The 57,671-nt window shown below is 31.1% G+C and carries 53 protein-coding genes (2 of these 53 cut by a window edge); 19 read left to right on the forward strand and 34 right to left on the reverse strand.

All coding sequences use genetic code 11. From position 1 onward, the window contains the following. The 4 genes in view from J2Z39_RS06465 to J2Z39_RS06480 are tightly spaced (at most 10 nt apart) and all read right to left on the reverse strand, a layout consistent with a single transcriptional unit that may run on beyond the window. Window positions 1-130, reverse strand: partial view of a nucleoside hydrolase gene (locus tag J2Z39_RS06465; RefSeq protein WP_209814374.1) — the 5' end (the start) only. It extends 791 nt beyond the left edge of the window; the window shows 130 of its 921 coding nt (coding positions 1-130); it begins with the start codon at window positions 128-130; its stop codon lies off the left edge, out of view. Further along, window positions 130-1,044 carry a ribokinase gene (locus J2Z39_RS06470; RefSeq protein ID WP_209814376.1) on the reverse strand — a complete coding sequence of 305 codons (915 nt, stop codon included), beginning with the start codon at window positions 1,042-1,044 and terminating at the stop codon, window positions 130-132. The genes J2Z39_RS06465 and J2Z39_RS06470 overlap by 1 nt, the downstream gene beginning before the upstream one ends. Window positions 1,045-1,054: 10 nt before the next feature. After that, entirely contained in the window at window positions 1,055-1,615 is a 561-nt protein-coding gene (locus J2Z39_RS06475; RefSeq protein ID WP_209814378.1) for a chromate transporter, read from the reverse strand. Then, window positions 1,608-2,153 (reverse strand): chromate transporter, encoded by a 546-nt coding sequence (locus J2Z39_RS06480; RefSeq protein ID WP_117522184.1) that lies wholly within the window; start codon window positions 2,151-2,153, stop codon window positions 1,608-1,610. Before J2Z39_RS06480 ends, J2Z39_RS06475 begins: the two co-directional genes overlap by 8 nt. Window positions 2,154-2,279: 126 nt before the next feature. Between J2Z39_RS06480 and J2Z39_RS06485 the strand changes: the two genes are divergently transcribed. From J2Z39_RS06485 to J2Z39_RS06495, 3 genes are read left to right on the forward strand one after another with little or no spacing between them, the layout of a single operon-like run. Then, window positions 2,280-2,732: a hypothetical protein gene (locus J2Z39_RS06485; RefSeq protein ID WP_209814380.1), complete on the forward strand. Its 453-nt coding sequence runs from the start codon at window positions 2,280-2,282 to the stop codon at window positions 2,730-2,732. Beyond that, on the forward strand, window positions 2,725-3,708 hold the full coding sequence (locus tag J2Z39_RS06490; RefSeq protein ID WP_209814382.1) for a CehA/McbA family metallohydrolase: 984 nt from the start codon (window positions 2,725-2,727) through the stop codon (window positions 3,706-3,708). The genes J2Z39_RS06485 and J2Z39_RS06490 overlap by 8 nt, the downstream gene beginning before the upstream one ends. Next, window positions 3,708-4,370, forward strand: a complete 663-nt coding sequence (locus J2Z39_RS06495; RefSeq protein ID WP_117522187.1) for an HAD family hydrolase — start codon at window positions 3,708-3,710, stop codon at window positions 4,368-4,370. The genes J2Z39_RS06490 and J2Z39_RS06495 overlap by 1 nt, the downstream gene beginning before the upstream one ends. A 913-nt stretch (window positions 4,371-5,283) precedes the next feature. Here J2Z39_RS06495 and J2Z39_RS06500 read toward each other — a convergent pair. Both J2Z39_RS06500 and J2Z39_RS06505 read right to left on the reverse strand, forming a co-directional pair. After that, window positions 5,284-6,645: a class II fumarate hydratase gene (locus tag J2Z39_RS06500; RefSeq protein WP_117522188.1), complete on the reverse strand. Its 1,362-nt coding sequence runs from the start codon at window positions 6,643-6,645 to the stop codon at window positions 5,284-5,286. Between the two features lie 9 nt (window positions 6,646-6,654). After that, entirely contained in the window at window positions 6,655-8,067 is a 1,413-nt protein-coding gene (locus tag J2Z39_RS06505; RefSeq protein WP_209814384.1) for an aspartate ammonia-lyase, read from the reverse strand. Window positions 8,068-8,353: 286 nt separating this feature from the next. On the opposite strand from J2Z39_RS06505, the gene amaP reads away from it, so the two are divergent. The 3 genes from amaP to J2Z39_RS06520 are packed head-to-tail and all read left to right on the forward strand — an operon-like array spanning window position 8,354 to window position 9,823. Then, window positions 8,354-8,899 (forward strand): alkaline shock response membrane anchor protein AmaP, encoded by a 546-nt coding sequence (gene amaP, locus J2Z39_RS06510; protein WP_181965156.1) that lies wholly within the window; start codon window positions 8,354-8,356, stop codon window positions 8,897-8,899. A gap of 10 nt (window positions 8,900-8,909) precedes the next feature. Then, window positions 8,910-9,245, forward strand: coding sequence for a DUF2273 domain-containing protein (locus tag J2Z39_RS06515; protein ID WP_117522250.1), 336 nt, complete (start codon window positions 8,910-8,912; stop codon window positions 9,243-9,245). Window positions 9,246-9,265: 20 nt separating this feature from the next. After that, window positions 9,266-9,823 (forward strand): Asp23/Gls24 family envelope stress response protein, encoded by a 558-nt coding sequence (locus J2Z39_RS06520; RefSeq protein WP_209814386.1) that lies wholly within the window; start codon window positions 9,266-9,268, stop codon window positions 9,821-9,823. Window positions 9,824-10,318: 495 nt separating this feature from the next. Here the strand turns inward: J2Z39_RS06520 and J2Z39_RS06525 are convergent, their stop codons facing one another. The 8 genes from J2Z39_RS06525 to J2Z39_RS06560 form a co-directional block, all read right to left on the reverse strand. After that, complete coding sequence (locus J2Z39_RS06525) at window positions 10,319-10,963, reverse strand: YesL family protein (protein ID WP_209814388.1); 645 nt, start codon at window positions 10,961-10,963, stop codon at window positions 10,319-10,321. Further along, entirely contained in the window at window positions 10,947-12,287 is a 1,341-nt protein-coding gene (locus J2Z39_RS06530) for an MATE family efflux transporter (protein WP_117522253.1), read from the reverse strand. The genes J2Z39_RS06525 and J2Z39_RS06530 overlap by 17 nt, the downstream gene beginning before the upstream one ends. Further along, window positions 12,274-13,152 carry a metallophosphoesterase family protein gene (locus J2Z39_RS06535; RefSeq protein ID WP_209814390.1) on the reverse strand — a complete coding sequence of 293 codons (879 nt, stop codon included), beginning with the start codon at window positions 13,150-13,152 and terminating at the stop codon, window positions 12,274-12,276. Before J2Z39_RS06535 ends, J2Z39_RS06530 begins: the two co-directional genes overlap by 14 nt. 3 nt (window positions 13,153-13,155) lie before the next feature. Then, the gene (locus J2Z39_RS06540) at window positions 13,156-14,061 is read right to left on the reverse strand and encodes a carbohydrate ABC transporter permease (RefSeq protein ID WP_117522255.1); all 906 of its coding nucleotides are present in this window, start codon (window positions 14,059-14,061) and stop codon (window positions 13,156-13,158) included. Window positions 14,062-14,362: 301 nt separating this feature from the next. Continuing rightward, the gene (locus J2Z39_RS06545) at window positions 14,363-16,141 is read right to left on the reverse strand and encodes an extracellular solute-binding protein (RefSeq protein ID WP_209814392.1); all 1,779 of its coding nucleotides are present in this window, start codon (window positions 16,139-16,141) and stop codon (window positions 14,363-14,365) included. An 11-nt stretch (window positions 16,142-16,152) separates the two neighbouring features. Further along, window positions 16,153-17,196, reverse strand: a complete 1,044-nt coding sequence (locus J2Z39_RS06550) for an ABC transporter permease (RefSeq protein ID WP_209814394.1) — start codon at window positions 17,194-17,196, stop codon at window positions 16,153-16,155. Next, the gene (locus J2Z39_RS06555; protein WP_209814396.1) at window positions 17,105-18,343 is read right to left on the reverse strand and encodes an ABC transporter ATP-binding protein; all 1,239 of its coding nucleotides are present in this window, start codon (window positions 18,341-18,343) and stop codon (window positions 17,105-17,107) included. Before J2Z39_RS06555 ends, J2Z39_RS06550 begins: the two co-directional genes overlap by 92 nt. A 338-nt stretch (window positions 18,344-18,681) precedes the next feature. After that, window positions 18,682-20,022: an MATE family efflux transporter gene (locus J2Z39_RS06560; RefSeq protein WP_209814398.1), complete on the reverse strand. Its 1,341-nt coding sequence runs from the start codon at window positions 20,020-20,022 to the stop codon at window positions 18,682-18,684. Window positions 20,023-20,405: 383 nt separating this feature from the next. Between J2Z39_RS06560 and J2Z39_RS06565 the strand changes: the two genes are divergently transcribed. The 10 genes from J2Z39_RS06565 to J2Z39_RS06610 all read left to right on the forward strand — a co-directional run bounded on the left by J2Z39_RS06565 (window position 20,406) and on the right by J2Z39_RS06610 (window position 31,165). Then, window positions 20,406-21,407: a LacI family DNA-binding transcriptional regulator gene (locus tag J2Z39_RS06565; protein ID WP_209814400.1), complete on the forward strand. Its 1,002-nt coding sequence runs from the start codon at window positions 20,406-20,408 to the stop codon at window positions 21,405-21,407. 251 nt (window positions 21,408-21,658) lie between these two features. Then, on the forward strand, window positions 21,659-23,239 hold the full coding sequence (locus tag J2Z39_RS06570; protein ID WP_209814402.1) for a mannitol dehydrogenase family protein: 1,581 nt from the start codon (window positions 21,659-21,661) through the stop codon (window positions 23,237-23,239). Window positions 23,240-23,266: 27 nt separating this feature from the next. After that, the gene (gene uxuA, locus J2Z39_RS06575) at window positions 23,267-24,361 is read left to right on the forward strand and encodes a mannonate dehydratase (protein WP_117522262.1); all 1,095 of its coding nucleotides are present in this window, start codon (window positions 23,267-23,269) and stop codon (window positions 24,359-24,361) included. Between the two features lie 60 nt (window positions 24,362-24,421). Continuing rightward, window positions 24,422-25,465: a TRAP transporter substrate-binding protein gene (locus J2Z39_RS06580; RefSeq protein ID WP_209814404.1), complete on the forward strand. Its 1,044-nt coding sequence runs from the start codon at window positions 24,422-24,424 to the stop codon at window positions 25,463-25,465. Between the two features lies 1 nt (window position 25,466). After that, on the forward strand, window positions 25,467-26,120 hold the full coding sequence (locus tag J2Z39_RS06585; RefSeq protein WP_209814406.1) for a TRAP transporter small permease: 654 nt from the start codon (window positions 25,467-25,469) through the stop codon (window positions 26,118-26,120). A 1-nt stretch (window position 26,121) separates the two neighbouring features. After that, window positions 26,122-27,423: a TRAP transporter large permease gene (locus J2Z39_RS06590; protein WP_209814408.1), complete on the forward strand. Its 1,302-nt coding sequence runs from the start codon at window positions 26,122-26,124 to the stop codon at window positions 27,421-27,423. Window positions 27,424-27,434: 11 nt separating this feature from the next. Further along, window positions 27,435-28,847, forward strand: a complete 1,413-nt coding sequence (gene uxaC / locus J2Z39_RS06595) for a glucuronate isomerase (RefSeq protein WP_209814410.1) — start codon at window positions 27,435-27,437, stop codon at window positions 28,845-28,847. Between the two features lie 9 nt (window positions 28,848-28,856). Then, entirely contained in the window at window positions 28,857-29,483 is a 627-nt protein-coding gene (locus J2Z39_RS06600; protein ID WP_117522267.1) for a bifunctional 2-keto-4-hydroxyglutarate aldolase/2-keto-3-deoxy-6-phosphogluconate aldolase, read from the forward strand. Next, the gene (locus J2Z39_RS06605; RefSeq protein WP_209814412.1) at window positions 29,484-30,473 is read left to right on the forward strand and encodes a sugar kinase; all 990 of its coding nucleotides are present in this window, start codon (window positions 29,484-29,486) and stop codon (window positions 30,471-30,473) included. 104 nt (window positions 30,474-30,577) lie between these two features. After that, a complete protein-coding gene (locus J2Z39_RS06610) occupies window positions 30,578-31,165 on the forward strand; it encodes a GNAT family N-acetyltransferase (RefSeq protein ID WP_209814414.1) in 588 nt (195 codons plus the stop codon). A 101-nt stretch (window positions 31,166-31,266) separates the two neighbouring features. Here the strand turns inward: J2Z39_RS06610 and J2Z39_RS06615 are convergent, their stop codons facing one another. The 13 genes from J2Z39_RS06615 to J2Z39_RS06675 form a co-directional block, all read right to left on the reverse strand. Next, window positions 31,267-32,421, reverse strand: coding sequence for an iron-containing alcohol dehydrogenase (locus tag J2Z39_RS06615; RefSeq protein WP_209814416.1), 1,155 nt, complete (start codon window positions 32,419-32,421; stop codon window positions 31,267-31,269). Between the two features lie 186 nt (window positions 32,422-32,607). After that, window positions 32,608-33,486 (reverse strand): L-serine ammonia-lyase, iron-sulfur-dependent, subunit alpha, encoded by an 879-nt coding sequence (sdaAA, locus tag J2Z39_RS06620; protein WP_117522271.1) that lies wholly within the window; start codon window positions 33,484-33,486, stop codon window positions 32,608-32,610. Window positions 33,487-33,495: 9 nt separating this feature from the next. Further along, the gene (gene sdaAB / locus J2Z39_RS06625) at window positions 33,496-34,158 is read right to left on the reverse strand and encodes an L-serine ammonia-lyase, iron-sulfur-dependent subunit beta (RefSeq protein ID WP_117522272.1); all 663 of its coding nucleotides are present in this window, start codon (window positions 34,156-34,158) and stop codon (window positions 33,496-33,498) included. An 84-nt stretch (window positions 34,159-34,242) separates the two neighbouring features. Continuing rightward, window positions 34,243-35,478 (reverse strand): dicarboxylate/amino acid:cation symporter, encoded by a 1,236-nt coding sequence (locus J2Z39_RS06630; RefSeq protein WP_117522273.1) that lies wholly within the window; start codon window positions 35,476-35,478, stop codon window positions 34,243-34,245. A 419-nt stretch (window positions 35,479-35,897) separates the two neighbouring features. After that, window positions 35,898-36,344 carry a MaoC/PaaZ C-terminal domain-containing protein gene (locus J2Z39_RS06635; RefSeq protein ID WP_209814418.1) on the reverse strand — a complete coding sequence of 149 codons (447 nt, stop codon included), beginning with the start codon at window positions 36,342-36,344 and terminating at the stop codon, window positions 35,898-35,900. A 225-nt stretch (window positions 36,345-36,569) separates the two neighbouring features. Next, entirely contained in the window at window positions 36,570-37,307 is a 738-nt protein-coding gene (locus J2Z39_RS06640) for a hypothetical protein (RefSeq protein WP_209814420.1), read from the reverse strand. 94 nt (window positions 37,308-37,401) lie between these two features. Then, entirely contained in the window at window positions 37,402-38,082 is a 681-nt protein-coding gene (locus tag J2Z39_RS06645) for a TlpA family protein disulfide reductase (RefSeq protein WP_209814422.1), read from the reverse strand. Continuing rightward, the gene (locus tag J2Z39_RS06650) at window positions 38,036-38,929 is read right to left on the reverse strand and encodes a 4Fe-4S binding protein (protein WP_209814424.1); all 894 of its coding nucleotides are present in this window, start codon (window positions 38,927-38,929) and stop codon (window positions 38,036-38,038) included. Before J2Z39_RS06650 ends, J2Z39_RS06645 begins: the two co-directional genes overlap by 47 nt. Further along, window positions 38,922-39,068, reverse strand: a complete 147-nt coding sequence (locus J2Z39_RS06655) for a CD1871A family CXXC motif-containing protein (protein ID WP_181965157.1) — start codon at window positions 39,066-39,068, stop codon at window positions 38,922-38,924. The genes J2Z39_RS06650 and J2Z39_RS06655 overlap by 8 nt, the downstream gene beginning before the upstream one ends. A gap of 47 nt (window positions 39,069-39,115) precedes the next feature. After that, on the reverse strand, window positions 39,116-40,228 hold the full coding sequence (locus J2Z39_RS06660) for a sensor histidine kinase (protein ID WP_117522294.1): 1,113 nt from the start codon (window positions 40,226-40,228) through the stop codon (window positions 39,116-39,118). Continuing rightward, window positions 40,218-40,889, reverse strand: coding sequence for a response regulator transcription factor (locus J2Z39_RS06665; protein ID WP_117522278.1), 672 nt, complete (start codon window positions 40,887-40,889; stop codon window positions 40,218-40,220). The genes J2Z39_RS06660 and J2Z39_RS06665 overlap by 11 nt, the downstream gene beginning before the upstream one ends. 214 nt (window positions 40,890-41,103) lie before the next feature. Continuing rightward, entirely contained in the window at window positions 41,104-41,829 is a 726-nt protein-coding gene (locus J2Z39_RS06670; protein ID WP_245325726.1) for a TIGR03915 family putative DNA repair protein, read from the reverse strand. A gap of 2 nt (window positions 41,830-41,831) precedes the next feature. Next, the gene (locus J2Z39_RS06675) at window positions 41,832-43,073 is read right to left on the reverse strand and encodes a putative DNA modification/repair radical SAM protein (protein WP_209814426.1); all 1,242 of its coding nucleotides are present in this window, start codon (window positions 43,071-43,073) and stop codon (window positions 41,832-41,834) included. A 208-nt stretch (window positions 43,074-43,281) separates the two neighbouring features. Here J2Z39_RS06675 and J2Z39_RS06680 point away from each other — a divergent pair, with 208 nt between their 5' ends. After that, window positions 43,282-44,052, forward strand: a complete 771-nt coding sequence (locus J2Z39_RS06680) for a hypothetical protein (RefSeq protein ID WP_209814428.1) — start codon at window positions 43,282-43,284, stop codon at window positions 44,050-44,052. Between the two features lie 285 nt (window positions 44,053-44,337). Here the strand turns inward: J2Z39_RS06680 and J2Z39_RS08500 are convergent, their stop codons facing one another. From J2Z39_RS08500 to J2Z39_RS06695, 4 genes are all read right to left on the reverse strand, one after another. Then, window positions 44,338-44,508: a hypothetical protein gene (locus tag J2Z39_RS08500; RefSeq protein ID WP_245325728.1), complete on the reverse strand. Its 171-nt coding sequence runs from the start codon at window positions 44,506-44,508 to the stop codon at window positions 44,338-44,340. 29 nt (window positions 44,509-44,537) lie between these two features. After that, window positions 44,538-44,873: a transposase gene (locus J2Z39_RS08505; RefSeq protein ID WP_245325730.1), complete on the reverse strand. Its 336-nt coding sequence runs from the start codon at window positions 44,871-44,873 to the stop codon at window positions 44,538-44,540. Between the two features lie 93 nt (window positions 44,874-44,966). Continuing rightward, a complete protein-coding gene (locus J2Z39_RS06690) occupies window positions 44,967-45,344 on the reverse strand; it encodes a hypothetical protein (protein ID WP_117522283.1) in 378 nt (125 codons plus the stop codon). Continuing rightward, a complete protein-coding gene (locus J2Z39_RS06695) occupies window positions 45,341-46,099 on the reverse strand; it encodes a polymorphic toxin type 35 domain-containing protein (protein WP_209814430.1) in 759 nt (252 codons plus the stop codon). Before J2Z39_RS06695 ends, J2Z39_RS06690 begins: the two co-directional genes overlap by 4 nt. 937 nt (window positions 46,100-47,036) lie before the next feature. Between J2Z39_RS06695 and J2Z39_RS08620 the strand changes: the two genes are divergently transcribed. Next, the gene (locus J2Z39_RS08620) at window positions 47,037-47,171 is read left to right on the forward strand and encodes a hypothetical protein (protein WP_281063106.1); all 135 of its coding nucleotides are present in this window, start codon (window positions 47,037-47,039) and stop codon (window positions 47,169-47,171) included. A 126-nt stretch (window positions 47,172-47,297) separates the two neighbouring features. Beyond that, a complete protein-coding gene (locus tag J2Z39_RS06705) occupies window positions 47,298-47,597 on the forward strand; it encodes a hypothetical protein (RefSeq protein WP_117522285.1) in 300 nt (99 codons plus the stop codon). A 37-nt stretch (window positions 47,598-47,634) separates the two neighbouring features. Here J2Z39_RS06705 and J2Z39_RS06710 read toward each other — a convergent pair whose 3' ends face one another. The 3 genes from J2Z39_RS06710 to J2Z39_RS06720 all read right to left on the reverse strand — a co-directional run. Next, the gene (locus tag J2Z39_RS06710; protein WP_209814432.1) at window positions 47,635-48,351 is read right to left on the reverse strand and encodes a hypothetical protein; all 717 of its coding nucleotides are present in this window, start codon (window positions 48,349-48,351) and stop codon (window positions 47,635-47,637) included. Between the two features lie 63 nt (window positions 48,352-48,414). Then, entirely contained in the window at window positions 48,415-56,331 is a 7,917-nt protein-coding gene (locus J2Z39_RS06715; RefSeq protein WP_209814435.1) for an MG2 domain-containing protein, read from the reverse strand. Between the two features lie 65 nt (window positions 56,332-56,396). Next, on the reverse strand, window positions 56,397-57,671 hold the 3' portion of the coding sequence (locus J2Z39_RS06720) for a CAMP factor family pore-forming toxin (protein WP_209814437.1). The gene runs 117 nt beyond the window's last position; only the last 1,275 of its 1,392 coding nucleotides appear in the window; the start codon falls outside the window, past its right edge; its stop codon occupies window positions 56,397-56,399.

Here is a 57,671-nt window from a genome sequence, read left to right on the forward strand (position 1 = left end):
CTAATCCAACATTTCCCGCTACAGATGATACCATCTTTACATCAAAAACTTTACTATTATGTAAAAAACTTATAGCAAAGGCATCATCTATACCTGGATCTGTATCAAAAATCGTATTTACTTTTTTCATTATATCTCCACTTTATTTTCTTTCATATATACTTCTAGTTCTCTATAAGAGGGTATAGAAGGGGCTGCGCCTTCTATAGTACAAGCTAGGCCTGCTGCTAGACTTGCTAGATTAAGACTTTCTTCTATATCTAATCCACTAGCAACACTAGCTAAGTAATATCCTAAAAAAGTATCACCTGCTGCTGTTGTATCTAAAACCTTGACCTTATGGCTTTTAAATCTGATTTCCTCATTTTTATAAGAATATATACCTCCTAATCTCCCTAAAGTTAATACTACTTTAAGTTCTGGAAAATTTTCTTTAAAATAATTTAATATTTCAAAAGTTTCTACAAAACCACTCAAACTACGACCTTCACTTTGATTTATTATGATAGTATCTATCTTATTTAGGTCTATAAATTTTATATTATCATCAATTGGTGATGGATTAAAAAATACCCTCATTTCTTTTTTACATGCTTGATCTACTATGTATTGCAAGCTACTGATTTCATTTTGCAAAAGAAGGAAATCTCCTTGAGAAAATTTTTCTAAAACTTCATCTACATATGCTTTTCCAATCTTTTTATTAGCTCCTGCTTCTACAATTATAGAATTGTTAGCATTTTTATCAACTTGTATAATAGCATGACCAGAATTTCCAGAAGTCTTTTTTACCAAGGACCTGATTTTATTATCTCTTAGGTAGTCCAAGAGAATTTCTCCATCTACTTCTCCTACAAAACCAGCGTGATATACATCTACTCCTGCTCTTTTTAAAGCAATTGTTTGATTAAGACCCTTGCCACCCAGACTTTCTTTATAAGAAATTGTAGCAACCGTTTCTCCCTCATTTACTATATGATCTAAATTATAAATTTTATCAATATTTAGAGATCCAAAATTTAAAATTTTTACTGGTTCTTTCATAACTAATCTCCTATAAGGCAAAAATTACACCCAAAACTGCACTTACACCTATAATTATAAGCGGGTGTACTTTTTTAAATTTTATCAATATAAATAAAAATATAGCAAATAAAGCTACTGGTATTATTCTAAAAAAGTCTAATATATTTCCAGTACTTTTAAATAAATCTACATTAAATAGTGTATATACCATGACAGAACTCATGGCCCCGAGTATCAAGCCTGCAGTCGATGGTCTTATGGTATAAAACATGTCAGCAACTATCTTTGAATTTTTAAACTTTGCCATCATTCTAGATATTATAAGTACAATTATAATTGGCGCAGTAATAAGTGATATAGTTGCAAGTATTGCTCCAGCTATACCAAAAGACTTAAATCCAGCGAAGGTTGCAATATTTATTCCAATTGCTCCAGGCGTTGACTCTGAAACTGCTATCATGTCCAATAGATCGGATTCAGTAAACCAACCATAATTTCTAGACATGTCTTGCAAAAAGGGAATAGTAGCCATACCTCCACCTAATGCAAAAAGTCCAGTTTTGAAAAATTCCCAAATCAAGCTAAGCATCTTTATTATGACCTCCCTTTCCCAATAAAATTCCAAAAATTCCAACACTTATAACGACAATTACTGGTGATATGGATAAAAATGCAATCGCTATAAAGGTTAATAAAAATATAGCAAATTTAAGTCCTGTATTGGCGTTAGACTTTACCATCTTTAATACAGAATAAAAAACAAGAGCACTTACACCAACCCTAATACCAGCAAAAGCATGTTGAATCCAAACTATATCTGCAAACTTCTCCAAAAAGTTTGCAATTATTAAAATAATTATTATAGAAGGAGTTATAAACCCCAGAGAAGCAACAATCCCACCTAAGTCATCAGCTTGAGAATATCCACAAAATGTAGCTGTATTTACAGCAATAATACCCGGAGTAGATTGGCCAATAGCATAGTAATCTAAGATATCATCACGAGATACCCATTTTTTGTTATCTACAACCTCTCTTTCCAATAATGGAAGCATAGCATAGCCCCCACCAAAAGTAAACAAACCGATCTTAGCAAATGTTAAATATAAATCAAGTAAAATATTCAAAACAAACTCCTTTTCTACCTCTAGTATAGCATAAGCTTTATACTTTAATAATATTTTACATAAAAATAATATAGCTTTAATATTTGATTTTTATAATTATTCATAAACAAATATAAAGGATAGCAAATGATAATAATAAATGAAGATTTAAAGCTTGATAGAAAGGATACTCTCACCCATAAAAGATATCCTTTTACTCTGGATAAAAACTATCAAAAAATAAGAATTAATATGACCTATAGTCCAACCCGTGTCCCTGAAAATGAACGTATAGAAATACTAAAAGAATGCATAGATAAATACATGCCGAAAGGTGAGTTTAGTAAAAAAGAAAGAGAAGATACTTTAAAAAGTCAAATAGAAAATTTTATTACCACTTCTTTATTCTATGAAGGAAACTTTATAGGGGCTTACCACAATAAAAATAACGAACAAGAAATAATCATCAGTCCTAAAAAATCCAGCCTAGGTTATAAAAAAACTGATATTAAAGCAGGAGCTTATGAATTTGTATTAAGCATGCACTCTTGCAATAGTAAGGTAAACTGTAAATTTTCACTGGAGGCCCTAGATGAGTAAACTAACATACTACCCTATAGAACTTCACTCCCACACCTACCACTCTGATGGCGGATTTTCACCAAAAGAGCTTTTACAAAACGCTCGTGATTTTGGTTATAAGGGGATATTTCTAACAGATCATAATACAAATTCTGGCCTTGATGAAATTTATGAAAATAATCTTGATAAGGAAATCCTTCCAGCATTTCATGGTATAGAATGGACTACATTCTATGGACATATGCTTATCTTAGGGAGTAAAGATGCTGGAAACTATACTAAAGCAAAACTAGATAATATAGAAGAATGTATTGATAATATTAAAAGTAATGATTCAAATATCGTTATTGGTATGGCTCATCCTTTTGATATAGGAAATCCTCTATGCACCGGCTGTCACTTTGAATATCTAGTAGATAATTATTCTAAATTTAATTATATAGAGCTCGTAAATAGCGAAGATGCTCATGCTAACAAGTCCACTTTAAAGGCTTATGATAGTTGGACTAAACTTTTAAAGGATGGTTATAAGTTAGCAGCACTAGCAGGACGCGATTGGCACAATCCATCCAATCCAAAAGAAAGCGTAGCTATTAGCATGATTGGTATAGATGGTAATATTAGCGAAGAAAATACTTTAAAGGCTATTAAAAGACTCCATACTTATATAAGCTATGGACCAATTCTTCATTTGAATTTAGATAATATTGAACTTGGAGATAAAGTATATTCTAAGGAAATCAAAGCTTCTGTTAGAATCACTGATTCAACCTTTAAAAATAAAGATGAGCTTAAAATAGTTCCTCATAAATTTGTAGTTTATAATAACGAAAAATTAATCTTAGAAAAAGACATAAACTATGATAGCAATATAGACTTTGAAATAAATAATTTTGATTTAGGGTATATAAGATTTGAAGTCTTGGGGGATATGAAAGATATGGATAATCAAAGACTAATCATAACTTCCCCTATATTTATAAAGGAGAAATAATGAAATTACTTTTTGATTGTGACGGAACTATACTTGATTCTATGCATATTTGGATAGATCCAATCAATAAAATTTTTGAGAAATATGACTTTAGTTTAAGTAGTCTTCCTGCTGAAGAAAAAGGTAAGATTGAGGCTCTTCCACTAGATGGAATGTGCGCTTTTATAGCTGAAAATCTTGCCAAAGATATGACTAAAGATGAAGTTAGAGACTATTTTAATGAAATTATAGAAGATGGTTATAGGAACTCTCTAATGCCAAAAGATGGAGCTATTAAATCCTTAGAAGAATTACATAAGGCAGGTTATCAGATGGCTATAGCTTCTTCAACTGACTCTATATATTTAAAACTTGCTTTTGAAAGGCTAGGCATAGCTGATTACTTTAGTTTTTATACTACACCTGATTTGACAAATTATAAAAAGTCAGATCCAAAATATTGGCAATATGCTATAGACAAATTTGGGGTAGATGCATCTGATATCATCCTATATGATGATGCTTTATATGCTATAAAAGTAGCTAAGAATATGGGAATACATAGCTGCGGGGTGAAGGATTTTCCTTATAATGAGAATGAATGGGATGATATAAAAAATATAGCTGATCTTACTATGGATACTATAGCTCTTATTGATAAAGATAATTTGTTAAACGAATAAAAAAATTACTATAAATATAAAAGTTCAGTAGCTGTTACAGAATGAATAAAGCGTCCCAAAATCATTAGAAGAACCTCTATGAAAATTTTGTTTTCATGAGTCTGCAAGCATGTAAAAAATTTCTTAAGATAACCTTCTAATGATGTGATGATAATTATTCATAGTTTTGCAACAGCTCCTTTATTTTTCACTATTCTTATATGAAATATAGCTAGCTATTCCAACAAGGAACAATATTATATAATATTGTTCCTTGTATCTTTATTTATTTCAGTTTTTATATTGACTTTCTAGTACTTTCCTTAAATTTTAATTAACGATATTGTTATAGGATGAATTACTTGCTATGATATTGATTTTCTCTTCACTTACCATAAACTTACTATAAAAATAATATAATCTAAATATTTTAGATTTTGTATAGATTAGCATATAGTGATTATTCTTACCTACATTATATATGTATATTCTATTGTAATTTGCATCTTTTTGTGTACTTAGCTTGTTATCTCTTATATTTTCTTATCTCAATACTTTTTCATTTTTATTTATTAAATCACTCTCTATTATAGTGAAAAATTTGTTATCGTTATAAAAATTGATAAATAATAAAAGATAGTTATCTTGCAGACTTTTGACAAAATATAAATTTACCTATTTCAATCGAACGTAGTGAGCGGAGAAATCTCATAAGATCTCTCCATGCACTCGTTTTTTCACTCACACTAAAACTCGTTTGCTAGGCAAACTTTTCTATGCTTTCGCACTAGTTTTAGAGATGAATGTAACAAATCAAGGTATATTCATCTAATCAAGATGGGTTGTAGCTTAATTTAAATTATTAATAAATTATAAAATCGACTTTGTATACTTTCTGAAAAACAGTTATCTTATTTTTTTATCCATAAAACTCCTATACCATGTCTTCTGCTCTTACATATTTGTCAAAATCTTCATCAGATAGATATCCCAAATCTTTATTAGCTTCTCTTAAAGTTAAGTTATTATCATAAGCATATTTTGCAATCTTACTTGCCTTATCATAACCTATATACGGAGATAAACTTGTCACAAGCATTAAAGAGTTATCTAAATTCTCTTTTATCTTTAATTTATTAGCTTTAAGTCCTACTAGTAGATTTTCTCTAAAACATTTTAAGGACTTAGCAAGTAAGTTTATAGATTGATCCATATTATAAATTATTAATGGCATGTAGGCATTTAATTGAAGTTGCCCTTGACTATTAGCCATAGTTATAGCAAAATCATTTGCCATAACTTGGATTGTTACCATTGTCATTGACTCAACTTGAGTAGGATTTACCTTACCTGGCATTATGGATGATCCTGGTTCATTGGCAGGTATTATAAGTTCACCTATACCACATCTAGGACCAGAGGATAAAAATCTTATGTCATTAGCAATCTTATATAGATCGCTTGCTAAGGCCTTTAGGCTACCATGACTATTTACTAAAGCTGATTTACTTGCTAACTCATAGAACTTATTATTATCACTTTCAAATTCACAATCTAATTGTTTTGAAAGCTCTTTTGCTACCTTTTTACCAAAATCACTACTTGCATTTATTCCTGTTCCTACCGCAGTCCCGCCTATAGCCAGCCTTTTTAGATTCTCACTTACTACTTTTATTGTTTCGTAATCTCTTTTAACCATTACTTTCCATCCTGAAATTTCCTGGGAAAGTTTTAGAGGCGTTGCATCTTGTAAGTGAGTTCTTCCTGTTTTTATAGTCTCGTTTTCTTTTTCTAATTTTTCTAATATTTCGATAGTCGCTTCTATTTCTTTGTATAGATTTTCTTTTAGATTTAAGAAGCTTGATATATGCATAGCTGTTGGAAAAACATCATTTGATGATTGACTCATATTTACATCATCATTTGGATGTATGATACTTTTTCCATTCTTTTTATTTGCAATATGAGCTATTACTTCATTCACATTCATGTTAGTCTGAGTCCCAGAACCAGTTTGCCAGATAGTAAGCGGAAATTGGTCATCATAATGGCCAAAAATAATTTGATTAGCTGCATAAACTATCAAGTCACGCTTTTCTTCACTAAGTCTGTCCTCAGAGAAATTTATTTCAGCACAAGCTTTTTTTATATATACTATTGCTTTTAATAGAGAAAGGGGCATTGTTTCTACCCCTTGTGGGAAGTTTTCAAAAGATCTTTGGGTTTGTGCTCCCCAAAGGGCATCTTCAGCAACTTCAATTTTACCTATAGTGTCTTCTTCGATTCTTTTTTTCATATTTTCCTCTTATAATAACTTATCTTCATCAAGAATTCCAGGTTGAATCATCTTTTTGAAATCTAAGATTTCATCTAATTCATTGGCATCTATCAAGCCTTCAAATAATACCAAATCTCTAACGCTTTCACCTGTTTCTAGAGCTTTATGAGCAATTACAGATGCTTTTTCATAACCTATATGAGGAGCTAATGCTGTTACTAAGCCTACGCTTTTTTCCACTTGATCGCTTAAATACTTCTCATTTGCTGTAATATTTTCTATACAATTTACCCTTAATGTATAAATAGCTCCTTTTAAAGTCTTTAAAGATTCAAAAAGCTTATAAAATATAATTGGCTCAAAAGCATTTAATTCTAATTGTCCTGCTTCAACAGCCATGGTTACTGTTAAGTCATTACCTATTACGCCAAAAGCAACTTGATTTACAACTTCTGGTATAACAGGATTTACCTTACCTGGCATTATAGATGATCCTGCTTGGCGAGCTGGCAACTTTATATCTGCTATACCAACTTGGGGACCAGAACTCATAAGTCTTAAATCATTTGCAATCTTTGATAGATTTGATGCATAAGTTTTTAATATGCTAGATGAGTAAGTAAATCCATCTAAATTTTGAGTACCGTCTATTAAGTCTTCATTTTGTTTAAGATTAAGGCCTGTTACTTCAGCTAGGACCGGTACGATCTCTTCTACGTAAGTTTTATCAGCATTTAGTCCTGTACCTATAGCAGTTCCACCTAAGTTTACAAATGATAGACTATGTATAGCTTTTTTAAATCTTTCATTATCTCTTTTAAGTACTCTTGCATAAGCTGCAAATTCTTGACCTAGACTTATAGGAATAGCATCTTGTAGCTGAGTTCTTCCCATTTTATAAACTTCCTTAAACTCATCTGCCTTATCTTCTATGGCATTTATAAGTTTAATGTTTTCATCATATAGTTCTTTAAAATATCTAATAAGAGCAATCTTACCACTAGTTGGTATGACATCATTAGTAGATTGTCCTTTGTTCACATGATCATTTGGATGAACTTTATCATAAACTCCTAAATTCCCACCTAAGGACTGATTAGCCATATTGGCAATAACTTCATTGGCATTCATATTAAAACTAGTTCCAGCTCCTCCTTGGATAGGATCAACTATAAAGTTTTCTCTATAAGAACCTCCTAAAAGTAAATTACAAGCAGAAATAATTGCTTCTTTTTGAGCATTGGTCAAAAGACCTATCTTTTCATTTTCAATTGCACAGGCTTTTTTCACTTCAAGGATAGCATCAATTAACTTATCATCACAAGTTCTCCCTGTAATATTAAAATTCTCACGAGCTCTTAGAGCGTTAGCTCCATAAAAAGCATTGCGATCTACTTCTACTTCTCCTAAAGAATCATGTTCTCTTCTATAATCTTGCATGAGCTTACCTCCTAATTCCATTATAGTTATATAAGAATTAATTACAATAGCCCAGGAAAAGGTTTCTTGTTTTTTATACTCTAAACTTAGAAGTAAGCTTTAAAATAAGGAGCTTTTAGAGAATAAACAAATCAAGTAATATTTTTTTAGTTTACTTAAGAACGATTAATTTTTGTATCCATATAAATTTTAAAAATTTTCTTTTTTATGATTAAATTATGATTTTGTGGATATATTTTATATAGAGATAAGTCTAATATTAACATTCTTGAAAGGAGGGGTTAAGTTGAAAAGATGGCGAAAATGGATTAATGTTATTTTTGCTATCGCCACATTACTTGCTATATTTTGTTCATATTTCTTGATATTTGATTATGGCAAAGTCAGTGCAACACTAGATAACTACAATAAGCAAAGATGGTTTTTCTATTTCTTAACTGTAGTTGCAATTTTGGGAGCATTATTAGCTTTATATGTTTTTATTAGAGCTCTTGCTCTTCCTACAATTAATAATTATATAATTGATAAAAATAATTCTGGTGAAATGCTTATTACTTCAAAAGCAATTCTAGATAATGTACTCACTACTGTAAGAAAATATCCAGAGATTAGAAGCTCAGATGCTATTGTCAAGGTCAAAAATGGAAAGTCTAACGAAATAAATACTAAGGTTAAATGTGGTGTTTATGAAGGTGAAAACTTAAATTCATTAGGACAAATAATTAAAGAAGATATTGCACAAAGTTTAGAAACTTTCACTGGTTATCCTGTGAATAAGGTAGATATCGAATTCTACGATATTAAAAAAGATTCTAATAAGAGAGTAGTCTAAGAGGGTTCATATGAATAATAATTATGAAAAATTTTCGGATTATCAAAATAATTATGAGAACTCTAAAGAAAAAAATGATAATGAAAAAATAGTTGTAGTTGAAAAAAAGAAAGATAAAGAAGATTCACTTTTTAAAAGTAAATTTAGAAATTTTGAAAGCTCTCATTGGAATGAGTTCAAATATGCATTACTTGGACTTATAGTTTCAATACTATTTTTAACAATAGGTTTTTTTAGAACTCTCTTAATTATAATCTTATACAATATTGGCAAAATTTATGGTAAGTATAAAGATGGCGATCCGGAAACTATATTTAAACTAGAAAAATTTTTTGATAAATATTAAGTAAAAAAGGAGATATTATTATGGCAAATCAAGAAAAATACAATGAAATTGCAGGCGTAAACAAAAAAGAGCAAGAAAAAAAGGAAAAACAAGAAGAAAGAATTGAAAGAGAGCAACGTAGGGAAGATGCTATAAATAACTTCCAAGATAATTTCAGAGATGATAGAGAACAAGCTCATGAATCAAAACTTACTTTCGAAGATTCTGTTATTGAAAAAATAGCTTCAATAGCTTGTCAAGAAGTTCCTGGAGTGCTAGATATGAAAGGTGGATTCTTCTCTGGAATTTCTGAACAATTTGGTGGACGTTCTCTAACAAAAGGAATTTCTGCTGATGTTGGAGAAAAAGAAGCTGCTATAGACGCTTCAATTATTCTTGAATATGGTTATTCAGCTCCAAAAGTATTTGAAGAATTAAAAAGAAATATAGCTCAATCTGTTGGACAAATGACTGGATTAAAAGTTGTTGAAGTTAATGTTCGTGTTGATGATGTAATGACTAAAAAAGAATATGAAATCAAAAGAAGAAATACAAGAAATGAAGACTCTAATTACGAACAAGAAAGTTCATTAAGATAGGATATTAGTAAGTCTTTTACGATCTATAATAACTATTAGACATAAGAATATGTTTGGTAAATAGAGTTCTATAATAAACTAAATTATCCCCAGTGGTATAAAATTCTACCACTGGGGGTTTTATTATTAAAATATTAAGATTAGTAGAATCAAGTCATATCTATAGCTTCTTTTAAAAATAAATTCATAAGATTTATATTACAGCATTATAAAAATAGAAATCACTCCTATTTTTGTTTATACTAATTAATAGAACATCTATATTAACTTTTTATTACATCCACAATATTTATACTCATATATTTCTCAAAAATCTGATAAGATAATCTTAAAATTAGGCTATAAAGAAATAAATCCTTCAAAAATCATTTAAACTTCATTCCAAAAATCGTATCTATTAGACGATGGACTACATATAAAACTTTCTACTAAAGAAAGGATAGATTTTTATTAATTTGTAACTGTCCATTTCCTAAAACTATATGAAACTTTAGTTTACTTTATATTAAACAATAAATAGCTTATAGATTTTTTATCTAGCATCTTATTAAATACATAATAGCTTAACTCTATAAAAATTCCTGGAAATAGTATAATAAGCAAAATGTCAGATATTTTATAAATAACAATTGCTACTAATGCAACTATTGCGTCTAAAAATAAGACATCTACTATGTTTACTATAATTAAAGATATAGAATTTTGAGCAACATCCCTAAATGTCATTTCTGAATATTTTGCCATTAGTAAAAAGCTTAGTTCTATAGCATTTATAATTATAAAACTTAGAATTAGTATAAGATAAAATAAAGCTGTAAATATAGGTCTTATACTTGTTGAAAAATAAAATATATCAACAGCTAAGATTAAAATTAAGCTTACATATAATATACTAACTTTTATATATTTCTTTGTAAAAGAAATAAAATTTTCTTTGAAAAATTTAAAAACTTTTATCTTTTCCTTATATCTTTCATGACTTAGCTTATCATTTAGCTTATATAAAAGTACGTGAGACCCTCCAAAAGTTAAAAAAACTAAGCCTGCTATTATTGATACTACATACATCAAAGACATTATCAGATAATAATATATTTTTTCAAATACTATATGTGCTAAATTTTTAAATTTTCTGTCCATCTTCCACCTCATTCAATTTTATCCACTTTCCAGACTTAAACCTTTTTGTAAATAGTAATCTTCTAAGGCTTTCATCAATTATAAAAACTATCCATACTGATTGAAGACCCATACCAAGCTTATTTACCGCAAGATACGACAAAGGAATTACTAAAGCGTAAGTTGTAATAATTCCTACCATAACAGGATATTTTACATCTTTTAATACATTTAAACTATTAACCAGTATTTCATTGGAAACTCTCATCGGGTCTAATAATATTTGAAAAAACAGCAAGTTTCTAACTATTTCCATAATATCTGGATTAGTTGTAAAAATCTTTACTATATAATTCCCAAACAAAGCTAATATCAAGTTAATTCCCGCTGCTATTAAACTAATCTTATTTGTATTCATAATCCCAAAATCTTCGATCTTTTCAAAGTTTTTTTCTCTATAAAGATTTCCAATAATAAGGTTACCAGAAACTCCTGCAGCAACTCCTATTGAAAATATAAAAGAAGTTATAGTTTGAGTATAGATTTTTGAGCTTACCGCTATTGTTCCCAAGGATGCTATAATTGCTGTTATAATGGTCTGACTAAAGTTATAAGAGATTTGTTCCATAGCAGAAGGTATTCCTAGTGATAATATTTCCTTTTTTAAAGGAAGCTTCTTAAAGGGTTTATCTATTATAAATAATTCTGGAATATTCTTTTTTAATGTAAGAAAAGTTATTATCATTCCCAAAAGTCTTGCCAAAAGCGTTGCAACTGCTATATAAGATATACCTCCCAGATTTAGAATAACTATTAGACTATTTCCTATTATTACAAGTACGGTATTTAAGACAGAAACACTCACCGCATTTTTTACATAGCCAAAAGCACGTAAACTCGCAAGCATCAACGAAGTCATTGCTAAGAAGACTATGCTTAACGAGACTACTCTAATGTATATAGAAGTTTCATCCAATAGTTCTTTAGGTGTTTGCATTAATTGCAGTAAATTTTTGTTAAATAAAAATACACTTAATACTATTAATAATGCTATGATAAGATTTAATATTACAGATTCCTTTAGGATTGATTTCACATACTCTATTCGTGACTTGTCGGCATTTTGAATAATTAATATGCTTGCTCCAAGTACAACTATGTTTGTAATCATAGCAAATATATTCAAAAGTTGATCGGATATACCAATTGCTGCTACCATTTGATCGTTAAAGAGTGAGAATAGAAAAACATTGAAATTTCCTATAAGCGTTAAAAATAATTGCTCTACAATAAGAGGTAAAAACAATTCTTTATATTGGCTCGTAAATAATTTATTTGTTCTCATCAATCTGAATATTTCTAGTTTTTATTTCAAATGGATCTTTGCTTATTTCAATAACAGTAGCACCTTTAGTGACGTCTCCATAAGCTTGATAGCCTGATGAATTAGCATAGGCTAAGTGGATACCAAATAGTGTACTATCAAAATTATTTTCATGATCATGGCCCACTATCATTCCCCAAGTCTCCCCATTAAGCAACATATTAGCAAATAATCCAGTATTAATTTTAGGAGCTGATATTGCTTCATTTGTTTCTTCTTGGACTCCAGAAATGATATTTCCCATACTTTGCCAATATTCTGGGACTGGTATGTGTTGGAAAACTATGCCTCTTTTTATCCCATCACCTTTTTTATATCTAGCAGAAGTCTTTCTAAACCATTCCACCTGCTCTGGACTATCCCACTCATATGTTCCATAGCCAAATTTATCATCAGCACCAGAATCTATAAAGTAGAGAATTGCAATATCCTCTCCCTTATCTTTTAGGCAAATTACATAGGACTCTTTATCATCTATTATAAAGGAGTCTTCCTTAACTGGTTTATTAGTAATGGTATTTTCATAAATTTCACGAAGTTCAGAGCGGCTTATGCCTTCTTCTGAGTCGTGATTGCCAAAGGTTATGGCTAGTGGAATATTATGTTTATCAAAATGCTCCATAGCAATGGTAAATACCTTATCAGAATCTTTAACTCCATCAGACCACATAATATCACCTGTATGCACTATTAAATCAGGCTTCTCTAATTCTAGAATTTCATCAATGAGATCAAAAGTTCTTAAATCGTCCTCATGATGAGGTAAATTTCCAAAGTGAGTGTCGGTAAATTGCACTATTTTAAATGTATTATTTTTAAATTCCATTGCCTACTCCTTAACAGATCCTATAGTTATACCTTGAACAAAATATTTTTGTATAAATGGATACATAATTACTATAGGTAATATTACAACTATAATAGTAGCCATTTGAAGCGAATCCCCTGTTATTTGTACCTTATCAAGTTGTTGATAGGCTGCCCCCGAGTTTTTAGCAAGCACATCTGCTAAACCTTGTTGACGGGTAAGCATATCTTGAAGTAATGTTGCCAGTGGTTTTAGCTTTTGATTTCTAACATAAAAGCTTCCAGCAAACCAGTCATTCCAATGTCCTACAGCTGTAAAAAGTGTAACAGTTGCAAGGGTTGGCTTACTCATTGGCAAAACCATATCAGTAAATATCCTAAATTCTTTCATACCATCGATTCTTGCCGCCTCTACCAAACTCATAGGTACTTGCTGAAAAGCAGACCTTAAAAGTAAAATATTAGTCACGCTATATAAAGATGGAATAACATAAACCCATATAGTATTGGTTAGATTAAGCTGGCTAAGCACCAAATAATAAGGAATGGTTCCCCCACTAAATAACATAGTAAAAAATATAAAAAATGTAATTTTACTTCTGCCTGGTAAATCAGGAATTGTAAGAGCCCAAGCTGCCATACTCATCAAAAATACTCCTGCAACAGTACCAATAACTGTCCTAAATACTGATATAAAAAAACCATTTACTAGATTTTTTTGTTTGAATACTTCATGAAAATTTTCAGTTGTAGGCTTTCTTGGGAAAAATGTAATCCCACCTGTAGCAGCATCCTTACCAGAGTTAAAAGCTAAGGCTAATATGTGTAAAAATGGCAAAATAATTGCAAGGGACATAAGTATCAATACGATATAAAATATGATTTGTGACCATTTGCTAGATTGCATTGGTTTTGTTGTACTTTTCATAATCCTCCCTTATAAAAACAATTCTCCGGAAATCTCCGGAGAATACTATATAAATTTTATTGATTATCTAGCAATATTAAATTTTAAAAAAATTCAAAATTTAATATCACTTATTTAATAAAATAGAATTCGTGAATTGAAATTCTACTACTCATTGGCCCTACCGAGGCGGAGGGGGTGAAATGGGTATATGGGTGTTCATGGAAAGGGAAATAGGGGTCTCCGCTACACCTACGCCCTATCCACTGGTCTAGTATACCTATATTTTTATATTCTAATTAATCTAAATACAAATTTATAATTAATAGAATATTGTATCTCCGTCTTTTTCTTTATCTTCTAGGAATTTACAGAAATCATCTATTCCTGCTTCTTCTAGGCCAGTACGAGCTTGGTCTAGTAGTGCTTTTGCTTCTTCATCACTTTTTGCATAATAAGCTTTTAATAACGCATCATTCCAATCATCAAGAGCTTGAGATAAATTGCCATCTTCTCCCTCAAATTCAAATAAATAAGCTCTTGGATAAAGACCATCTATAACTTCTTTGTTTTTATATTTTTCATCATAATTGTATTCTTCAATGATTTTTTGAGCTTCATTGCCGCCTTCATCTCTTACGCTATCTCCCCAGGATTCTTCACCAAAGTCTTCATAGTTATCCATATCTGTATAAGCAAAGTGCTCACCCCAGAATGCTCTTACTCCTCTAAAGCCTTCTTTGATAGCCTCATCTGGGTTCTCTTCTGCTTCTTTAACTAATTCTTTTTTAGGAACTGGTTTGCCATCTACCATATCGTAGTGTTTACCTTCTAGTCCATAGAAATATAGTAATTTACCTTCTTTAGAAGCCATCCAATCAGCAAATTTTACAACTTCTTCTGGATTTTTTGTAGTTGATGGAATTGCCCAACCTGTATAACCTGACTTATATGCCATTACCATATTATCTGAACCATCTGCTCTTTTAAGATCTCCTAGTGGAATCCATTCACCATTTGCAATCTCTGGTCTATAATTATGAGAGTCAGCTACTATAGCAAATGATCCATTTTGGATCCCCTCTTGGGCACGTGTTTCTTCCATGGTATAGTACTCTGGATCCATAAGACCTTCATCAATCCACTTACGAACTTTAGCTACTCTTTTTTCTGCATAATCTGTCATGCATTCGTGTTTTACTTTATCCCCATCTTTTAAGAATTTTTGGGCACCTTCACCTTCCCAAACCATGTCTCTATATGGCCAAGGTCTATCAGATCCACCCCAAGATGTTGGTCCAAGTGGCACTACAGGGTTACCATTTTTATCCTTGTAATCTCCCTTTTTAATTTTTTCAAGAAGCTTTTGCATATCTTCTGTAGTTTTTATATCATCTGTCTTTACACCAAGATCTTCTGCTATATCTTTTCTCATATACATACCACCGATTGTCTTACGACCTGGATCAGCTTCTTTTCTATTAATGGACATATGAACTAGATATGTTGCTCCATCTTGATCATCTCTCATCATGATATTATCTTTCGTATCTTTTGGTAAATATCCATCTTCAAAATATTTTCCATAGACTTTAGAATTTTTAAGTTCTTCAGATATATCAGCAAACATTCCTTCATTACTTGCTTTTAGAAGTAGAGGAAACTCTGGTCTGCCTGAATTATCTAAATAAAATGCTACTGCATCTGGTAAATCTCCTGAAGAAAGCCCAGCTGCAAGAGCCTCATAAGAGTCTTCATTTGATACAGATTCTATAGTTAAAGTAATGCCAGTTCTATCTTTGATATATTGAGCTATTTCTGGGCTGATAGTATCCTCTCCAGCATCTCCTGCTGATTCAAATACTAGAAGTTTTATTTCTCTATCTGCTATCCAAGTATCTGGCTTATCAGTATTATCATCTGTACTTTCTTTGCTTTTACCAGCTTCTTTGTCATTTTTATCTTCATTTGTAGTTTCTGTTTGTGTAGTCTGATTTTTATCAGTAGCTGTATTTGAATCTTTGGAATTTCCACAAGCTGTCAACGCTACAAGACTCATTGCCATAATGATAGCCTTGCTAAAAGTTTTTTTAATATTCATTATGTCTCCTTTTACCATAAAGAATTTTCGCCAAATTTATCTGCGATTTTGTTTACAATCACTGTCAGTAACAATCCTACAAGTCCTTGGATAAGACCAACTGCTGTTGCTGGGCCATATCTTGCTTTTTCTAGTCCTGTCTTTACTATATATGTATCAATTATCTCTGATACCTTATAGTTTCCTGGATTTTGCATTAAATATACTTGGTCAAAACCTGCTGAAAGTATGCCCCCAAGAGAAATTATAAATAGTATCATAATTGTTCTTGATATACCAGGAAGAGTTACATGCCTTGTTTGCTTTAATCTATTTGCTCCATCAATAGCTGCCGCCTCATACAATGAAGGTGATATACCCATTATTGCTGCATAATATATTATCGAATCCCAACCGACATTTTTCCATAGATATGTTCCAAATACTGCAGGATAGAAAAATTTATTATCCATAAGATAGAACTTAGATCCATCACTTACTCCAATACCTTTAAGCATTACATTAATAAGACCAGTATTTGGTGCAAAAAGTTTATTTAACATACCAATTACAACTACCCAGGATATGAAATATGGTAGATAAGTTATTGATTGGAAAGCAGATCTATGCTTAGTATTTGAAATTTCGTTAAAGATTAGAGCAAGTATTATTGGGAAAGGTAAATAAATAAATAGCTTAATTGCTGATATTATAAGAGTATTTTTGATATATGTTGGCGTTTGCCTATCAGCAAAAAACTCTCTAAAATATTGAAGACCTACCCAGCCTTTGCCATACATACCAGAACTAAAACTAAATTTTCTAAAGGCTAAGATATTTCCTGTCATTGGCCAGTAAGAAAATAATATAAAAAACACTAAAGCTGGTAAAAGCATTAAGTAAAAAGTCTTATACTTTGCTATTTTTTGAAAAAACGTCTTTTTTATAGGCTTAAAGTTAGGATCATAAGCTTCTTGACCAAAACTAGCTGAGCTTAGCTGACTTATAATGCTCGACTGAGCTATTATTTGAGTTTGATCTACGTGATTTTTCATAGTCGGATTGGTGTTTTCCACTATCTCTTTCCTCCTTTCCTATAAAATGCTTATAATCTTTTTTGCTATCTAAGGTAATTCTTTCTGTAGTTTGCCTATCGAATAAATTTACAAAATCTAAATCATAAGCAAGGGTAATATCTTGATTTCTATCAAAATCATCAAGAGTATTTACTTTTGCAATGATATTAATATTATCGATTAAGAAATGAATCAATGTTTCTGATCCTAGCATTTCTGCAAGTCTTACTTTGGTATCAAATTTAACATATCTATCATTTTCACCAACATCCTTAGAAAGATACAGATTCTCAGGCCTTATACCAAAAATAATCTCCTTGCCCATATAACCCCTTAAAGCAAGACCATTTAGCATAACATCACTTATCTTTAGTAGGCTTGTCTTAGTCTCTAATCCCTTCTCTGTTACTTTCACAGGAATGAAATTCATAGCAGGTGATCCCATAAAGCCTGCCACAAAAACATTATTAGGATATAAGTATATATCCTTAGGTGTTGAAACTTGTTGTATAATACCATCACGCATCAAAACAATTCTATCAGCCATGGTCATAGCCTCAACCTGATCATGAGTTACATAAATAGTAGTATTACCAAATTCCTTAGAAATATTTGATATTTCAGATCTAGTTTGGACTCTAAGTTTAGCATCTAAATTGCTTAGTGGTTCATCCATTAAAAATACCTTAGGATTTCTTGATATAGCACGACCTAAAGCTACTCTTTGCCTTTGCCCTCCTGATAGTTCTTTTGGAAGTCTATCAAGATATTCGGTAAGCCCAATAATACTAGCAGTTTTATCTACCCTTTGATTAATCTCATCTTGGCTCATATTTTGCATTCTTAAACCAAAACCCATATTTTCTGCCACAGACATATGTGGATATAGAGCGTAGTTTTGAAAAACCATAGCTATATCACGATCCTTAGGATGGACATCATTCATTAGCTTTTCTTCAAAATATAATTTACCAGATGTAATATCTTCCAGGCCAGCAATCATCCTAAGTGTTGTAGATTTTCCACAACCGCTAGGACCAACCAGTACTATAAACTCACCATCCTTTATATCAAGATTAAAATCACGAACTACGTGCTCTCCTTCAATATAATCCTTATAGATGTTCTCGAGTTTAATGTTACTCATCTAGTCTCCTTATAACTAAAAATTTTTGAATGCTTAATTAATTTCAAAATAAATATTAGTTTCTTATTTCCATAATTTAAATAAGCTTGTCAAAAAATCGCATTCATTATTAGATATTAGATGATAATTGTAAACTAGATATTATACAATTGTAAAATATATAAGTCTTTGATTATCAATGTATTTGAAGTTTTTTTATAAATTTTGTAAAAATACTTTGTATATTATTTACAAAATTTATATATATGTAAAGTTTAGATAAAATTTTAGTAAAATCTCCACAAAAAAATAGCTAAGTAACTTAAAGTACTCAGCTATTTTTTAATAATATCAACTTATTATAAAAGTTCTTTTCTCACTCTCTTTTTCATTAATATCATATTAAATATTCCCTTAAACACAGAAGTTAATGTCATAGCAATCCACACTCCTGCCACTCCAAATATCGGCATAAACACTAAAGAGAATGGGATTCTCATAGTATTTAATATTATAGCTATCCTTGCTGGAGTCTTGGTATCTCCCATACCATTAAAAGCTCCTGTAAGTCCAATTTCTACTGCCATAAATATTTGAGAAACAGATAAAATAGCAAGATATAAGGCTCCAAGCTTTATTGTCTCTGGATCGCTTGGGACAAATATTCTTATCAGCTGATATCTAAAGATAAATAAAACTAGCATGGATATAGCACCTATAAAAAATACTATCTTAAAGGACTTTTTGATAACTTCATGTACCCTATCAAGAAATTTGGCACCATAATTCTGCCCAACCATTGCAGCTATACCTATTTGCAGACCTTCTGTAGTATTCCACGTTATAGATTCAAGCTGACTACCTGCAGAGTAGGCAGCCACCGCTGCTTCCCCAAATCCTGCCATAAACTTATTTAGCATCATACTAACAAAAGCCATATAAGCATTCATCAAGGCAGATGGAAGCCCTAGCTTAAATATTTGACTCATCCATTCTACTCTAAGATCCCAAGAACTTATGGAATTCTTTAGAAGTTCATTCTTTCTAATAATTCTGACTACAAATATTACACTAACAATAATTTGAGCCAGTACCGTAGCTATGGCTGCACCTTTAACCTCAAGTCTAGGTATAGGACCCCATCCAAAAATCAAAATTGGATCTAGGATAATATTTGCTATAAGACCAATTGAATTGATCTTAAAAGGTGTTAAAGAGTTTCCTAAAGATTGAAAACTTTGAGAAAGAACTGGATTTATAAAGAAAAATGTTATACCTAAAGCTAATATGAATATATAATCTTTAGCATCTTGGCTAGCAACATCTGATAATTTAAAAAACCCAACATATAAATTTCTAAAAATAAGTAGTATTAAAGTATATATAATGGCTAGTATAATAGTTAAAATATAACCATTGTTTAGAACTCTAACTGTTTCTTTCTTGTTCTCTCTTCCAAAAGCTTGTGAAGCAAAAACCCCCATACCAACTTTGGGTATCATAGTAATAGAATTTGCAATCCATATCAAAAATCCTGCAAGTCCAACACCTGCAAGGGCATTAGAACCTAAGCGTCCTATAAAAAACATATCTACAAAACCGTAGGTAATCTGGATAAAAGCAGTTAAGGCTAGTGGTATTGATAATTTTAAAAGAGAAGAAGTGATATCACCCTTAGTCAAGTTTACATTTCGATCCATAAGCCCTCCTTTTTTAATATTTTACAATCATTTTGTAAAATTTCACAGAATTTATATAAGTTATGATTTAGCTATAAAATACAAAAAAAGAATGATTTATGGAAAACTTTACAAGTTGGGTAGTAACTTAAAAAATGCTTCATTAGAGATTGCCTTAATCTTAGAAAGATTAATGTTTCTATTACAATCGAAGAAATTAAAAATGATCCTAAAATTGGATTAGAGAATATAATAAATATATTACAAAATACACAAAAAACCTAATAGGAATTCTTATTAATTGATCAAGATAACTTTTTAAGAAAAAACTTGACAAATAAATATGGAAGCGTTAGACTATAGATGTAATGTAAGCGCTTACAAATTATTGAATAGGTGATTATATGGATATTTATGATATCGCACAGAAATCTGGATATTCTATCGCTACTGTTTCAAGAGTTCTAAATAATTCTGATAAAGTAAGTGATAAAGCTAAGGCAAAGATTTTAAATATTATTGAAGAAAATGACTATACTCCTAATAGAGTTGCAAGATCTCTTGCAAAAAATAAAACTTCTCTTGTTGGAATTATGGTTCCTGACATTAGAAAGTACTTTGAGTCACAATCCGCTTACGAGCTTGAACAAAGGCTTAATGCAAATGGATACCTCACTCTCCTAGGTGACAGTACTAATGACTTAACTAGAAAAAAAGCTTATCTCAACCTTTTAAGACAAAATAAAGTGGATGCTATAGTATGTGTTGGTTCAACCTACGAGCAGAATGATTTTTATGATGAAATCCTAAAATTATCAGACGAGATTCCTTTTGCTATGGTAAATTCCAATCCAATTAATAAAAGTAAAAATATAAGTTATGTTTATATAGATGAGATTGATGCTATGAAAAAAGCTTTATCTCACCTTTATCAAAAAGGCTATAAGCAACCTATGTTTGTTTCTTATGAAAAAAACTATGCTACGAGGTCTTACATAGCTAAAAAAGCTGGCTTTATAGAAGCACTTGATGAACTTTATAAAAGTTCTGATTATATTGAATTTAAAATAAAGGATTTAGAAAAAGATTTAAAAAAATTAAATGAATTTTTAAAAGTTAACTCGAAAATAGATTCAATTTGCTTTGAACTAGACTTTCTAGCAATTCCAGCCTTTAAGTATTTGATTAATCAAGGAGTAAATATTCCTCATGATATTGGTATTATAGGTTTTGATAATATTGATGCTACCAATTATGCTAGTAAAAAAATTACATCAATAGATCAAAATGTAGCGTTACAGGCAGATATAGCAACCAAAAGTCTTATAGATTTGATTGATAATAAAGAACTTGAAAAAAATAGCAATATGATAGAAGCAAAACTAATTATTAAAGAAACAACTTGATAAATATTAGTTAAATAATTCTATATTACTTATCCCATTATTTTAAAAACTTTATTTTTAAAATATGGGATAAGCAATAAAAAATTCAATCTCTGAAATTAATTTATTTTTTTATTACAATTGTAAGCGGTTACATATAGGGTTAAGAATTTCAGTAGAATATATGTCAGTATTATGTTTCAAAAGTAAATGAATTTAGTATTAAAGCTACTCCCATACTTTGCTTAATAAAATTATAGAAAGGAATAATAATGGAACTTAAACTTACAAATATAGATCAAATAAAAGAAAAAGTTGATCATAAAATTAATTATGATGTTAAAAAACTAAGAAAAGATTCTATAAAAGATCCAAAATGGCTTGCATTTGGATCTGGTAACATATTTCGAGGCTTTATAGCTCGTGTTGGTCAAGATATGATTAACTCAGGCAAATTTGATAGAGGAATCTCTGTTGTAGAAACTTTTGATCCAGAAATCGTAGAAAAAATTTATAAACCTTTTGATAACCTAGCATTATCAGTAACCCTTCATAAAGATGGGGACTTTGATACAAATTTAATATCAAATCTTGCCGAAGCTCTTACTCTTGCTGATAAAGATAGAATAAAAGAGATCGCACTTAACAAAAACTTAGAACTAATGAGCTTTACAATCACAGAAAAAGGCTACAACTTATACACTTCTACTGGAGAACTTATTGATATAGTAAAAAACGATCTAGATTCTAACCCAGAAGATGCTAGACATCTCATGAGTATAGTTACAAACCTTTTATACCAAAGATATAAAGATAGCAAGTCTCCTCTTACCCTATTAAGCTTAGATAATGCTAGCCATAACGGTGATTTAGTTAAAAAGTCTGTCATGATGATTGCTGAAAAGTGGAATGAAAATGGCAAAGTCGAAGATAATTTCCTAGAATATCTTAAAAACGATATATCTTTCCCACTTTCTATGATAGATAAAATCACACCAAGACCTGCTGGCATAGTAGCTAAATACGTAGAAGATCTTGGATTTAGTAATATGGATACAGTTATTACAGAAAAAAATACCTACATTGCGCCATTCGTGAATAGTGAGGAGGCAGAATATCTAGTAATAGAAGATAGTTTCAAAAATGGTCGTCCTCCTTTCGAAGAAGCTAGTGTGTATATGACAGATAGATATACTGTAAATCAAGTTGAAACTATGAAAGTTACAACCTGTCTTAACCCACTTCACACAGCTCTTGCAACTTATGGTTGTATACTTGGATATGAGTCTATTGCAGAAGAAATGAAAGACAAGGAACTCGTAGACTTTATCAAAAAAATCGGCTATGATGAAGGATTGCCAGTGGTTATCGATCCAAAAATTATAAGTCCAAAAGAATTTATAGATGAAGTAATTAATATAAGGTTTCCAAACCCAAACATGCCTGATACTCCTCAAAGAATTGCAACTGATACAAGTCAAAAAATATCAGTAAGATTCGGTGAAACTATAAAAAGATATATGGAAAATGACAAACTAGATTCAGCAACTCTCACATATATTCCTCTTGCAATAGCAGGCTGGCTAAGATATTTACTAGGAGTTGACGATAAGGGAAATGACTTTGAACTTTCTCCTGATCCACTAAGGGATGAATTAAGAGAAATTTTTGCTAATATAAAATTAGGAGAAGAGTTAGAAGATATCAAAGCTATCCAAAGACTATTATCAAACGAAAAAATATTTGGTGTAAACTTAGCAGATGCTGGACTAGATGATAAAGTTATTAAATACTTTAGAGAGCTAATAGCAGGACCTGGAGCTGTTCGTAAAACTTTAGAAAAATATCTGTAAGATTAAAAATGGAAAGGAATAAAACTTATGAAAATGACATTTAGACATTATGGTAATGACGATCCTATAAAGCTTAAATATATCAAACAAATCCCAGGTGTAACTGGAGTTATGTGTATGATGAATGAGTTTGAAGCTGGCGAAATTTGGGATAAGGAAACTTTTCAAAAATATGTTAATGAAGTTCATGCAGCAGGTCTTGAATGCGAAATCATAGAATCAATTAACGTTCATGAAGACATTAAAATGGGTCTTCCAACACGTGATAAATATATAGAAAATTATAAACAATCACTTAGAAATGTTGCAGAATGCGGTGTGAAAACTGTAATCTATAACTTCATGCCAGTATTTGACTGGGTTAAGACAGAGCTTAAACATGGACTTCCTGATGGCTCAAATACTTTAGCCTTTGACCAAAAAATGGTAGAAGGACTTACGCCTCGTGATATGGTAGATGGAATTCTTAAAGGCGCTGGAGACTTTCAATTACCTGGCTGGGAACCAGAAAGGCTTGAGCTTTTAGAAGAAGTTTTAGAAAAGTACAAGGATATCGACGAAAAGAAGCTTCGTGAAAACTATAAATACTTCCTAGAAGCTATTATTCCAATCTGCGAAGATCTAGGAATCAAAATGGCAGTCCATCCAGACGATCCAGCTTGGCCAATATTTGATATACCAAGAATAACCTCTACTGTAGAAGACCTAGAAAAAATTGTAAATTTAGTAGATAGCCCATCCAATACCCTTTGTCTATGCACTGGTTCTCTTGGCTCCCGCAAAGAAAATGATATTCCTGCTATACTATATGACTTTGCTAAAAGAGGAAAAATTGGAGCAGTCCATGCTAGAAACATCAAATTTACAGGAGATAGAAAATTCTATGAAGCAGCTCATAAGAGTGATTATGGTTCTCTAGATATGTATGAAATCATGAAATCCCTCAAAGATGCTGGATTTGATGGATATATTAGACCAGATCACGGACGTATGATTTGGGGAGAAGAAGGACGCGCAGGCTATGGTCTTTATGATAGAGCCTTAGGAGTAACATATCTGAATGGTCTTTTAGAAGCAATCGAAAAAGACGAAGATAGATACGATTCTAAGAAGAAGTATTAGATGATTTAGATGGTCTGACTAATGTTAGATCATCTAAATAATTGAAATTTGAGGATAACAATGAAATTTAATAAGAAATTAATAACTCTAGTTTTATTCTTTGGACTTATTTTGACTTCTTGTGGATCAAATAAAACCAATAGTAAGACTAATACCGATAAAATTATCATAAGAGTAGGTCATAACCAATCGCAAAAACACCCTACTCATCTAGGTCTTATAGCCTTTGAAAAATACATAGAAGATAACTTAGGCGATAAATACGATGTGCAGGTATTCCCATCAGAACTATTGGGATCTCAAACAGATATGGTGCAGCTTACACAAACAGGAGCTATAAATATATGCGTAGCTAGTAATGCAATACTAGAAACATTTGATAATGTATACGAAATATTTAACTTACCCTATCTATTTGTTTCTCCTGAATCCTACCACCATGTTATGGATGATAAATCTATAACAAATCCAATCTTTACATCTACAAAAGATGCTGGATTTGAGGCTGTAACTTGGCTAGATGCTGGTAGCCGTTCCTTTTATACCAAAGATAGGCCTATAGAAAGTGCGAATGACCTTAAAGGACTTAAGATTAGAGTACAGCAATCTCCTACTAATGTAAAGATGATGAGCTTATTAGGCAGTTCTGCATCTCCTATGGGATTTGGCGAAGTTTATACAGCTTTACAGGCAGGAATTATAGATGGTGCTGAGAATAATGAAATGTCCTTAACAGATAATGGGCATGGCGATATTTGTAAATACTATTCATATGATATGCACCAAATGGTTCCAGATATAGTAATTGCAAACTATGACTGGCTTAATAAGCTACCTGAAAAAGATCGTAAAGTGTTTGAAGAAGGGTTCAAGATACTAAATGAGACCCAAAGAAAAGAATGGGTAATAGCCGTTGAAAACGCCAAGAAAAAGGCAGCAAATGAACAAGGAGTAGAATTCATATATCCAGACCAAAATGAATTTGTAAAAAAAGTTGCACCCCTTACAGATGAAGTTCTAAAAAGAAATACCAAACTTCAGCCTTACTATAAGGCAATACAAAAATACAACAAAGAATATCCAGCAAAAAAGGAGATTGAGTAAAATGAGGAAAGTATTAGATAAAATAAATAGATTCTTATCTGCAGCTACTCTTTTTGTAATGCTTATATTTGTAATATGGCAAGTATTTACTAGATATATACTTAAAAGTCCATCAACTTGGTCAGAAGAGCTTGTAAGCTTTCTCTTTGCTTGGACTACCTTATTTGGAGCAAGCCTTATAGTAAGCGAACGCGATCATATGAATATACCTGCCTTTGTAGAAACGAAAAGTCCAGTTTTTCAAAAAAACATGGCTATATTTTCTGAAATAATGATATTTTTATTTTCGCTTTTTGTTCTCACATATGGTGGAATAAGAATTACAAAGCTTGCTTTAAACCAAATGACCTCATCTTTAGGAGTAGCTATAGGAATATTTTATATCCCACTCCCCTTTACCGGAATTATCAACATGATCTATTCTCTAATGAACATAGTTGATATAGCAAAAGGAAGGGTGGTCTTTATCCAAGCCGAATCAGCAGCGGCTAGTTCTGAACGCATAGCAAATCAAGCAAGTGTTGCCAAGTTTAAAAACGAAAATGATATAGATAAGCTAAAAGAAAACAAATCAAAAACTAAAAAATCAGATTATAAGATACCTCAAAATGATGATAAATTAGTATTTGAAAGTAATAGCAACAAAGGAGAGTAAAATGGGTGGACAAGCCTTAGCAGTAATTTTAATATCATTAGCTATACTCTTACTATTAGGTGTACCAATAGCTTTTTCAATAGGTATAGCTTCAATTATAACAATATTATCAACTATAGATTTAAATGTAGCAGTGCTTACTGCGGCCCAACGAACATTTGTAGGAATGAGCTCATTTACCCTTACAGCAATTCCATTTTTTATACTAGCTGGCAACCTCATGAACGAGGGTGGTATAGCAAAAAGACTTGTGAATTTTGTAATGGCAATACTTGGCAAACTTCCTGGTGCACTCCTTGTAACAAATGCGGGAGCTAATGCACTTTTTGGAGCAATCTCAGGATCAGCCTCAGCTGCTGCTGCAGCGGTTGGTTCCATGGTAAAAGAAGGAGAAGAGAAAATGGGATATGACAATGCTCTATCTGCAGCAACAAATGCAGCAAGTGCACCAGCAGGGCTACTTATACCCCCAAGCAATGCCCTTATAACCTATTCCCTAGTTTCAGGTGGTACTTCAATAGCAGCTTTATTCCTTGCAGGATATATACCAGGACTTATATGGACTCTTGCCTGCATAATAGTTGCAGTTCATATCGCAAGAAAAAAAGGATATCAAGGTGATAAAGATAAGTTTTCTTGGGCAAATCTAGGACGTGCAACTCTTGCTGCACTACCTGCTCTTGGACTAATCTTTATAGTAATAGGTGGAATTGTAGCTGGAGTATTTACAGCTACAGAGGGATCAGCTATATCAGTAGTTTATTCACTCATATTAGGGCTTATATATAAGAATCTTAACTTTAATAAAATAATAGACATCATTATAGAATCAGCGAAAATGAGTGCAATTGTAGTATTTTTAATAGGTGTAAGTAATATCTTATCTTGGGTTATGGCTTTTACAGGTATACCACAAATGATAGGAAACGCTCTATTATCAGTAACAGAAAATCCAATCATCCTACTTTTAATAATGAATATTATCCTACTCGTATCAGGTACCTTTATGGATGTAACTCCAGCTATACTTATATTTACACCATTATTTTTACCAATAGTAGAATCCTTTGGAATGAATCCAGTTCAATTTGGGCTTATAATAATTTATAACCTATGTATAGGGAATATTACTCCACCGGTTGGAAACACTTTATTTGTGGCCATCAAAGTAGGAGATACTTCCCTATCCAAAGTCATGCCATATATGATTAGATACTATCTATTCATACTAATAGGACTAGTACTTGTTACCTATATTCCTGCTATAACACTAGCTTGGCCACAAAGTGCAGGATTACTATAAAGGAGCTTTAGATGAAAAAATTTTTAACAAATGACTTTCTATTAAATACAGAATATGCAAAAATACTTTATCATAACTATGCAAAAGATATGCCTATTTTTGATTGGCACTGCCACCTTGAAGCAGAAGAAATATATAAAAACGAAAAAATAAATTCTATAACAAAGGCCTGGCTTGGAGGAGATCACTACAAATGGCGAGTGATGAGAGCAGTTGGTATAGATGAAGATCTTATAACAGGAAATGCATCGGACCTTGATAAATTCAAATCCTATGCTGCTACAATGCCTAACCTAATAGGCAATCCAATCTATCATTGGACACATCTAGAGCTAAAAAAATATTTTGATATAGACTATTGCCTAGAGCCTGATACGGCAGAAGAAATATTTAATATTACAAACGAAAAATTAACTCAAGATGATTTTAGACCACGTGAACTTATCAAAATGAGCAATGTGGCTGCAGTGTGTACTACAAATGATCCTATAGATGATCTTCACTATCACGACTTACTAGCAGAAGATGAAAGTTTTCAAACAAAAGTAAAACCAGCATTTAGACCAGATAAGGCCATATCCATAGAAAAAGATAGCTACACTAGCTATATAAAAGAATTATCAGAAGTAGCAGGAGTAGAGATTAATTCATTTGATACATTAAAAGAAGCTTTAGAAAAAAGAATGAATTTTTTTAAAGAAAAAGGATGTGAAGCAAGCGATCAAGCTTTCAAATACATTCCATTTGAAGAAATAAGTGATAAAGAAGTAAATGAGATTATAAGAAAGAAATTAAATGGAGAAAAACTTGAAATAAGGGAAGAAGATGCTTATAAAACTGCTCTTATGATATGGTTAGGTAGTAAGTATAATGAACTTAATTGGGCTATGGAACTTCATATAGGTGTTATAAGAGATAACTCAACTAAGCTTTACAATAAACTCGGTAATGATGTTGGAGCAGATGCAACAAATGATGAGCCTTGGGCAGAAAATCTTGCTAATCTCTTAAATATAATCGAGCAAAAAGGAGCAATTCCAAGAACTATAATATTCCCACTTAACCCAGCCGAATTCTACCCAGCTTCGACAATTGCAGGTTCATTTAATAGAGGGAATGATGAAAATGTTCTAACAGCACAGATAGGACCGAGCTGGTGGCACATAGACCATAAGGAAGGAATGCTTGATCAGATGAAAATTATGTCTGCAACATCTGCTTTTGCAAAATCTATAGGTATGATAACAGACTCAAGATCCTTCCTATCATATCCAAGACATGAATACTTTAGAAGACTTTTATGTAGATTTATAGGAGAAATTATAGCTGATGGTGAATATCCATGGGATGAAGAATTCTTAGGAAATATGGTAAAAGATATTTGTTTTAATAATGCTAAAAACATTATAAAAATAGACTTGTAGGAGGCAAGAATGTTAAAATATGACGTATTAAATAAAGTTCACGAATTAGGAATTGTTCCAGTTATTAGAGGAAATTCAAGCAAAGAAGCCCTTGATTATTGTAAAGCCTTAATCGATGGCGGAATAGATATACTTGAAGTAACTTTTACTATACCAAATGCCTTAGATGTATTTAAAGAACTCAATGAAGAGCTTCCTGAAACAGTTACTCTTGGAGCAGGTACTGTGATGGATAGCACAACTGCAAGACTTGCAATCTTAAATGGAGCAAAATTTATAGTATCCCCAGGATTTGATAAAGAAGTTGCAAAAATGTGTAATCTATACCAACTACCATATATACCGGGTTGTATGAGTTTTACAGAAATAACAAAAGCATTGGAATATGGAGTAGATTTAATAAAACTATTCCCAGGTTCTCTAGCAGGACCATCCTATGTAAAAGCAATTCACGGTCCACTTCCAACAGCAAATATCATGCCCACAGGCGGAGTTAACTTAGATAATCTTGAAGAATGGTTTAATGCTGGAGTCTTTGCAGTAGGAGCTGGATCAAACCTTGTAAAAGGTAACCATGATGACATAGTCTATCAATCTAAAAAATATCTAGAAACTATAAAAAAGGTACGTAGCTAAATGAAAAAAATAGTAACCTTAGGAGAGATTATGCTAAGACTCTCACCTCCAGGATATGAAAGATTTCTGCAAGCAAACAGCTTTGACATAAACTATGGAGGCGCAGAAGCAAATGTAGCCATAGCCCTTTCTAATCTTGGTTATGAAACTCAATTTGTAACAAAAGTACCAGACAATGCAATAGGCCATGCTGCAATAAATTCTCTAAGAAAATACGGTGTTCACACAGAAAATGTTATTTTTGGTGGAAATAGATTAGGTTTATACTATCTAGAAAAGGGATACTCTGTAAGAGCTAGCAATGTAATTTATGACAGAGCAGATTCAGCTTTTGCTAATGTAAAAATCGATGATTTTAACTTTGATAAAATTTTTGATAAAGCTGACTTATTCTTAGTTACAGGTATAAGTCCAGCAGTAAGTCCTAATGCTTGTAAACTTACAAAAAAGGCTCTAGAATTTGCCAAAGAAAGGGGATTAACTATAGTTATAGACGTAAATTACAGAGCAAAAATGTGGAGTCTAGAAGATGCTAACGAGACTATGAAAGACTTACTCAAATATGCTGATATAATTATAGGTTTTAGTCCAGATATCCTATTAGAAATTAAAGACGACTTAAGTGATGACAAACATGAAAAATTACTAAAGAGAATGGTTGAAACTTATGGAGTTAAAACCGCAGTCTCTACCTTTAGAAAAAGCCATTCGGCAAACCGCAACTCCTTATACGCAAGACTCTACGATGGCAAAAAACTATACACTAGTAAAGAATATAGCTTTGATATAGTCGATAGAGTTGGTGGAGGAGATTCATTTACAAGCGGTCTCATATCAGGATTATTAGATGGTAAAGATACTCAAGAAACTCTAGAATTTGCCACAGCTACAAGCGTATGGAAACATACTATATTAGGAGATGCTAATGTTTTAAGTAAAGAGGAAATAGAAAAGCTTTCAAATGGAGGATCTACTTTAGTACAAAGGTAACTTAAACCGTAACTTTTTTAATACATTATCTCCTTTTCTTTAACTTTATAAATTTTATATATGTAGTAAAATCATCAAAAATATCTAAGCATTAGGAGTTAAAGATGAATGCTAATTTTAAGATTGATGGAAAAATTTTGGAAACGGATAGACTTATACTAAGGGCTTTTGAAGAATATGACTTGGATGATTTTTATGAATATGCTTCTATCGCTGGAGTGGGAGAAAAAGCCGGTTGGAAACACCATGAGAGCAAGGAAGAGTCAAAGAACATCTTAGATAATTTTATAGAGGATAATAAAACCTTTGCTATTTATCATAAGAAAGATAATAAAACTATAGGATCTATTAGCGTAGAAAAATATGGACCAGAAGAGGAACTTATAGAATTCAAAAGTTATATTGGTAGAGAATTAGGCTTTGTATTAAGCAAGAATTATTGGAGATGTGGTCTTATGAGTGAGGCAATATTTAAAATCATTGAATATTTATTTAATACTCTAAACTATGATTTTTTATTAGCAGGTTATTTCGCTTACAATGAAGCGTCCAGAAATCTCCAGAAAAAATGTGGCTTTAAAGCTTATAAAAAAACAGTTTTTACTACAAATATAAATACCAAGGAAGCTGGCACATTAAATATTCTATTAAATCCTAATAAAAATATAAACATTAAACCCAATTATCTATAAACTTTTTTAAAAAAAATCAAAATCGGCTACTACATTTTACCAGTTAAATGTAATAGCCGATTTTTTATAAACCATTTGTTATTTAAGGAGTAATTTATTTTCTAGAAGTCTACTTTTTCTCCATAGTAAGCTGCTTTATATATCCTTTTGATATCGCTAGCAGAAGTATTTCTAGGATTTGTCAGTGTACAAGCATCTGCAAAAGCATTTTTGCTCATTTCCTCTAAGACTTCATTAAAATCTTTTTCTGCTATTTCTGTATTTTTACCATCTTTTATACATGATGTAATACCTACAGAAGCGTTCAATTTTCTGACTTCCTCTGCTATATCATCTATACCGAGAAGCCTTTCTAGTTGATCATATTTATCACTTTCCTTTCTGTTGTAATCAATTATATAAGGTAACATTATTGCGTTTGCCTCGCCATGAGTTAAGTGGAAAATTCCACCAATTTTATGAGCCATGGAGTGAACTATACCAAGAGAGGCATTTGAGAAAGCCATGCCCGCAAGTGTTGAAGCATCATGCATCTTTTCCCTTGCATCTAGGTCATCTCCATTATCATAAGCTTTTTTAAGATTATCAAATACTAGCTCTATAGCTCTTAGAGAATGAGGTTTTGTATAATCATCTGCCGCTGTTGAAACATAGGATTCTATAGCATGAGTCATAACATCCATACCTGTCTGAGCAGTAATTAGAGCTGGCATTTTTGAAGGAATCTCAGGATCCACTATAGCAACATCTGGAATAAAATCAGCATGTACTAGAGGATACTTAATCTTACTTTCTGTATCTGTTATAACAGAAAAAGCAGTAATCTCCGATGCAGTACCCGATGTAGAAGCTATACATACCATTCTTGCCTTAGTTCTAAGTGGAGGATTTTCAAAATTAGCAAGCTTATTAAAATCATAGTCTGGGTGTTCATAATAAACCCACATGACCTTTGCTGCATCCATAGCAGAACCACCGCCTAAGGCAACAATCCAATCAGGCTTAAACTCTGCCATCTTTCTCCCACCTTCTATACAAGTCTTGATAGAAGGGTCAGGCTCTACTCCATCTATTATTTGAACTTCTATTCCCCCTTGTTCAAGAATTTCCTTGACCTTGTCTAGAAATCCAAATTTTTTCATAGAAGATCCCCCGGTCACTATGCTAGCTTTTTTGCCATCAAGTTCTTTTAGATAATCTAGTGCATCTTTACCATGCACAATAACTCTTGGAACACTGTAAGTTTTTAGTGGCATAATCCTCATCTCCTTTTGTTAATTATTTATTTATCATTATTTTATTATAAATCATTAATTTTGTCAAATAATAGACCATATTCTTTATAGCAAAATTTAAACAGTGCATTTCTAAGCATAAATATAAATTTGTACATAAAAAGGGTAAACCTAATTGGCTTACCCTTCTCTCATTAATATTTATTTTTAGACTGTTCCATCAATATATTTTTCTTTTAATTTTAAAGCTGATGGACATACTGCTATACCGCCTTGACCTGTTTCTCTAAGTCCACTTGGAAGAGCATCTCCTACTCTCTTCATTGCATCTACTGCTTCATCAAAGGTTACATACATTCTAACTCCAGCCATTGCCATATCAGCACTTGCTAGAGCATTCATAACTCCATTAGCATTTCTAAGGTTACATGGGAATTCTACCATACCACCTATTGGATCACATACTAAACCCATAATATTTAATAGAGCGCAAGTTGCTGCTTTTTCTTGAGTTTCTATATCAGATCCTCTTAAGTAGCATGCTGCTGCTGCTGCCATTGCTGCTGCTGAACCTGTTTCTGCTTGACATCCACCTTCAGCTCCTGCAAATGTAGCGTTATCAAAAATTACTTGACCTACTTGAGTTGCTACAAGCATCGCTTCCATAAGCTTTCTATCGTCAAAACCATATTTATGATACATAGTCATAAGTGTAGCTGGTAGAATACCTGAAGCTCCTGCAGTTGGAGCTGCAACTATTCTACCCATTGCTGCATTTACTTCTGATGTTGATAAGGCCATTGCCATAGCCTTAGCTGCAGTTTCTCCTAAGATTGATTGTCCACCTAAGAAATAATCATTCATAGTTTTTGCATTCCCACCTGTCATACCAGTTACAGATGTTACAGGTTCCTCAAGGGCTGCATGAGCTGATTTTTTCATTACATCTAAAGTTCTTTGGAGTCTATCAAATATCTCCTCTTCAGTTTTATCTGAATTTTCCATTTCATCTATTATAGAAAGTTCCCAAAGCTCTAGTTCTTCTTTTTTGCATCTTTCTTTTAAAATTTCAAATTTAGTAAGCATAATATCTTCCTAACCTATATACTTGATAAAGTTAAAATCTTTACCCGCTTTAATCTTTTCAAAAATATCATCTCTTAATGGTTCATCTAGCTCACAAACTAGCATTACATTATCTCCATCTTTTATAGTTTTCATCTCATGTATATTATAACCATCATTATAAAGTATACTTGATACAAAAGCTATAACACCTTTTTGTTCACCATAAGCCATAAATAAAGTTGGTCTTTTTGCATAATATTCAATAGGATTACCATAGATTCTATTGATAACTATAGCACCACCACCTATAGATGATCCTTGAATATCTATAGGTGCTCTACCATCAGGATACTTAAATATCATTCTAACAGTATTTGGATGTACTTCTCCAAGATCTGTTTCAATAAATTTATAGCTTAATCCTTTTATCTTTGCATACTCAAATGCATTTATAATTCTATCATCTTCTGGACCAAAACCTAATACTCCACCTACTAGAGCCCTATTAGTTCCATGTCCTTTATAAGTTTTTGCAAAAGATCCATGTAAATAAAAATCTACTTCATTAAATCCTGGATCTACCATTTTTTGTGCTACATTAGCAATTTTGCAAGCTCCTGCTGTGTGTGAGCTGCTTGGTCCAACCATTACTGGACCTATTATATCAAAAATTGAAGCATTAACTGCCATTATAAACTCCTTTTTTTATTTTACAAAGAGAAAGGTAGCAATTAAATGCTACCTTGATTTTGTTTTGCAAAGGCTAAACCAGTATTATTCTGCATCAGGATTTACTGGTATTGGTTTCCAATTTTTGTCACCCTTTATTTTTCTATTATATATTTTATCTACTGCATTAGCAATAGCCACATCACCTGAGATGTTTGCTGCTGTACCAAATGAGTCTTGGGTTAGATAAAGTGAAATTAGTAAACTTGCCATAGCTGATTCTGGAGCTATACCTACCATTGGCATAAATGGAAGAGCACTCATAACAGCTCCACCTGGAGCACCTGGTGCTGCTACCATAGCAACTCCTAGAGTAGCTATAAGTGATAACATCATACCAAATGAGTGAGGCATATTATACATATAAAGAATAGTGAATGTACAACCTGTAATTGTAATCATAGATCCTGGCATATGAACTGTTGCTCCAAGAGGAACTACGAAATCTGCTATCTCACGACTAACACCATTGTTTGCTGCACATTCTAAGTTCACCGGTATTGTTGCAGCTGATGATTGAGTACCTACAGCTGTCATATAGCCTTTTACTTCATTCTTAATCATAGCAAAAGGATTCTTACCAGTGTAAGAACCGGAAAGAACAAACATCAATGTTACATATAATAAGTGAAGAATAATAATACAAATAAATATTCTCCAGAAGATATTAAGTACTGCAAATACAGAACCATTATAGCTCATTTCTGAGAAGTTACCAAAAATGAAAAATGGTAAAAGCGGTACTATAGCTCTTGCTAATACTTGAGTAATAATTGCATTAAATTCGCTAAAGCCTTTGTATAATACTTCTCCGCTTCCATTTTTTCTTAACCATGAAATACAAATACCCATCATAAATGCAAATATCAAAGCACTTGTTACATCAAAAAATGGTGTAATAGGTACTTTAAAAAACGGCTCAAGGTCTGACCCTTCTGTTGCTATTATAGAGTTTATTTGTTCTTGTGTAATAAATTTAGGGAATATGTTACTAGACATAATATATGATAAGCTACCAGCAATTAGAGTTGATAAGTAAGATATTAAAACTGTAACACCTAAAAGTTTCCCTGCACCATCTCCTAGATCTGATATACCTTTTGTTACAAAAGCTAAGATCATTAGAGGAATAATAAATGATAAAAATGATCCGAAAATACTTGAAAATGTGATTGCAATTCTGATAAACCATTCTGGCATATATCTACCAGCTAGTACACCTAAAAGAATTGCTACAAGCATTTTTGGAACTAATCCGATTTTTTTCTTCGAACTTGCCATAAAAATTTCTCCTTAAATTAAAAATTATATGTAAACCTTTGCAATAATGATTGTATCATACTTTATAAAAAAAAGAAATACTTTTCAAAAATATTCCCATGATTTACACATAGAGCTTAAATTTTTGTTAAAATATGACTAATTCGTGACTTATATTTATCAAATTTTATCAATTAATATTGTAAGTCTATATAAGATAACAAGTTTTATAACTAGTTATCAAAAGACTTAGCTTGTTTTAAAGTAATTGATTTACGCATCCCTAAAGTTATCTTATATTCTAAAAATAAATTGTGACTTAAAATCCTCCAAATGTTATAATAAAATTTTTTCTATTTTGGTAATATTTAATATTATCAGTATCTTTCAAAAAAGACACTACCTTCGCTATTAGCAAATATCATTATTAATTAATCATTTTATCTATTTTCTTTAAAATTAACCAGAGCCCTACCAATATATGTTAAGCAAAGTTCTCCCTCTGGATTGTAAACCATAAGCTTTTGGCTTACAAAACCATCTTTTCCCTCTATTCGTACTTTTTTATCTACAGTTTCTACCTTAATATCATAAAGGGTATCAGGGTAAATTGGCTTTAACCACTCTGCCTTATCTACACTAACACCTGCCACAACTCCATCAGCATCTATGCCTGTCTTTACCCATTGAGCCCAAAAAGCCATATTCGCAAAAGACCCCGATGCTATTATCTTTCCAAAACGAGATTTTTTTGCAACTTCTTTATCTATATGGATTGGTCTAGGGTCATATTTTTTGGCATATTCTATAAGTTCATCTTCACTAAAAGATAAAGATTCTATCTCTTGATCAAAAATTTGACCAATTTTATAGTCTTCAAAATACATATTTACCTCACTTCATTTTATATATACCCTAGATTGATAATAAATATCTATGTATATTTGCAAACTAAAAGAAACTGTTGCAGAGTAAATAAATCGTCCCAAAATCATTAGAAGAACCTATGCGGAAATTTTGCCTACACGAGTCGACAGGCTATGTAAAAAATTTCCTAAGAGAAACTTATATAATGATGGGACGATAATTGGCAACTACTCCTTATTAGTTTATTATTTTCTTTTACTACCAGTATAAGCTGCACTTGCTGCTACAAGAACTCCAATTACTGAGCTTGATGCAAAAATACCTGTTTTGGGATTAGCTCCAGCTTCTGTGTTCGTCTTTTTCTCTTCTTTTTTATTATTAGAAACTTTTGTGATTTCTATTGTTGTTCCTTTTGGATAAGCCTGACCTTTTGCTCCATTTGTTAGTCCACTTTCATCTGATATTTGCGATCCATCAGCTGTATTAGAAGGATTTTCATTTCCTTTGTTATCATCAGAAGTTTCTTTATCTATAATTACAGGCTCTTTACCTTCGTTGCCATTATTATTTGTTGAATCTCCTTTTGATCCAGCTTCTGATGTAGGATCTTGATTTTTGTTATCATTTGTTGCTGGTTTTTCAATTATAACTGGCTTTTTACCTTCATTATTATTTTTTTTAGTTTTATCTGCAGAAGATTCTGCCTTATTGCCTTTATTATCTTCACCGATAATCCTACTTTCTCTACTAGCTCCAAGTCTTTGAGTATTATCTGCAACATATTTAGGATTTATTTCTAGCTTATTAGTTTCTTCTAAGTCTTCTTTATTCCAAGCTTTTTCCAATCCTTGACCTCCATTTGAAGTTGAAAGCACATTATTATTTGCTTCTTCAATGTAATCCTCTGATGCATAAACTTGGGTTGCTCCTGCAAAAACTAGTCCTAATGATAATGATGTAGCTAAAATTTTCTTATACTTCATAGTTTCCTTTCTCTTCTCTTTACATTATAATATTTATTTATATTTTATACCCAAACGTTATGAAATAATCGTTAAATTCAAAAAAGCACCCACCTTAGGATGCTTTTGAGCTTTCTATTGCCTTATTTATATTTTCTTTAAGCTTATCTTTTTGTTCTTGTGGAATCAAAGTTCCTTCTATAGGGTCCCCTATAATCTTTCCATTTTTATCTACTACAATTGTTGTCGGATATACAAAAATTCCTTCTAAGTAATCTTTCATATCCCCCTCATAGTCCACAGCAAGAGCCTTATATGTAGGCTTCTTGTCTTTCATAATCCTACTATAAACTTCTTTTGTAGAATCATCGTAGTTTACATCTGTACACATAGACACAAAATCAACTCCGTCTTCTTTTTTAATCTCATCTGCTATATCATTCATCTCATCCATTTCTTCTATGCAAGCTGAACATCCCGTAAACCATAAGTTTATTACAGTTGCATCATTTTTAGCTATATCTTCATTTGAAAATGGATTTCCATCTTGATCTTTAGATGTAAATACTGGAAGTTTTTTATTAGAATCTGACTTTTCGCTTATCTCAGTACTTTCTTCTTTCTTTGCTTTTGAAGGATCATTCATACCTGCTTGTTTTGCTGGTACTTCTTCTTTATTCTCAACTTTAGTTTCTGTTTTATTATCTGATAGTCTATCTGCTTTTTGGTTGCTTGTGCAAGCAGCAAGACTAAGACCTGCTAGAATTAGTAAATAATATTTGTTTATCTTTTTCATTTTCTCTCCTTTGTAACAAAGAGGAAGATATGGCTTTTGTAGGACAAGCTTTAGTACATTCATGACACCTTATACATTCCAAGTGAGCATTATTTTTTCTTATATCTACATCCATCTTACAAACTCTAGCACATTTGCCACAATCTATGCACTTATTTTCATCCACTTTCATTTGATAGAAGGAGTATTTGTTGAAAAATGAATAAAAAGCACCGAGTGGACAAATCCACTTACAAAATGGTCTGTAAAATATTATAGATAGCATAATAGTAATTATCAAAATCCCAAGTTTTAAATTAAATAACTTTCCAAGTCCCAATCGTAGGGAAGGATTTTTGATAGCTAAAGGAATGGCTCCCTGGATAATTCCTTGAGGACAAATATACTTGCAAAAGTAGGGAGGGATTACTTCATATCTGTCTCTCATAACTAAGCCTAAAGCTAAAATTAGTGAAAATAGGATGATATATTTTATAAGTCTAAGTGGTTTCAGCTTCTTTGTAGATACTTTTTTAGTTGGTATCTTATTAAGCAAGTCTTGAAACAAACCCATAGGACACAAAAATCCACAAATTAATCTTGCTACCATCACACCAAAAAACGCCATCATCCCAAACACATAATAGGAAAACCTGTATTTTTTAGATCCCATTACAGCTTGCATGGATCCTATCGGACAAGAACCTGCTGCTCCTGGACATGAGTAACAGTTTAGTCCAGGTAAGCAAACTTTCTTAGTTGACCCATTATAAATCTTGCCCTTAAAAAAATTTGGTATATGTAAATTATATAAAAGAGCTACTAGTCCTTGAATTTTGTTTCTCGATATATTTCTTAGCTTATCCAATTCCTATACACTCCAAACACAGATTAATTGCCTTAGTAAATACAGAATTTACCTCTCCCCTATAGACTCCATATACCATAAATCCTAGGGATAATATTAGTATCGTTCCACTAATTAAATTTTTATCCTTTTTTGTCATATCTTTACCTCATAAATAATGATAGTAAATAAAACGTTAATTTAGTGTTAAGAATTTGGAAATATTAATAAAAACTTACTACCTTGTGGTTGATTATCTTTTACGACTATCCTAGCTCCTAATGTATCAGCTATTTGCTTAGATAGAGCAAGACCTATACCAAAGCCTTCCTTGTGTCTAGAATTATCAGCTTGGTAAAATAAATCAAAAATCTTTTCTTTCTGCTCAGCACTCATTCCTATACCACCATCAGAGACTTCTATAACTAATTTATTCTCTTCTTTTTTAGTATCAATTTTTATAAACCCATTATTTATATTATATTTTACAGAATTTTCTATTATATTAAATAATAATCTTTGCAACAATACATCATCTGTTTTTAAACATAAATTATCATTTTTTTCAAAATCAATTCTTATATTCTTCTTAGCAATCTTATCTTCAAGGTCAAATAAAATCTCTTCTATGAGAGATGTTACACAAACTTCACTTATATTTAAGTCCTGCTTTTTAGAAAACATAAGAACTGACTCTATAAGATTTTTAAGTTTCTCTAAATTATCATCTATTTTTTCAGCAAAATCCTGTGCATATTTATCGTTATTCTTGCGCTTAAAAACATCGACCTGAGCTTTCATTATTGCAACAGGTGTCCTAAGTTCATGGGCAACATTTGCAGAAAAATCCTTTTGTCTCCTATAATCCTTATAGATCCTATCCATAAGATTATTAAAACTTTTGGATAAGTCTACAATCTCGCTTGATCCATCTTCTACTAATAGGTTATCAGAAAAAGTTTCTGGTTTATCTATGTCAATTTTTGCTATATTTTTCTGAAGACTCTTAAGAGGAGCTAAAATTTTTGATATTATTACAGCAAAAATCATTGAGCCAATTACAATAACAAGACCTGTTACAACAAAAGAATATATTCTAAAGTCAGCTGTTGATTGTAAATGAGCATTGTTTACCGTTACTACTACAGAATTCCTATATGCTGGCATATAGCGTTCTATTTGATATAGCATCTCCTCTGTCATTTGAATTTGCTTTTGGTTTATCATGTAATTTGTAATAGTAAGCATGGATATAAAAATAATTACAACCGCTACTATTAGCTTAAATACTATAGATTGGTAGACTTTATCATTCTTCATAAATCCTATAGCCCTTACCAATTACATTTTCTATTTTATTTTCTCCGCTAACTTCCTTAATTTTTTTCCTAAGCGAAGACATATGTACTCTTACAGAATTAGAAAAACTATCAGCATTAGAATCCCAAACATGATCTATAAGCTCTTCACTAGATACATACTTTTCTTGGTTTAAAAATAAATACTCCAGAATTCCTGTTTCCTTAAGAGTTAAATTAAGCTTAGTATCCCCTACGTAAGCCTCACGGGTGGTAGTATCAAATTTCATACCACAAGCTTCTATAATATTTGATTCCGTAACAGATTTACGGCGTAAAAGCGCACGCATTCTAGCATCAAGTTCTTTTAAATCAAAAGGTTTTACCATATAATCATTAGCTCCATAATCTAGTCCCTTGACCCTATCGTCTATATCACTTCTTGCAGTTAACATAATTATATTAACTTCTTGGTCATTCTTGCGCACCTCCTTTAAGACTTCAAATCCATCCTTTTTAGGTAAGTTTATGTCCAAAACTATAACGTCATAGCTTTCTACATAGGCCATATCAATAGCTTCTTCTCCATCATAGGCCTTATCAACAGCATAACCATACATAGTTAAACCTTCTTCTAGTAAATCTATTAAATCTAAATCGTCTTCTACGACTAAAACACGCATATTACCCTCCATTTTAGCCTATTATAACATAGTATGTAGTTAAATTTTGGTAAAGAAAAAGAGGATTATAAATAATCCACTTTTATAAAAAATATTTATATCATATATTATTAGTAAGTCTAAGTTCATATTAGTATTAAAGGTATAAAAAATGATATACTTAAGTTTACTCATTCTTTTACTCTTACTACTATTAATCCTTTATACCAAGCTACTATAAAGATTGTTTCTCAGGCAGATACTTCCAATACTTCTTTGGCATATTACTTACCATCAACTTATGATTTTTTCTCTCATCTATACCTATAGAATTATAGAATCCAATCCAAGCTTCTTTAAAAATTTTCTCATCATTTGTTTCTATTGCATCCATTTCTAAAATTTCTACTTCTTCGTAAGTCCCGTTTATACAAATAGAAGCTTTTTTTCTATTTTTATCATAAATAATAAATTTTTCTGATGGCATTCTTTTTAAAAAATGATCAGTTATATGCATTAGTGAATCATGATCTGGTTCTATTTCTGCTAATAAAAATCCTTCTTGGATTTCTCTAAATCTGGCTAAACCTTTATAAAAATGAACTTCATGATTAAAACTTTTTACTATCTCTCTAAATTTGACAGCTGATTTTTTGGATGATCCTAAATATACTCTTCCATATAGAAGACAAGATTTTATCGTAATTGCAATAACTTCTTCTCTTTTCGCAAAATTTGACTTAAAAACTTTAAAGACATTAACAAAAAATTCTTCACCTATATTAGCCTTTATTGAACTTATAACTCTTTCTGCTTTCACTAAGTCAGTTTCTACAAATTCACTTTCCAAAAAGTTAACCTGATTACTTTGTGTACTGATTTCACACTTACCAATTTCCTTATATTTTACGAATATAATTGTAAGTAGTCCATCAAAACTTCCATCATAGTTATAGATCATTATTAGTTCCTATCAAACATAGATAGTTGTTCATAGTTGATATTATCAGATGTACTAATAAGAGTTCTTAGATCATTAGGATCATTAAACTTAAATCCTTTATAAATTCCATTTACAAGAATAAAATGTTTAGCTCTTTTTGTTGATATTTTCATAGCTTTTAAGCTATCATAAGTTAGCTTATGAAACTTTCTAGCCTCAATAATACGATTAGCATAAGTCCTACCAAAACCTGGCACTTTCATTAACTCACTATAAGATGCCTTATTGATTTCAATAGGAAATTTTTCAATATTGTTAATAGCCCAATTGCTTTTAGGGTCAATAGATAAATCTAAATTAAAATTCTTGCTATCTAATAAATCTTTTGCCTTAAAGTTATATCCTCTCATCAAAAAATCAGCCTGATAAAGCCTGTGTTCACGTAATAGTGGGGTCTTATCAATACCTTGGGTATATTTTGACTTTACAACTGGTACAAATCCTGAATAATAAACTCTTTTTAATGAATAATTATTATACAGTTTTTCACTAGTTTTTATTATATCTAGATCACTTTCACCACCAGCACCTATAATCATCTGTGTAGTTTGACCAGCAGGCAAGAATTTAGGAGTATGTGCAAATACTTTTCTATCTACTCCATAGACCATCATCTCGTTTTTAACATTGCCCATAGGTCTTACTATATCACCTATTTTCTTTTCAGGCGCTAAAAGCTTTAGAGATTCTTTTGTAGGTAGTTCAATATTAATAGACATACGATCAACCAAAAGTCCCATACGCTTTACAAGATCTTCACTTGCCCCTGGTATAGCTTTCATATGGATATGACCATTAAAATTATATTTATATCTTAAAAGTTCAGCTACTCTTATTAAATTTTCCATAGTATAATCAGGATTTTTGATGACTCCAGAAGATAAAAATAAACCTTCTATATAATTTCTACGATAGAAGTTCATTGTTAAATTTACCACTTCTTCTGGACTAAAAGTAACACGTACTCTTTCATTTTCTCTACGATTTATACAATACTCACAATTATATATACACGAATTAGTCATTAGAATCTTAAGCAAAGATATACATCTGCCATCCTCAGACCAAGAGTGACATATGCCACCTATTGACCCATTGCCTAATCCATTATTTTTATTTTTTCTAGAAGATCCACTAGATGAGCAAGATACATCATACTTGGCTGCATCAGCTAAAATTTCAAGTTTTTCTCTTATATTCATATTCCATTTCCTTTGCTAATATTATCTTATGGAATTTCTTATGCGGTAAGTCTATTATACTTTCAAGTCGTTCATTGTCTATTACTAATTTATATAACAATATCAAATCATATATTAAAATAATATAAATTAATTGGGTATCTATATATAATAAATTAACAGAAATCTAGCAAAAATATGGTAAAATATATATAGTAGGAGGATGTTTATGCAGATCAAAAGTTTAAATAAAACGCTTCTAGTAGCTATGCTTACTGTTTCTCTTGCTGCGTGTAATAATAGTACAGCAAATACAAATAACAGTGCAGATTCTACAGAAGTAGTCACAGAGGACAATAAAGATACCAATGATATTATTGATGAATCGATAAAAGATGCTGATGAAAATAAGGCAGCTGATTCTGATGAAGTTGAGGAAATTAAAAAAGAAGATACTAATAAGACAGAAGCAGAGAAAAAAGAGAGCTCTGAGCAAGAAAAGAGTACTAGTATAGACGTAAATAAAGAAGAAAAGAAAGAAAATAAGGTTTCTAAGTCTGAAGATACAGAGCAAGAAACTAACACAATTGAACAAAATAATAACCAAATTAATAATAATGAAGATATGAATTATCAAACAGAAGATGGTCGATATGTTTCAACTCTTATAGCTAGCAAACAAGGTGTAAGAGATGCTGAAATGTCTATTGCAGATACTTATTCAGTTGAGGCGAAAGACGGGGCTTTAACTGTTAAAGGATCTATGGATCATATGATAAATCCTGGGGATTATGAAAATGCTAAAGAACTAGACAACAATACTTATAACTTTAAAATAAATGAAAATACTAAATTCCAAGCAACTGGTGGTATGGCTGAACCTCAAACTTTTACTATTGATGAGTTTAATGAATATTACAAGGGAATTACTGAATCAGGTCTTGCATTAATTGTTGAAGTAAAAGATGGTATAGCACAAACAGTATCATTCTCATCATAAAAATAAAAAGAGTAAAGCTTAAAAATGAGCTAAGCCCCTAAACACGAAATAACTTAATAATATTTTAAGCGGAATGTAATCTGTAATCGGCAGGTGATATTCCGTTTAATTTTGTCTTTATCCTATCCTGTCCTAGTTGTGCCATTAATATAAGTCTCTATTTCTTTTCTTACTTCTTTATCTTTGTCTATTGGATTTTCTAATTTAATCTTTCATTCATAGTATACTGATTTAGGAAATTTAGCTACTTTTATCCATTCACTTACTTTTGTATAAGGATGTTCTTTAAGAAGATGAAGTATTATCTTTGTTCTTTCCTTGCTTCTGCTTCCTCTTCCAGTAGCAAGGCTTGAAATTTTTTTCGAATAGTATTTGCATTTTAAGATATTTATTTTCTTCTCTTTCAGATTTTTCTATTGGCTTTTCGTTCTTAAATTTCTTATCTGCTTTAGACATGTTTTTCCTAGGCCTTCCTCTATTATCTTCTAGCCCAGATAAACCACTTTTTTGATATGCTTTCTCCCATATATATATATCATAGATCCATTAACAATATTGAAGTACTCAGCAGTCTGTCTAAGCGAAGTAGTATAAATTTTCCTATATTGTATTACAGATAGTTTAAATTCATTAGTATATTTATTATTATTTTTCTTTTTAGTTAAGTTAGCAAATCCTCCAGAATTGTATTTAACTATCCATCCCTCAAATAGTACCTTCAGGAATATCGTATTTTTAGCTAGTGCTCTATGACCTCCTGTTTCTCCAGATAAATATTCCATCATTATTTTAATTTTAAATTCTTTTGTGTATTTTTGCATGAAAAACCCCTCAATCAATATTCCAGATTTTGGGGTTCAGCTCAGATTAGATTTACCGTTTTTATTACTTAAAGTTTACTTTTATTTCAATTATTATATTTCTTCCTTTATCATAGCAATTAGCTCTTTATATTTTTCTATTTTGTTGTTATCATTTTCTAACTCAATAGCTTCATTTATATATTTTAATGCAAGAAAATCTCCATTAATCGGATGTAAAAATAACCCTACATAATAAGCAATAATATAGTTAACATGTGCTAACAACGAGGCACTTACATTATTTTCACTTTTTAGATAATACAATTGTGCCAATAACTTAAAATATATATTCGATGTATCTATTCCTTCTTTACTAAGATAATTCTCTCCCTCCAGTACAAATTCTTCATTCAAATTATCCATCAACTCATTTGAGCTAAAAAACATATTGCTTTCAAAAGAAAAATAGTCTTCCAATATTGTATTCATTTTACCCACGCATTTGAAATAGAAATAACACCATCTTTGAGTTTTTGAAATGTTACTTCTACAACCTTTCCTTTATAATTTAAAGTCTTTTTATATGCACTTCCATATTTAGATTCTTTTCCATCAATTAATACCTTTTTTATAATTTCTTTTATTTTGTTCCATCTATTTGGATCCTTTGATCCACCTGGAACTAAACTACTCCACTTATGCTTTGTTTGAAGAATGTGATTAGCTCTATTAGAGTTTACATCTCCTAAACCATTTACTGCTCTTTCAGCCTGCTTCGATACAGCTCTTGAAGTGAGCCAGTTTTTCACCTGCTCTGCCATCCATCCGCTAACTTTATATATAGCGACTCCTCCGATTAAAATTGCTCCACCAGCTACCACTATCTCCCCAATACCGGGTATATACCATGTCCCTGCCATAATTTTCATTACATCATTCATTGGAATTGCCCCAGCAGAACGCAATGCTATACCATTTTCACTTCTACTAATATTTTTAGATACTGATTCCAATTCTTTGTCATTTATCTTATAAATATCACCAGAATAATTTTCAAGTATATCTAAAAATTCCTCGGCAGTTACTTTTCTGCCGTCTTCAAGAGTTATCACTGTATTTTCTTCAACATTAATAACTTTGCTAACCTCTTGTGCATATGAAGTATGGGAATTGCAAAAAATTCCCGATAGCATCATTATCATCGCTAATAAAAAACTAATGATTTTATTATATTTTTTACTCATGTTCTCACCTATTGCCTTTCATTTTTTTCTAAATATTGCGTTTTTACATATTAACAAATATTTTGTCTCCATTCTTAATACCTCTAAGGATTAAAATACTTCATAATAACTACACCCCCTCTAATATATTTTAATAAAAAAATCTTGACTAATTAATTCACTTTCAATGGTTACAAGAATATGTATCTTTCCAATCTAAATCAAACACCTTGTAAATACATACTCCAAAATTTTAGCTATAGTATTTGCCAACTTTTATAGATGCTTCCATTTCACTTTTTCCAGCAAGCTTATATATTTTCTTGTAATATTCAAATTTTCAACAAGTTCTTCTTGTGTAATTTTTTTCCTTTTCTAAGTTCTCTAATTCTATTCTTAATTAAAAGTTTCCCCTCATAACTATATCTACATTACACGTCTATACTTAATATTTTTGCAAGTATTGATTGCATTATTTTATTAACAATTTTTTTATACTTTTACATGTCCTATAAAATTAAAGTACACATCAATTTGTTGTTTTCGATTCTTTCCTTTTTTCCTCTCGTTGCTTCATGGACTATAATATTTTCCGTATACTCATTTATCATTGGTACGGTCAGTACCTTAAATCTGTGTATTTCTCTATCATTTTTTAGTAATTTATCAGTGTAAACCTTTCTCCGTTGCTAGCTTTCAATTTCTTGTTCAAAATACAGTATTTATTTTCTTCTTTGGCAAAGTCTGTTATTTCCTTGATTGATTTTAAGAGAATTTTATTAACTGTTTTTGCTTTGATATAGCGCATACAGCAAGTGTATTTTCTGATTCTATAGTGTTGACATACAAAAGAATAATACTATTATAATTCTTTTCTCTATGTTCTGACAGATCCATGTAACTTAATTTACTGCCACAATCTGCATATATTAAAAGTCCTATAAATGGGTGTGAAGTTGTGCCATACTTTGAACCTCTTATTACTGTATCACTTGCTGCGTGTAATAATAGTACAGCAGATATAAATAACAGCAAAGACTCTACAGAAGTAGTCACAGAGGATCATAAAGAATCCAATGGTATTGTTGATTAAGCAATAAAAGATGCTGATGAAAATAAAGCAGCTGATACTAAAGAAGACAATAATAAGATAGAAACAGAAGATGGAAGATATGTTTCAACTCTTATAGCTAGCAAACAAGGTGTAAGAGATGCTGAAATGTCTATTGCAGATACTTATTCAGTTGAAGCAAAAGATGGATCTTTAACTGTTAAAGGATCTATGGATCATATGATAAATCCTGGGGATTATGAAAACGCTAAAAAACTAGATAACAATACTTATAACTTTAAAATAAATGAAAATACTAAATTCCAAGCAACTGGTGGTATGGCTGAACCTCAAACTTTTACTATTGATGAGTTCAATGAATATTACAAGGGAATTACTGAATCAGGTCTTGCATTAATTGTTGAAGTAAAAGATGGTATAGCACAAACAGTATCATTCTCATCATAAAAATAAAAAGAGTAAAGCTTAAAAGCTCTACTCTTTTTTAGTCTGCTGCTATAAGTGATAAGCTAAACTGATAACCTGCATTTATTGCTACATTAATAGACTTTGTATGAGAAAATTGCGTTGTATAAATAGTACTTACATCTGGATTTTCTTTTTTTACTAAAAAAGTCAAATTATTTACTAAATAAGACGCTACATTTCTATAAATAGGGTCATATGAAAATTTTTCTACCCCTATTTCCCATAAATATTTAGAGTTATAGCTTGCAGAAACTATAGCTATTAACTTATCCTTATCATAATAAGCTAAAGCCATCCTATCGTCATCATCAAAAGCAAAGGCAAATTTAGTAATACCTTTGAATTTAATAAAATCTTTTTTCTTAAGTCTAGTAAATTCATAAGTAGATTCTATTCTTCTAAAATCTCTACTAGTAGTCATGAGAGGCCCCATATTTTTTACAGTCATATCGTGTTTTGTAAGAATTTCTTCAAGTTTTCTAATATTATCAAATTCCATAAACCAAACTGCAGGATAATCTTTATAGCTTTTCTCTAATTCATCTAGAAGTTTTTTATTAGAAGAACGAACCAGTAAGCTGTCACCTGCACAATTTATAGCAAGACTACATTGATTATAGTATATAAATTCTTTATTACTTTGATTATAGGTAAAAATATTATTTCCATTCAAAATTAAGTCTTCACTTATATCAAAATCGTGTTTTAATTGCCTTAATAAATTTCTATCCATATTCACTCTTTATAATTTCTATAAAAAATTAACCCTGTGTAAATCACAGGGTTAACTTTTATACTAGTTAAGCTTTATATCATAGATATCAGGAACGTCATTTGACTTTATATCATTTGAATATTTTGTTCTAATACATCTATCTAGGACATATTTTAAGTCATTATTATCCTTATAGTTTTTTATAAATATAACCTTGGAATCTTTATCTACAGCTATAATAGTGTTATTTACTCTATTATTAAGATATGCTAAAGCAGACCCATTTGTAAAAATTTCTCCTAGTTCTAAATTATGACTTGCTACAGCATCATTTAAAAGCTTAGTACTTCCAGCATAATTTAGAAGTTTTATAGAAAAATCCTCACTTGTATATTGATGGGTATTATTCCACATTTCAAAAGAACTTTCTTCTTTATAGTTTCCTAATAGATATAGCGTTAGTCCACCTTTACCTATATTTGAAACTCTCATGTAAGTATTATCATTTCGCAAAAGATTTATATTCTTTATATCTCTACCATAAAATCTTTGATTTTGCTTTTTCTCTTCTTCTGTAAGTTGTCCATAGTCGCCTCTAACTTCTCTTTGAGCATATGTCAAAGGAAAACTTGCTGCTAATTCTTCCGAACTTACATGTTCGATATATTGTGGCTCATGATCTTTATTATCTTTTGAAATTTTTTCGCTTCCTATTGGAGGGAAATCATCTCCTCCATCCTCAGCTGAATACTTAGTCCTTAATGCTCTATTAACTAAGCCCTCTATATCTTCATTTGTCATATATTTTTTAACAAATAATAATTTACCATTTTCATCTGTTACTATTATATAAGGAGATGAAACTTCCTTATCAAAGTCAAACTTTGCACCACCATAATAGAAATTATCGCCTACATCATTCATATCGTAAGATGTAAACATATAATTTAAGTCTTCAATGCCTTTATAGTTTGAAATCTTAACTAAGTTTATATTATCTCTATTTAGATATGCCGAATTTTTCCACATAATCCTTGATTTTTTATCGTTAGGAGAACCAACTAACATTACATTTACTTTTTTATCTAAGAAATCTTTGATGTAAATATCTTCTTGATTCATATTATTCATTAGGTATAAGTTCATATCCTTGCCGTAATATTTTTTATTTACATCTTTTTCGTTAGGTTCAAAGATTCTGTAGTCCCCTCTTTCACTTCTTTGAGCAAATGACATCGGATGAATCTTCTCTGGATCTTCTTCTTTTTTAGGAATATCACCTAATACATCATAATCTCCTATTTCTTTATAAGAATCTGTTATAGTCTGGTCAGATGCACTAGTATTAAGAGTTCTATCTATTACATATTTTATATCTTCGTTAGACTTATATTCTTTGCTAAACAGGAATCTTTGATTTTTATCTATAGCTACAACTGTAGGCTTATTTACATTAAATAATATATTATATGCTCCTGATACATAGATATCCCTTTTGACATCCCAAAGGGATTTAAATCTTTCTTTCTCAGCATTTATAGCAGTTTGACTACCAAGATAAGATACATTAACTAAATCATAGTCGCCATCAGATATATATTGAGCATCATCCCACATCTTTATAGTTTCATCTTTTCTATAATCTCCTATAAGGAGAATTTTGACATCTTTTTTAGCTATATCATTAAGTTCCACTCTGCTATTATTAGATTTTATCAATTTTGCATTAGATAAATCTCTAGAGTAAAGATTATTAAATCTCATCTCCTCATCTGACATGCCTTTATAATCTCCTCTTTCTTTTCTTTGATCAAAAGATATAGGATAATTATTTTCAAATTTGTCAAGACTTAAAGGTTTATAATTGTCATTATCAGCATAGTAGCCATTTGACATATTAAATCTTCTAAGTACTTCGTAATTAGATTTATATGGGAATACATTTATAACTGATCCATTTTTATCTAAAACTACGACTTGATTTTTGTTTGATCTAAATTGTCCATTTAGAGAATTACCTCTGTAGAATGAATCTTTGTAAAGTTTTCCTTTGCTAATTTTTTCTAAGTCAGTAACACTTCCATTTGTAACTACATTTACAAAGTTAAAGGCTTTTGCATCTATCTTAGATGAATTTTCAAACATCTTCATAGAATTGCTATCTACTCTGTCACCCATTAAGAATATTGTTGGACGTTTATTATCAATTATATCTCCAATTTTAACAGCTTTTCTATTTTTATCATATAAGACTAGATTATTAAAGTTTTTACCATATCTAGCTTTTAAATTTACCATAGTTAGCTTATCTGTTGTATCAAAGAAACCTAGTGCATATGCACCCTCAAATGATAATGGAGTATTTTGATCTTTAACTTCTACTTCTATAGGATTTTCTGGCTTCTGCTTATCATCATCAGATGGATCAGGCTCTGGCTTAGGATCAGGAGTTGGATCTGGTTCTGGTTTTGGATCTGGACTGACACTACTATCCCCGAGTTGAACTTCTAAGTCTTTCTTGTATTCCTTGAAACCTTCTCTATTAACTTTTATTTTGACTTTATACTTACCTAAGACATTTTCATCCGATGTTGGGAAGCTTATCTTGATATTACCCTTAGCATCTGAAGTCTGGTTCTTAGAATACAAGTCCTTGCCGTATGGGTCTTCTAACGTAGCTTCTGCTGTTGCTTTATCTAATAAGGAATTATTAAGATCTTTTGCTACTATGCTTAAGTTTATAGCATCTCCTAAATCGTATTTAGTCTTATCTGTAGAAATATCTGCTTTCATTTGAAGCATATCTGGAGTATTTGCATCTATAACTTCGTATTCAAAGAACTTAAAGCTATTTTTATATTGAGCATCAAGTAGCTCTACTTTTATCTTATATTTACCAAGGCTAGTCTTATCGTTAGTTCCTATTTTAAAGATGTGTCTACCCATCTTATCAGTTTGTCTATTATAAGATACACTTCTTCCAAAAGGATCCATTAAAGTATACTTTATATTCCTATTAGCAAGAGCAGTACCATTACTAGCATCCTTTAATTCAACATTTACTTCTACTATATCTCTACGTTTAATTCTAGAGCTTGGAGCACTTACAGAGATGTTTGCCTTTGATTGGTCTAACACTTTATCATTAGGGTCTACATTAGTGTTATTTACCTTAATGTTTTCTTTGGCAAGAATTTCATTTATATTATCAAAGTCTTTTGCATCTAAAAGATTGATTACTCTTCCATCTTTATTTAGTACAAGTATCTTGGAAGTTTTACCAAGTTTCAGCCTATCATTTCTAAGAGAATTTGCTTCATCTACTTTACTATAACCTACCAATCTCTTTATTTTATTTTCTTCCAAATAAGCCAAATCTGATTTAGGGCTTATTCTTATAAAGTTATAAGATTCATGTGATAGTTTAGCAAATTTCTCTAAACTAGGATCTTTATCTTCTGTAAATAAGATTAGACTTATCTTATCTAAATCAAAATTATCTCCTAGCATCTCCGCTTTACCGTCCAAGTTTTTGACAGGTGCTGCTAATAGATTTTTTCCATAGAGATTTTTAATTACTTTCTGATTAGATGTATCTCCTGTAAGATGTTCAAAGTATTGAGCTTTTTTAGCTGAATCATAATCCTTAAAGTTATCAGCATTTTCCTTGCTTGCTATATTAAAGATTGCTATAGAATTATAGTCTTTATATCCATCTTTACTTACTTTAGCAAGTATTTTATACTTGCCTGGATAAGTATTATCAGCAAGTTTAAGTTTAAGGTTAGCTTCGCCTATATTATTTGTTTTAATTTCTCCACTATCAAGGATAGTATTTGCTAGATCTAAAACTTTATAACTTACATTTGCATTTGCAATATAATTGTTATTTGTATCTGTACTTCTTAGCTTAAATGTAATATCATTTTTAGGATTATAAGTTTCCTTATCTCTGTTTATCGTTAAATCTAGATTCTTATTATAAGAGTCATTGGTTAAATCAGATATCTTTATATATTCTTCCATACCTTCTTCTATAAGGCGTACTGATTTGAATCCTTTTTCTTTTAACTCTTTTATAATATTATCTGTATCTATTAGATTGCTCACTACAAATAGGCTTGAATCCTTACTTAAATTATCTAAGAATAGATTAAAGTCGCTGTCATTGTAATCAAGATTAAATGAGCCTTTTATATGAGCTCTATCATATGCTGATTTTGGTCTAATATCTAGGATAAACGGCTTATTATTTGCAATATAAGTATCAACTTGATCTGCCTTTATCTTTCCTATATATGTTTCACCTGTTTTTGCTATAGGCTTATTAGTTACAAAAATTACATCTCTTAAAGATTTATTTTCGTAAGTGTCTTTACTTATATCAAAGTTAAGAACGTATTTGCCTTCTTTATCTAAATCAATATCAAAAGATGTATGTCCCTCTTTATCTGTTTTTGATTTAAGTTCCTTCTTTCCCTCTCTTGTGCTTAGTATTGCCTTTACATTTGCATCAGAAACTTTTTTACCTTTTTCATCTACAAGATCTAAGTTTACTTTTGTTTTTCCTAATACTTCATAAACTTTCTTATCGGTAGATACTTTTGCATCCATCTTTGTAAGCTTTGGTCTTTCCTCTACCAAGAAGCTTACAGTTTTGCTAGTAGATTTGTAGTTAGATTTATCTGCCTTAAAGCTTACTTCATATTTTCCTGGAACCATTGCTAGTTTATAAGACCATGTAGCTTTTCCTTTATCGTCCGTTTTTATCCTATCTACAATCACCTTATTATCTGGTGATTTGATAGACACATTGATATCTGCATTATTTACAGAGTTACCAAATTCATCTACAGATGTCATGTAAATTTCTGGCTTTTCGTCTACAAAATATTTATCTTTTTTATTTTTAGCTTCTACGCCTAAGTCTTTATAGTCTGGATTTTCTTCTCCAAATCTCACCTTATAATTAGCTCGTGCTGATGGATAGTTATAAGCTGTTGCATAGGCGCTAATAGCATATTCCCCAGCTGAAGTATACGCTTTTGGGGTCATATAGATAAATACATAACCATTGTAATCAGAAACTTTTCTCATTTTAGTTTCTTTTTGATTAGGATCTATTATACTTAATTCAACTGAAGCATTTCTCTTTGGATTATTGTTTTCATCTCTTACTTGGACTTTTATATAAGCAGACTCATTTAATTTATAATCTTTTTTAGCAGAATCAAATGATATATTTAGATATTTACCTTCTCTTTTAACAAAGAAATTAGATGATTTTTCTATATCATAGTAGCCATCCTTATAAGCTGTAGCATCTATCTTATACATACCAGTTGCATTTTGGCTAGTTATATCCATAGAGAATACTGCTTTACCATTTTGATCAGTCTTTAAATCTAATTCATAAGACTTTTGATTTGGATCAGTTATGGTAAGTCTAATATTTGCATCTGATATAGGCTTTCCTTCATGACTTACTGTAAAGTTCATATCAGCGCTTTCTTTACCTGCCATAATCTCATCTTTTTCCATAGTAATGTCAAAATCAAGTTTTGCCATCTCGGCTGTATTTCTATCAACTAATACATTTAAATTTTCACTAAAGCTATCAAAACCGCTTAAACTTGAATCTACTTTTAGCTTATAATTCCCCTCTTGATTAAATATGTCGGATCCTAAATCAAAGATAGCATCACCGTCTTTATTAGTGTATAGACTTTTCTTTATCTGTTTATCTTCTGGTGTAGTTAAGGTTAATTCTACCTTCGCATATCTTTTAATTTGACCATATTTATCCTCTACATGAGAAGTGAGTTTTATCGAATCATTTGGTCTAATCTTATCTTTATCTAAAGTATTTGTAACAAATAGTGGGTTTTCTACTGTAGGAGCAAAGTCTTTACTTTCTACATTAAAAGTATTTATCCCAATTAGCTTATTCTTATAGTAGATGTTGATTCTATATTTACCTATAGCTGCATTATTATCGAGCCTTACATTAAAGTTTGCTTCACCTGTAAGGTTAGTTTTTAGATCGTATTTGAACTCTTGATTATGGCTTGTTACAATTTCACAAACTATATCTTTATTTACTATCTGATTATTATCTTGATCTCTTAGGCCTATATTTATGCCTACTTGTTCTCCTTGCAGATAATTTTGTCTATCCGCATTTATATTTGCTTTAAACTCAGCATTAGATTCATCTACTTTAACCCTCATGGTATCAAAGACTTTTGAGGAGTTCTTAGCCTTTGCTGTTATGACACATTCACCATAACCAATAGCTCTTATCTTGCCTTCTTTATCTACTTCACAAACTGTTCTATCAGAGCTTTCCCATCTTAAATCAGATGATTTTATATCAGAAGGTTTTATATCTACCGAAAGAGTAGCTTCTTCTCCGATTTTCATTAATTTTTCTTTTTGTTTAAAGTTTATGCTAGTAATTTTCTTGCTTTGCTCATCATTTTGGTCAATATAATCAGCGCCCACTGTAAAGGCCTTCAATGATACATTAGCGTTTGCTATTTGATCTGTTAGATCAGTCCACTTTTCGCCTTCTTTACTTACAAAAGATTGACCTGGCTCTGCTGTAACTTTAGATGAAAATCCTTTTATGGGACGTTCTATTGGTATGGGATATTTATATCCTGGAGTTTTCATTTTAACTATTACCGCAAATTTTGAACCTTTTGGTATGAAAGTATCTTCTACTTTTACTTTTTCATAACCTGCAAATTCCATCTTGCCTTCACCAATACTTGTCTTATCAGAAAGACCAGCATTGTTTTCAATATTTGTATTTACAAATACTTCATACTCTGCATTATTTGCGGATGTCCATAAACCAACATTTCTAAGATAAGTGTCTTCTTTTACAGGACCAAATACATTGGCATAGTAAGATTCTTCACCAAGTCCTACTTGACTAGTCATACCTAACTTATCATACTGCCAAATTTTTTCATTCTCGTTTATATCTTTTAATATATACTGAGAGTTTTGAGTTCCTATATTCTTATCATAATAGGATACGTAATAGTAACCACCTTGATTACCCCAATTAGTTCCCCAAGAGTTTTTGCAAATCCATGCTCCATCCCCAGGAGGTGTAGTCTTGAAATTTTTTCTACTGTAATTATCATCCCATCCTACTATGGTTATAGCATGGTTCGGCACCTGATTTCCAGAATAATAATGAGCCATAGTACTTTTATTTAAATATTGGTCTCCGCCCATTACAGCTGAGTAGATACCTCCATTTTCTGTAATCATCTTCTTTAAAAGATTATTATCAGTAGCATCTCTCTTATCTGGTATGAATATAGCATGAGTAAGTTCTTTTACTACCGGAAGATTTTCTGGAGAATTAGATTGAAAAATATCATAGGGATCATCTTTTTCTAAAACGGGTCCAGATCTACGAGCTAGATACGCTGATGATACTGTTCTTGTACCACCCTCACTTGGTCCCCAATCAAAACCGTGAGTATTCCTCATATGTTTTTCTGAAAAGTCCATTCTCTCATCCGGCATGAGAACGGATTCTGCTGAACCATAGGTTGCAAAAGCCCAGCAAGATCCATTTGGACCTTGATCTTTTACACTTGTAACCTTTCCTTCATCTCTAAGGTCATATTTCGTTTCTATAGCTGGTAGAACCATATTCCTAGTAAATACACTAGGAAACTTCTTTTTTTTGGTCTTTTTATCAATTGACGAATAGTCAGTATATAAGTCGTAGGGGTCTTGTTTTAACGAATTTTTCTCTATTGATTTATCATTGAACTCCTTATTCTCAATGCCTTTAGCTGATAGATCAATATCTTTTTTCTCTTTAACATTACTTTTATCAGTTTCCTTAAAATCAACTAAATCACTACTAGTATTGTTTGAATCATTATTAGCAGCAAAAGATGGATAAGTAGCTTGTAATATAATACTAAAGCTTAAAAGAATTGAGAAAATTTTAAATTTTCTTCTCATTTTTCCTCCTTAATATAAAAGAGGGCATAAGCCCTCTTATTGAAAAGCAAAATGCTCCGTAAAGATTAATTAAAGTTAAATATTAAATAGCCACCACTTACTGTTGAGTTATCGGTATCTTCTTCATCACCAAAGTCTGGTGCTACGATCTCTTCAGAAGCTCTTAATCTATCTCTATTATAAGTATATGTTTCATAAGAACCATATTGAAGTTTATTTTCTTCATTACCATAACCAACAATTATTTCTTCATTGTCACTTGGTTTAAATCCATCTGGTAGGAAATCAAATGATGGGCTGTTTAACCAAATGATTTTAGATATTCTTGCAGGATCTGGCATTTCAGATTGAACATTGAATTCTCTCCAAGAAATTGCTTCGCCTTCTCTTAACGCTAGGACAGATTCAAATTCTTGTGGATGTTTAGCTCTTAATTCGTTTACATAATCTCTTAAGATATAAACACCTTCAGCAGCTCTAGAGTAAGAAACGTCTTTTGCTCTTCTTACATCATTAGCTTTTCTTAATTCATTTTCAAATGCATTTCTCTCATCTGCTGTTAGATATCTACTTGTTTTATTTTTGATATTTCTAATATCTCTAATTTCTTTATCAATTGTTCCACTTAGCCATTTTGGACTTGCATAAACATCTCTTTCAAGTAAAGCTGATTGACAAGCTGATTTTAGTCTTGCATCAAGTTCAATTAAATTTTTAACTTGAATTTGACTATTACCTTTTTTGTATACATCGTTAATTTCTTTAGAAAGGGAACTTCTTACAAATTCTCTCTTACCTTTAACTCCAACTTCAGATAAATCATCTCTATAATAATTATTTAATAATTTTCTAGCTTCTCTTACGTCTTTGTTAAATACTTTCTTAAGATAAATTGTTGCAAAATCATCAGCTGTTAAATCAGGCATTTGTACTAACTCATCCATAGCAGTTGAGATTCTTTCACTAGCTGCTTCTATATCATCAACTGAAGCAAATGGATTTAAAGCTGTGATTATAGCTATAGCAACTTCTCCTGCTGCCTTACTATGAGCTGCTTGAACCTTATATATAAGTTCAGTTGAACATCTGTGTATAAATATTCCTGTAAGTCCTAATAATTTAATTCTAGGTGCTATAGAATCTAGATCATAGATAGTATCTGGATTATATTTTTGTGCAGCTGGTGGTAGATCAAAAGCTCTATCTTCAGCTAAAGTTTGTAAATCTTCTTGATATGCTTTCATTAAAGGAACGTCTTTAACTTTGTTTTCTTCTAGTACTGTAGCTCCTTCTAGCATTTTAGATTCAGATAATTGAGGTAATTTGTTTTGGTATTCTTC

The sequence above is a fragment of the Anaerococcus nagyae genome (assembly GCF_017874535.1).
GTDB classification, from domain to species: domain Bacteria; phylum Bacillota; class Clostridia; order Tissierellales; family Peptoniphilaceae; genus Anaerococcus; species Anaerococcus nagyae.

Coding starts and splice junctions, on each gene's coding strand:
- J2Z39_RS06470 (WP_209814376.1), bottom strand. CDS start 1,044: ATGAAAGAACCAGTAAAAATTTTAAATTTTGGATCTCTAAATATTGAT.
- J2Z39_RS06475 (WP_209814378.1), bottom strand. CDS start 1,615: ATGCTTAGCTTGATTTGGGAATTTTTCAAAACTGGACTTTTTGCATTA.
- J2Z39_RS06485 (WP_209814380.1), top strand. CDS start 2,280: ATGATAATAATAAATGAAGATTTAAAGCTTGATAGAAAGGATACTCTC.
- J2Z39_RS06490 (WP_209814382.1), top strand. CDS start 2,725: ATGAGTAAACTAACATACTACCCTATAGAACTTCACTCCCACACCTAC.
- J2Z39_RS06495 (WP_117522187.1), top strand. CDS start 3,708: ATGAAATTACTTTTTGATTGTGACGGAACTATACTTGATTCTATGCAT.
- J2Z39_RS06500 (WP_117522188.1), bottom strand. CDS start 6,645: ATGAAAAAAAGAATCGAAGAAGACACTATAGGTAAAATTGAAGTTGCT.
- J2Z39_RS06505 (WP_209814384.1), bottom strand. CDS start 8,067: ATGCAAGATTATAGAAGAGAACATGATTCTTTAGGAGAAGTAGAAGTA.
- J2Z39_RS06515 (WP_117522250.1), top strand. CDS start 8,910: ATGAATAATAATTATGAAAAATTTTCGGATTATCAAAATAATTATGAG.
- J2Z39_RS06520 (WP_209814386.1), top strand. CDS start 9,266: ATGGCAAATCAAGAAAAATACAATGAAATTGCAGGCGTAAACAAAAAA.
- J2Z39_RS06525 (WP_209814388.1), bottom strand. CDS start 10,963: ATGGACAGAAAATTTAAAAATTTAGCACATATAGTATTTGAAAAAATA.
- J2Z39_RS06530 (WP_117522253.1), bottom strand. CDS start 12,287: ATGAGAACAAATAAATTATTTACGAGCCAATATAAAGAATTGTTTTTA.
- J2Z39_RS06535 (WP_209814390.1), bottom strand. CDS start 13,152: ATGGAATTTAAAAATAATACATTTAAAATAGTGCAATTTACCGACACT.
- J2Z39_RS06540 (WP_117522255.1), bottom strand. CDS start 14,061: ATGAAAAGTACAACAAAACCAATGCAATCTAGCAAATGGTCACAAATC.
- J2Z39_RS06545 (WP_209814392.1), bottom strand. CDS start 16,141: ATGAATATTAAAAAAACTTTTAGCAAGGCTATCATTATGGCAATGAGT.
- J2Z39_RS06555 (WP_209814396.1), bottom strand. CDS start 18,343: ATGAGTAACATTAAACTCGAGAACATCTATAAGGATTATATTGAAGGA.
- J2Z39_RS06560 (WP_209814398.1), bottom strand. CDS start 20,022: ATGGATCGAAATGTAAACTTGACTAAGGGTGATATCACTTCTTCTCTT.
- J2Z39_RS06565 (WP_209814400.1), top strand. CDS start 20,406: ATGGATATTTATGATATCGCACAGAAATCTGGATATTCTATCGCTACT.
- J2Z39_RS06570 (WP_209814402.1), top strand. CDS start 21,659: ATGGAACTTAAACTTACAAATATAGATCAAATAAAAGAAAAAGTTGAT.
- uxuA (WP_117522262.1), top strand. CDS start 23,267: ATGAAAATGACATTTAGACATTATGGTAATGACGATCCTATAAAGCTT.
- J2Z39_RS06580 (WP_209814404.1), top strand. CDS start 24,422: ATGAAATTTAATAAGAAATTAATAACTCTAGTTTTATTCTTTGGACTT.
- J2Z39_RS06585 (WP_209814406.1), top strand. CDS start 25,467: ATGAGGAAAGTATTAGATAAAATAAATAGATTCTTATCTGCAGCTACT.
- J2Z39_RS06590 (WP_209814408.1), top strand. CDS start 26,122: ATGGGTGGACAAGCCTTAGCAGTAATTTTAATATCATTAGCTATACTC.
- uxaC (WP_209814410.1), top strand. CDS start 27,435: ATGAAAAAATTTTTAACAAATGACTTTCTATTAAATACAGAATATGCA.
- J2Z39_RS06600 (WP_117522267.1), top strand. CDS start 28,857: ATGTTAAAATATGACGTATTAAATAAAGTTCACGAATTAGGAATTGTT.
- J2Z39_RS06605 (WP_209814412.1), top strand. CDS start 29,484: ATGAAAAAAATAGTAACCTTAGGAGAGATTATGCTAAGACTCTCACCT.
- J2Z39_RS06610 (WP_209814414.1), top strand. CDS start 30,578: ATGAATGCTAATTTTAAGATTGATGGAAAAATTTTGGAAACGGATAGA.
- J2Z39_RS06615 (WP_209814416.1), bottom strand. CDS start 32,421: ATGCCACTAAAAACTTACAGTGTTCCAAGAGTTATTGTGCATGGTAAA.
- sdaAA (WP_117522271.1), bottom strand. CDS start 33,486: ATGCTTACTAAATTTGAAATTTTAAAAGAAAGATGCAAAAAAGAAGAA.
- sdaAB (WP_117522272.1), bottom strand. CDS start 34,158: ATGGCAGTTAATGCTTCAATTTTTGATATAATAGGTCCAGTAATGGTT.
- J2Z39_RS06630 (WP_117522273.1), bottom strand. CDS start 35,478: ATGGCAAGTTCGAAGAAAAAAATCGGATTAGTTCCAAAAATGCTTGTA.
- J2Z39_RS06635 (WP_209814418.1), bottom strand. CDS start 36,344: ATGTATTTTGAAGACTATAAAATTGGTCAAATTTTTGATCAAGAGATA.
- J2Z39_RS06640 (WP_209814420.1), bottom strand. CDS start 37,307: ATGAAGTATAAGAAAATTTTAGCTACATCATTATCATTAGGACTAGTT.
- J2Z39_RS06645 (WP_209814422.1), bottom strand. CDS start 38,082: ATGAAAAAGATAAACAAATATTATTTACTAATTCTAGCAGGTCTTAGT.
- J2Z39_RS06655 (WP_181965157.1), bottom strand. CDS start 39,068: ATGACAAAAAAGGATAAAAATTTAATTAGTGGAACGATACTAATATTA.
- J2Z39_RS06660 (WP_117522294.1), bottom strand. CDS start 40,228: ATGAAGAATGATAAAGTCTACCAATCTATAGTATTTAAGCTAATAGTA.
- J2Z39_RS06665 (WP_117522278.1), bottom strand. CDS start 40,889: ATGCGTGTTTTAGTCGTAGAAGACGATTTAGATTTAATAGATTTACTA.
- J2Z39_RS06670 (WP_245325726.1), bottom strand. CDS start 41,829: ATGATCTATAACTATGATGGAAGTTTTGATGGACTACTTACAATTATA.
- J2Z39_RS06675 (WP_209814426.1), bottom strand. CDS start 43,073: ATGAATATAAGAGAAAAACTTGAAATTTTAGCTGATGCAGCCAAGTAT.
- J2Z39_RS06680 (WP_209814428.1), top strand. CDS start 43,282: ATGCAGATCAAAAGTTTAAATAAAACGCTTCTAGTAGCTATGCTTACT.
- J2Z39_RS08500 (WP_245325728.1), bottom strand. CDS start 44,508: ATGTCTAAAGCAGATAAGAAATTTAAGAACGAAAAGCCAATAGAAAAA.
- J2Z39_RS08505 (WP_245325730.1), bottom strand. CDS start 44,873: ATGCAAAAATACACAAAAGAATTTAAAATTAAAATAATGATGGAATAT.
- J2Z39_RS06690 (WP_117522283.1), bottom strand. CDS start 45,344: ATGAATACAATATTGGAAGACTATTTTTCTTTTGAAAGCAATATGTTT.
- J2Z39_RS06695 (WP_209814430.1), bottom strand. CDS start 46,099: ATGAGTAAAAAATATAATAAAATCATTAGTTTTTTATTAGCGATGATA.
- J2Z39_RS06705 (WP_117522285.1), top strand. CDS start 47,298: ATGTCTATTGCAGATACTTATTCAGTTGAAGCAAAAGATGGATCTTTA.
- J2Z39_RS06710 (WP_209814432.1), bottom strand. CDS start 48,351: ATGGATAGAAATTTATTAAGGCAATTAAAACACGATTTTGATATAAGT.
- J2Z39_RS06715 (WP_209814435.1), bottom strand. CDS start 56,331: ATGAGAAGAAAATTTAAAATTTTCTCAATTCTTTTAAGCTTTAGTATT.